Raw genomic sequence first — 57,671 nt, forward strand, 5'->3', positions numbered from 1 at the left:
TGAGAATCAGTAACAGTTGTAACTTCTGGTATTTCTTCTTTACAAATTTGCATACAATATTCGCATCTTGCAGCAAAAGGACATCCAACTGGTGGCTTGATTAGATCTGGTGGTGTTCCTTGTAATGAATACAATTTTCCTTTATTCTTAGTATCTAATCTAGGAACTGATTGTAATAGCGCCCAAGTATACGGATGTTGAGGGTTATAGAATATTTCATCAACTGTTCCTCTTTCTATTATCTGTCCCGCATACATAACTTGAATTCTGTCTGCAGCATCAGCAACAACACCAAGGTCGTGTGTTACAAGAATAACCGCTGTTCCAAGTTTTTCTTGAAGATCTCCTATAAGTTCCATAATTTGTGCTTGTATTGTAACATCAAGAGCTGTTGTTGGCTCATCCGCTATAAGTATTTTCGGATTACAAGCAAGTGCTATAGCTATCATAGCTCTTTGTCGCATACCACCTGAAAATTCGTGTGGATATTGATGTGCTCTTTTATCAGCATTAGGTATATTAACTAACTCAAGCATTTTTACAGCTTCTTTTAGAGCTTCGTCTTTACTCATACCTCTGTGTATAATTAAACTTTCAGCAATTTGTTTACCAATAGTCATAGTTGGGTTTAAAGAAGTCATAGGATCTTGGAATATCATAGATATATCAGAACCTCTAAGCTCCCTTAACTCTTTTTCATCCATTGATAAAATATCTTTTCCTTCAAATGTAATTTTTGATTCTTTTTTTATTTCTGCAGGCATTGGTTCAGGAAGCAATCTCATTAACGCCTTAGCTGTAACTGTTTTTCCGCATCCAGATTCTCCAACTACTGCCAATGTCTCACCTTTATTTAAATGAAAACTTATTCCTCTTACCGCTTGAACTTCTCCAGCGTAAGTATGGAATGAAACTCTTAAATCTTTAATATCTAATATTTTTTCCATCAAATTCCCCTCCTACTGACGTAATTTCGGATCTAGTGCATCTCTTAAACCATCACCTAATAATTGGAATGATAACATTATTAGAGATATTACTAGTGCAGGGAAAAGTAATTGTTCCGGATAGAACATTAAATTCTGTTGTGCTGCAGAAGCCAATGATCCTAAACTTGTCTTTGGAGATTGAATTCCTAAACCTATGTAGCTTAAGAACGCTTCACCAAATATAAAACTTGGTATATCAAATGTTATTGCAACTATCATAACACCTAAAGTGTTTGGTAATAAGTGTTTACCAATTATTCTTGAAGGACTTGCACCAAGAGCCTTAGCTGCAAGAACATATTCTTGTTCCTTTATTTGTAATAATTGTCCTCTAACAAGTCTCGCCATACTAGTCCACCCTGTAACTGTCATGGCAATAACTAAAGTTCCAATACCTTTATTATCAAATATCATAGATATTAATATAACTATAACAAGATAAGGAATACTTACTAATATTTCTAGTATTCTCATCATTATGTCGTCAGCTATTCCACCGAAGAAACCTGCAATTCCCCCATAAATGGAACCAAGAACTGTATCTATTAATGCACCTATAAGACCGATTATAAGAGATACTCTAGCTCCTTGCCAAACTCTACCAAAGGTATCTCTTCCTAACATATCTGTTCCAAACCAGTTACTTGAATTTGGTCCTTGATTAAGTAAACTATTATTTGTAACTTCATAACTTACTCCAGATATAGCTTTCCCTAAACTAGGTCCTATAATTGCCATTATTGATATGACTATAAGTATGCAAAGAGATACTATCGCAACTTTGTTTTGCTTTAATCTCCTCCAAGCATCTTGCCAATAAGTCATACTTGGTCTTAAAATTTCATTGGATTTTGTTGTATCACATCCAATAATCTGAAATTTGTCTTTTGATAATTCTGCCATAACTTTCCCTCCTATCTCCTACTATTAGAAACTCTAATTCTTGGGTCAACTAATCCATAAACTATATCAACTACAAATAATGCAACAATAAATAGTGCTGATACTAAAATAGTTTGTCCCATTATCATACTATAATCTCTATCTGATATAGCAGAAACAAAATATTGACCTAATCCAGGTATAGCAAATATACTTTCAACAACAAATGATCCTATAAATATATTTGCAATTTGTGGTCCTAATAATGTAATAGCTGGAAGTATAGCATTCCTTATAACGTGTTTAAATACTAAACTTAACTTAGAAACACCTTTAGCTTTTGCCGTTAATATATAATCCTGTCCAATAACATCTAAACAGTTAGCCCTCATATATCTTGCATAAGTTGCTATAGAACCAAAACTTAAGGCTATAGTTGGCAATATAGTGTGTTTAAATTCTCCCCAACCAGTTGATGGCAAAACCATCCAATGAACTGTAAATCCAAACTGCAACAATGACGCAATAACAAAACTTGGTACAGAAATACCTAATATAGCGATAAACATTACTAAATAATCTGGCCATTTACCCCTCTTAAAGGCCGCTAAAATACCTAAAATAACTCCAATAGTAAATCCTAGTGCAATTGCTTGTCCACCTATTCTTGCTGATATAGGTGCATAACTAGCTATAGTTTTACCTACGCTTCTTCCTGCATAAGCTAAAGATTCTCCCATGTCTCCATGTAGAACTAAATTAGAAATAAATTTTCCATATTGGACTATAACTGGTTGATCTAGTCCATACTTGGCATAATAGTTTGCCCTAATTTGTGGTGGTAAGTTTCTAGCCATTGACGCTAGTGGGTCACCAGGTATAGCATGTATTAGCATGAACGTAATTGTTATTGATATAAACAGCGTTACAAGCATATACCCAAATCTCTTTAGAGTAAATTTTAACATCATCATCCCTCCATTTTAGCATAAAGTTGTTGCAAAAAATTTTCACTTATTGCAACTTATTATATATATCCTTACCTTTTATTAAAAGTGTAAGAATATTTATATACCTGTACTCCAAATACTACCTTCAACACAACTTTTATATGTATTCTATGTGTGCAAAACTAAAAAAGCTATATAATGCTATATATTTTTAATATTCATATATAACTCAATAAAATTCTTTCAGCCTCTTCAAAGAATTTCAATTTTATTTTTGTTTTATAGTTATTTAGTTTTCTCTATTGCTTAGGGTTTATTTATACTAAAGATACAATACTATGAATACTATGAAGAAAATTATTAAATGATTGTATACTTTAGTTCAAACTTTACTGTAGGTATGTTGTAGAATGTTGCCCACTAAAATCATTATTTTTCATATTTAACTTTACTGCAATTATTAAGGAAACTTAGTAAAATTTCTTTTCTTATTTTTATACCTTATTTATATCTCATTGTAAATACCTAATTTTATAAAGATATAAATAAAATTATTTTACTTCTTATAATTAGAACTACATATTATAATTTTTTGTATAAATTTCCACTCTTTATTTTTTTATAACATATTCTTATGTACTTATTTTTATTCTCTGAATTCTAAATAATACTTCATGGAAGCTTATTTAAATCTTTTAAATAAATAAAAAACTTAATATACAGTTTATAACTATTAATTTCATCTTTAGTATCCTATTTCACAGCTTAGAACAATTAAGTTAAGTAGAAAATAAAAATGTTAGTAGTATGGCTAACATTTCTTTACTTTTTATCAACTAATTCTTCTTCATATCATATATAATAATGTTTAAGACTTATTTTATGGATTTTAATTGTATTTTCTGAATGTTTTGATAATTCTTTCTTCATTAACAATCTGGTCATAAAATTTACAATGATATAACAAAAAGTGCTTTTGTCAAATATCAAGCAAAAGTTGATTAAATTTAATTATTAACTACAATTAAACTTAATATATCATTAATTTTTTTATTTATATTGCAATTTGAAAGCTTCATATAATTGAACAATATGAATTTTGAATAAAAACTCTACAAGAATTTCATTTTTTATAATACTATCATATACTTTATTAATTGTCAAACAATTTAGTTTTATATTGTTTATTTAAACTTATCAAAGTTAATACAATTTTAAAAATATTTTCATTATATTAACAATTCAGATTTTATAATATTACATAAAATGATATTTTATGTGCAGCAATTAATTAATAATATTTTCCCTATGGTTTTTTATGTAATTTTTTCTGATTTATAAAAAGATAATTATTAGTTTAACAATAACAATAAAATTTATTTTTTTAAACTATATAACTTTTTATTCTAAAATTATATAATATAGTAAAGAACTTTTAAGGAGTGATTTAATTGACTTATAATGTAGCTATTGTTGGAGCCACAGGTATGGTTGGAAGACAATTTATTGAAATTTTAAAAGATAGAAACTTTCCTATAGAAAATCTTTATCTTTTTGCTTCTAAACGCTCTGCCGGCTCTATTATTAACTATAAAGAAAAAGAAATTGTTGTTGAAGAATTAAAAGAAGAAAATATATGCAATAAAAAAATACACTTTGCCCTTTTTTCTGCTGGTGGAAGCACTAGTTTAGAATATGCAAAGATATTCGTTAAATATGGATCTGTAGTTATTGATAACAGCAGTGCTTTTAGAATGGATGAGAATGTGCCTCTAGTAGTGCCAGAAGTTAATGGAGAAGATGTTAGAAATCATAATGGTATAATAGCAAATCCTAATTGTTCTACCATACAAGCTATGGTAGCTTTAAAGCCACTATATGATGCTTATGGTATTGAAAGAGTTATTTACTCTACTTATCAAGCAGTATCTGGTGCTGGAATGCATGGGTATAGTGATTTAGAGAATGGTATTAAAGGTGAAGCACCTAAAAAATTCACTTCTCCAATTGCTTATAATGTAATACCTCAAATTGATGTATTCTTAGATAATGGTTACACCAAAGAGGAAATGAAAATGATTGATGAAAGTAAGAAAATACTTCATGATACTAATTTAAGAATCACTGCTACTACAGTTAGAGTACCTGTTTATCACGGTCATAGCGAAAGTATTAATGTTGAACTTAAAAAAGACTTTAATATAGAAGATATTTTTGAACTTTATAAAAAATCCGAAGGTATAGTTGTAATGGATAATACTAAGGAAGAAATCTATCCGATGCCAATAACTATTGCTGGAAAAGATGAAGTTTATATTGGCAGAATAAGAAGAGATTTTAGTGTAGATAAAGGTTTAAATTTATGGGTTGTCGCTGACAACATAAGAAAAGGGGCAGCCCTTAATGCAATTCAGATTGCAGAAACCTTTATAGAAAAAGGCTTAATTTAGAATTATATAAAGAATTGATAAATAAATGACTAGATAAGTATGGTCTTTTATTATATTTTAGAAAGGAAGATAATATTATGAGTATTTTTAAGGGTTCAGGTGTAGCAATTGTTACTCCTTTTAATGAAACTGGTGTTGACTTTAATAAGTTAAGAGAGCTTATAGAATGGCATATTGAAAATAAAACCGATGCTATCATAGTTTGTGGAACTACTGGTGAAGCTTCTACAATGTCAACAAATGAGAAAAAAGAAACTATTAAGTTTGTTATAGATGTAGTAAATAAAAGAATTCCTGTTATTGCTGGCACTGGTACAAATAACACACAAGCTTCAATTGAAATGAGTAAATATGCAGAAGAAGTTGGAGCAGATGGACTACTAGTTATAAATCCTTACTATAATAAAACTAGTTCTAAAGGACTTATAGCACATTTTAAAGCCATTGCTAATAGTGTAAAAACACCTATAGTAGTTTATAATGTACCTTCTAGAACAGGAATGAATATACCACCTTCTGCCCTTGCAGAATTATGTGAACTTGATAATATAGTTGCTGTTAAAGAAGCTAGTGGTGACATGAGTCAAATTATAAAAATAAAATCTTTATGCAAAGATAAACTAGATATATACTCAGGAAATGATGATCAAATTGTTCCTATACTGGCAATGGGTGGTATAGGAGTTATTTCTGTACTTGCTAACGTAATTCCTAAAGATGTTCACAATATCTGTGAATACTATTTAAATGGCAATGTAAAGGATGCTTTAGATTTACAGCTTAAAACTTTACCATTAGCTAATTCTCTTTTTATAGAGACAAATCCTATTCCTGTTAAAACTGCACTTAATTTAATGGGTATGGAAGTAGGTTCTTTAAGATTACCTCTTGTAGATATGGAAGAAATAAATCTTAAAACTTTACAATACGAATTAAAAGCTTATAACTTAATTAAATAGGAGGACTACTATGGTTAAAATCCTTTTAGTTGGATGTAGTGGAAAAATGGGAAGAATAATTTCTTCTACCGTTGAAAAATTTGAAAACTTATCTATTGTAGCTGGATTGGATAGATTTAAAGAAGAATCTCTTAAATATCCAATCTATGATAATATAGATGAATGTAATGAAGAAATAGATGTTATTTTAGATTTCTCAAGACCAGATACATTAAAGCAAATTTCTCAATTTGCAATTAATAAAAATAAACCTGTTGTATTTTGTACTACAGGATATGATGAAGAACAAAAAGCTCATATTCATGCTTTAAGTAATACTATTCCTGTGTTTTTCTCTGCTAATATGTCCATAGGAATAAATATAATAAATAATGTATTAAAGAATATAAGTAATACGCTTTATAATGACTTTGATATAGAAATTATAGAAAAGCATCATAATCAAAAAGTAGATGCCCCTAGTGGAACTGCTCTTCTATTAGCAAACACTATCAAAGATTCTATAAATGATGAAACAAAATTTATCTTTGGAAGAGAAGGAATAGCTAAAAGAGATAAACAAGAAATAGGTATTCATACTATTCGTGGTGGAAATATAATTGGAAACCATGAAATAATATTTGCTGGTCAAGGTGAAGTTATAGAAATTAAACATTCTGCAATCTCCAGAGAGGTTTTTGCAGTAGGTGCCTTAAGAGCATGTGCCTTTGTTTATAATAAAGAAAAAGGTATGTACTCAATGGATGATGTAGTAAAATAAATTAAAATAAAAAGTGGTGATATAAATCACCACTTTTATTTTAATTGTCAATTGTCCATTGTCTAAGTTATGTATATTTCTCACTACGAAGTCTTTCAATAAATTTTTCCATTCTATCTAAAGCTTCTTTAAGCTCATTTTCATTGTAGCAGTAAGATATTCTTATATAGCCTTCCCCACCTTCTCCAAAAGCTGAGCCAGGTACTATAGCTACCTTTTCTTCATGTAAAAGTCTATGACAAAATTCTTCACTACTCATATTAAAGCTTTTTATGGATGGGAATATATAAAAAGCACCTTTAGGAATATGAACTTGAAGCCCCATATCTTTTAATCTATTATATACATAATCTCTTCTTTTTTTAAATTGCTCCTTCATATATGCAACATCATCTAAGGAACACTTTAATCCTTCTAAGGCAGCATATTGACTTACAGAAGTAGCTGAAGAAACGTTATACTGATGAACTTTAATTATATTTTTCATTATGTATTCACTTGATGCAACATACCCTACTCTAAGTCCTGTCATAGAAAACATTTTTGAAAATCCGCTTACTAAAATTATCTTATCTTTTATATCTTTACATTGACATATAGAATAGTAATTATCATAACAAAGTGAAGAATATATCTCATCAGATATAGCAATTATATCATTTTCTTTTATTATTTTATAAAATTCATCTCTCTCCTTTTTAGAAAGTATACTACCTGTTGGATTGCTAGGATATGAAACTATTAAAGCTTTAGGTTTTTCAGCTATTATTAATTCCCTTAACTTATTAAAATCTATAGAAAAATCTTCTTTCAAAGGATAATTAATAATCTCTCCTCCCAACATCTTCACTAAGCTTTCATAGGCAGGATAAGCTATTTGAGGAACTAACACTTTGTCACCACTATTTAATAGTGTGGCAAATACGCACATTAATCCCTCACTACCACCAACAGTAATACAAACTTCATCAGCATTGTAGTGAATTCCGAAGCCTTTTAGAAAATTAGATATTTCTTCTCTAAGTTCTAATATTCCTGCATTAGGAGTATACACTGTTCTATTCTCATTTATCGCTTTAATAACTCCCTCTTTAACTGCTTTAGGCGTATGAAAATCCGGTTGGCCTAGTGTTAATGATATTGCATCAGGTATTTTTGATACTTTATTATAAAATTTTCTTATTCCAGATATCTCTATACTCTCTACATTTTTTGAGAATATATTATTCATATAATCAGTCCTTTTTAATTATTAAATAATAATTTAAATATTGTCCAGCACTTAAAACTCTACGCCTTTTCTAGCTGGTACACCTTCATTGAAATAATGTTTTATATCTTTCATTTCTGTAACAAGGTTAGCCTTTTCCATAATTCTTTCTGGAACATTTCTACCTGTCATAATAAGTTCCATATCTTTTGGTTTCTTATCCATAAGTTCTAATAATTGTTCTTCTGAAACCAATCCATTACCTAAAGCTCCCATGATTTCATCCATAATCAATATATCACACTGTTTATCTTCCATAACTTTTAAGCAAAATCTATAAGCTTCTTGTATTTCTTCTTTTAATTCAGCCTTTTGGTCATCATTTAACGTCCAGAAAAATCCTCGTGGTTTTTCAAATCTATATATATTAAAATAGGTCGAAAGTCTTTTAGCGCTTTCTAATTCTCCAGTTGATCCACTCTTTAAAAATTGTACCATAGTAACCTTAAATTCATTTCCTGCTGCCCTTGTTGCAAGACCTACTGCAGCAGTAGTTTTTCCTTTTCCATTGCCTGTGTATATTTGTATGTATCCCTCTTTTAATTTTCCCATGGTATCACTACCCCTTTCCTATACGTTGATTTTATTATATCATTCTCTATAAATTATACCAAATTATTAAAAGTACTTATACAATTTAAGGTTTATAACAGACGATGGAGGATTATTTAGTATTTCTCCTTTAATAAAAAATCTAAAATTTATTTGTTCTTTTTACGTTACTTTATAAATTCTTATAAAAAAATAAATTGAATAATAATTAATTTTAATCTTAGTGATCAATAGGAATCCTTAATTCTCAATTGGTTAAGTATTGCAAATATAACTTTAATATTATATTATTTAGTGTATGAACAAAAGTTATATGTTCATATTCAAACTACACTTGGAAAGGAGATTGAACATGAATTACAATTTAACAGATCCATATGAAATAGCAAGATATATTAAAGAATCTAAAAAAGCTACTCCTGTTAAAGCTTATGTAAATGGTAATATTAAAGATTGTGATTTCAATAACATAGAATGTTATGGCGAAGGAAATTTTTACATATTATTTGGAAATTATGATGAGGTACAAAATTTCCTAGAAAATAATAATGAAAAAGTTAAGAATTACAGAATAGAAAACGATAGAAGAAATTCTGCAATTCCAATGCTGGACATTAAAAATATAGATGCTAGAATTGAGCCTGGTGCTATTATACGCGACATGGTTAGTATCGGTAAAAATGCAGTTATTATGATGGGTGCAGTTATAAATATAGGTGCTGAAATTGGTGAAGAAACCATGGTAGATATGAATGCCGTTGTTGGCGCTAGAGGAAAACTTGGAAAAAGAGTTCATCTAGGAGCTGGTGCTGTAGTTGCAGGAGTTTTAGAACCGCCAAGTAAATCACCTTGTGAGATTGGTGACAATGTTTTAATAGGTGCAAATGCAGTTATATTAGAAGGTGTTAAAATAGGAGATAATTCAGTAGTTGCTGCTGGATCAATCGTTACTGAAGATGTACCTGAAAATGTAGTAGTAGCAGGATGCCCTGCAAAAATAATTAAAACTGTTGATATTAAAACGAAAGGCAAAACTGAATTATTGGATGATTTAAGAAAATAAAGAATAAATAAAAATGGTGGTCTATGATCACCATTTTTATAATATCAGCAAATAAATAATTAATCAGTATTATTACCCTATTTTGCGCAATACTGAAACAGCTAATAATTACTATCAGCTAAATCTACAGCCTCTTATACAAGTCATATTTAACTAACTATTTTATTTCAAAAATTTAAACTGCATCATTTATATTAACATCTGATTCTATATTAACATCTGATTCTGTATTCTCCTCAACTAAAACAGTTGTTGTATTTTCTTCATCTAGAGCTTCATCTTCATCATTTACTTTTTCCATTTTAGATATTGAAACTTCATATGCTATCTTTTTAACAACTTCAGTTTCAGAGATTCTCTTTTGATATTCTCTACTTTGTACTCTTCCCCAAATCCTTATGTTATCTCCTATTTCTAAACTCCTGCAGAATCTAGAATTTCTTCCCCAAGCAATTGTAGGGATATAGTCGGATTTGTTATATAATCTATTAACCGCTAAAAGCATGTCTGCAATTTCACGTCCAAAAGGAGTTGTTCTATATACTGGCGCTTTACATATATAGCCATCTAAATAAATTTGGTTTGGATTTTTACTTCTTTCTTTTAATTCTTTAATATCTCTTGCAAATACTGTTAATATAAGTCTATTTGATCCGTCAACAAACTTATTGTATGATCTTAATTGCCCTTCTACTATAAGTTCACTACCTATTCCAACATTCATACCTGTTATTAATCTTTCTGAAACAGTTATAGTTAAAACATCAGTAGCATCACTTAATCTTGGTACTTCAAAATCAAAATTATAAAAGCCTTCCCCATACATTTCATGGCTAAATTCCAATTCTGAAATAACTCTTCCCTCCAAGTAAATTTTGTTGTTCAACATAGTATTGTCCATCGTAACCCCTCTTTCCCTTAGTTTTTTGTTCATTTTCATATACCATAATATATTCACTAAACCAGCGAACTATAACCAATATTATGAAAATTCTTATAATTCTTCCGAAACAATTTTAAAGCCTTAATACATGTTTCCATTATAATACAAATTATACATTTATGCAATGGATTATTTGCTTTTTATCTGCTTTCCTTCATTATTTATATTGTAATTATCTTTATATATAAGTTCAGAAACTGTAACAAATTTATACCCCTGTGAACTTAAGCTTTCTAATATCCTTGGCAATGATTGAGGTGTGTATTTTACATCAGTATGAAATAGCATTATAGAACCTGGTTTCGCTTTTTTCATAATTCTCTCATACTCAATATCAGCCCCCTGTGCTTTCCAATCTATACTATCCACATCCCATTGAATACATTTTCTCCCTGTAGATTCTACTGTTTCAATAGCTAAATCATTATATGCACCTTCTGGAAACCTAAATAACGTAGTATTTTTTCCTGTAAGATTTAAAATTTTAGCATCTGCAATTTCAGTGTCCTTTAACATTCTTTCTTTTGAAATTGTAGTCATATTAGGATGCTTATTAGTATGATTTCCAATCTCATGTCCTCTTTTATCTATTTCTTTAACAATATCAGGAAAATCATCTGCCCATAATCCTATAACAAAAAAAGTTGCTTTTGCATTATACTTGTCAAGTATGTCCAATAACTCCATAGTATTACTTTCTCCCCAAGTAGTATCAAAAGTTATAGCTACCTTCTTTTCCTCTGTGTCTACACAATATATGGGCATCTTTTTGCCTTGAGAAAAGACTGCAAAAGTTCCCTTACTACTTATAGCTGCTGTTAATATAGATGCAATAAGTAATAAGGCAACGCTTAAAAATACCTTTTTATGTTTTTTTACAAAATCCATATTTCCCCCTAAAATAATATTTCTATTCCATAAATAATATTCACATCTTTATGGTTATATTACATATAAAACCTATTAAAGACATAAGCTATTTTTTAGAAAAATTATTTTCCAGAGTATATTTTAATCTTTCATATTAGGTACCTATATTCTGCCAGGATAATTTTTTGTAAATTATAAAAATGCAGTAAATACAATATTTTATGTAATAAGGAATATTTTAAAATCATATTCTTTTTCATAGTAAAATATATTTAAAATAAAATTCTAATAAAATTGTTATTTTTGTGTTATAATAGGTATGAATTTAATTCATTTTAAAATTCAAAGGGGGATGAAATATGTTTGAAGATTCTCTGGATTTAGCAGAAAATAAACTCCTTCTGCTATATATATTTAATAAAATAAAGTTTCCAATTTCAAACATTCAAATTACTGAAATTGTTTTAGAAAATAATTTTATGAACTATTTTACGCTTCAGCAATACATAGTGGAATTAACTTCTTCAAATTTGTTAAAACATACAATTGAACATGAAAAAGACAGATTAGTTATAACAGATGATGGACAGAAGGTATTGTCACTATTTGAAAATAGAATTTCAGAAAGTAAAATTGAAAAAGTAAATAATTATTTAGAAAGCAGCCTATCTAAAATAAAAAAAGAATTAACAGTTACTGCTGATTATACTATTGAAAATAAAAATAGCTACCTAGTTAATTTAATAGCTTCAGAAAATGACACAACACTTATCGATATTAAAATAAGTGTTGCATCAAATAAACAAGCTCGTGAATTATGCTATAAATGGAAATCTAATTCATCAGAGCTCTATAATAAAATTATAAACATATTAGCTAGTGAATAAATTTAAATAAGCTAATCACGAAAAATCAATTAACAATCATTCCCATGGGTTCTCCACTCATCGGAATGACTTTTTTACTTTCATCTATTTTATTTACTCTAATAAGAGAATTATTATATATATCACCTACATATATATATTTTTCATCTGTGGTTATGGCTTTTACCATTCCACCTATACGAACTTTTTTAATCTCTTCATATTTATTTATATCTACTATACTTATACTTCCATCACCATAATTAGATACATAGCAGTATCGTCCATCACAATACATATCCATAGGAGCATTTCCTACAGGAATTTTATGGAGGATACTATTATTCCTTAAAGATATAATAGTTACACATCCCTTTCCACAATATCCTAAATTACTTTCACAAACTAGTATATAATTACCATCTGATGACCATAGTGCCTTTGTAGGATATGCTCCTACGGATATATTTTTGACTTCTCCTCCCTTAGTTACATCTATAATACTTAAATTATCACTATACATATTAGAAATTAATATTCTATTACTCTTTTTACAAATATCTAAACTGTGAGGTGAACTTCCACAAGGTATTATTTCTACCACATCTTTAGCTTTAATATCAAAGCATACCACTGTATTAGAGTCTTCGCAAATTACATAAGCGTATTTGTCTAAAACAGAAGCCTCTGTACATCCACCGCCTAAGTAGAATTTTTCGATAGTTCCCTCTTTATACAAAAAAGAAATAGAGCTATTATTATAATTCGAAGTTATGAGCATATCTTCGTATAGACATAATCCACGGGGTGATAATTTCTCCCCTTCTGAATCCTTAATATCTATGGACTCAACTTCTTCGAAATTATCTAACTCTATTTTCTCAATTCTATCTTTAGTGGCATTACACACATAAAGATACCTCACGCGAATCACCTCCTCACAATATACTATGAGGAGGTGATAATTTATGCTACGATTAAAAAGTCATGATTTTTCAAAAATTCTACAAAAAACTATTATTTAAAATTCCTTATAATCTTTCTCATGTCCCCTATCATATATAAAGAACCTGATATTAATAATAAGTCATCCTCATTACAGTATGACAGTGCTTTTCTATATGCTTCTTCATAATTATCTATAGCTTCACAGCTAACCCCTAGCTTTTCTATTTCTATCTTTAAGTCTTCTGCAAGTTCAGCTCTATCGCTATGTGGAGTCACTGATATTATCCTTTCTGCCTTAGGTGCAATAGTACCAATCATGTCTTCAACCTGTTTATCTGCTAATATTCCAAGAATCAATATTAACTTATTATATTTAAAATATAAATCTATACTTTCTGTAAGTTTTTTAATTCCATCAATATTATGTGCCCCATCTATAACAACCAGTGGATTATTTTTCATAATTTCTAATCTTCCTGGCCATTGAACACTTTTTAAACCATTAATAATATTATCCTTACTTATCTTCACCCCTAAATTCATAAGCTCTCTAGCCGCATAAACAACTACTGTAGAATTTAGTATTTGATGTTTGCCTAACAATGATAACTCATAGCTATCAATATATTCATTCTTTAAATTAATTTGCTGAGTTTTAATTTCTTTTCCTTCCAATGTATTAGAAGTTACTGCAACATATTCTGAAATATCTCTAGGAACTTTTATAAGCTTAGAATTTTTTTCCTTGCAGGTTTTCTCTATAACATCTTCCGCTACCTTTTCCTGTGGAAACAATACAACTGGAACCTTTTCCTTTATTATTCCTGCTTTTTCATATGCTATTTTGTCTAAAGTATCTCCTAATATTTGAGTATGATCTAAGCTTATAGAAGAAATAATACTTAAAATAGGAGTTATAACATTTGTAGAATCTAATCTACCACCTAATCCTACTTCTATTACTGCATAATCTATATTTTTTTTATAAAAATACAAAAGTCCTGCACAGGTTATTATTTCAAATTCTGTAGGGTTAATATATCCTAAGTCTACAACTTTAGAAACAGCCTTCGATACCTCCGTTACTACTTCTGCTAATTCTTCTTTAGGAATATTATTTCTATTAATTTGTATTCTTTCCTCAAATTCCTCTATGTACGGCGATATATAACTCCCTACATTATATCCCGCATCCATAAGTATAGAAGTAAGCATAGCCGTAGTTGACCCTTTTCCATTTGTTCCTGCCACATGTATAGTTTTTATATGTTTATGTGGATTTCCTAAGAACTCTAATATTTTTTCTGTTCTATCAAGACCATATTTACTACCGAACTTTGCAGTTTCTTTTATATATTTAATCGCCTCATCGTAATTCATGTATTAACCCCCTAATATAAAATATCCTATTATATTTTACATTAGCTTTGCCATATACTCAACTTTAATAATGAACCAATTAAATAAATTTATAAATTAAATAATATACTAAGATATCTATACTAAAATATTATGTATAGTTAAAAGACTATGTTACATAATCTTTGCAGAAATTTACATTTTTTCATATACTGTAACCTTATTTCTTCCAGTTTCCTTACTATGGTATAAAGCTTTATCTGCTAAGGAAATTAACTCATCAATAGTTTTCCCACTTCCACTATCGACGGTTCCAAAACTTGCAGTTACATTAACTTCTGCAGATTTTTCATTCCCTATTTTATATCTTGAAAGATTGTCTCTTATACTGTTTAATCTCTCATATATTCCACTACTTTCTGTATTATTAAAATATATTACAAATTCTTCTCCACCCCATCTATATATTTCATCATATTCCTTTATGCTCTTTTTAATAAACTGACTTACTTCTCTTAAAACAACATCTCCGAAGTCATGACCATAAGTATCATTAAAATTCTTAAAAAAATCAATATCAAGTAGTACCAATGTAAACTTTTTATTAGAATCAATTTGTTTTTGTAGATGCATTTTCATGTAATTTCTGTTATATACTTGAGTTAAATTATCTTTCATTGCCATGGATGTTATCTCATCACGGTAAATGCAATTTTGAAGAGCTATAGCTATGTTTTTTATAACCAATTTAAAAAATTCTAATTCAAATTCACTTTCTTTATAATCCTCATAATTTTCTATAAATATAGCTCCTATTTGTTTGCTCTGTTGATTTAATGGTATTAAATATGAATACTTAATTTTTCTCCTATTAGCAGATTTGTAGCTTAAATAGCTTTCTGAATATCTAATCTTAGCTGCTCCATTCATACTTCTTATAGCCTCATTACAATACTCCTCAACATCTTCTATATACTGACTTTCCACATTTGAAGCTATATTTATTAATCTATCTCTATCAATTAAAATACTACAATAATCTAATTTGTAATTATTCATAAGTATATTTACTATTGATAATGCTGAACTTTCTAGTGTAAATGTAACACTAGTATTTACCTCTGAATCCAATATACTTTTCATTATATTGTTTTCTTTTGTAGAAAATGAACTTGTTTTTAGCTCATTTATTTTTTTATTATATTTGCTTATTATAACTATAAAAGAAGAAATATAAATAAATAAAAATATTGCGATTATTAAAATATAGCTAATCATAGTTCCTCCCTAGCATTAAAAACTAATACTATTATTAATGTGTTATATTAGTTTTAAAATCATCTAAGCTACTCCTTTTGTTATTATAAAGAATAACATCACCTTCTGCATATTTACTTGATTTTGGGCCACCTTCACCCTTCCATTGATCAGGTACATATACATATATTTGATCCCTACTTAATGTTTCAATTCCATTTTTATATGCTATAATTTGAAAATTAATAAGTATTTCTCCACCTTCTAAGATATTTTCAGGTCTTGGAGAATCGCCCTTTTTTACAAATACAGCTGTTTGAGGTATAAGATATTTGCCATACCAATATTGTTCTTTTCCATCTTTATACTGAACATCAGCAGGGTATTTATGTTTCCATCCACCTATGCCTAGCCATTCTTTTCCTTTGCATATTCTTACTGGCTTTTTAAGAATAAGTTCCGAAAGCTCTCCTATAACAGTTTTTTTTCTTTTAACTTTCATATGAAGTTTTATTGTATCTCCATCACTTCCCATTTTTATAAAAGGATTATTATTAAGCTGATAATACATGTCTATTGGAATTTTTTTATCATCTTTTACCCAATATAATGTAGGTGTAATCATAATTTTATCTTCTTCCCTATATAGATACTCACTGGTAACATCAAAATAAAATGCATATCCTTTCTTCATATCAGCATTTTTATATATAGGATTACTTGTATTATCAAGTGGTAGTTTATCCGCTTTAAAGTTTACTCCTGTAGGCTTATTGTCCTTCCAAAATACTTCTTGCCATTTAGGATCTCTAACATCTGTAACTTGAAAACCTCTTAATTTTATAGGATCTTCATAAGGTCCAAATACCTTATAAGTGTAATTACCTGAGGTGTCCCAAAGCTCCACATGAAGATATAAGTTATCTCCAACTGGCTTTTCTATTTCCTTCTTAATTCTTTCCTGGTATCTATCGGTATAGGTATATGGACTTGCATAAATTACTTCGTATTCTACATCATTCTTTTTATTTTCAAATGTCCACCCATACTGAATTTTAGCTACTCCTGAAAGGTTATCGGAAGCTGTTAACTCTCCGTAAAAGCCATCATCTATGCCTTTTTTACTAGGTTTCCTTACAGCTCCATTTTCTACTGAAAATATTCCTGGCTTAATGTTAAATGTCACTTCTGGATCTGTTCCATCAATATAATAGGTACTTTTACTATCTGCATTATCATTTGTAGCTCTATCAACTGCATTTACAGCTATTTTATACATTCCATCATGTAACATTACAGTTTTACTATAGCTCTTTTCTGCATGTGGTAAGCTATCACTATTATCTCTACCATAATGACTAGAGTCAGTAACATCTACACTACCATTTGCAAACCCTGATAAATTATCATCTACAGCGACCTTTACTGGATAAGGTACTGGATTTTTAACCCACTTTGATTGTGGATCATCAATGTGAATTTCAGGTTTAGTCCAGTCTATATTATATAGTCCTGATTGCCCTGCTGGATCAGGTGGTGCATCTGGAATACTTTTATCTATTAATCTATCTCCACCATCATTTGGTTCAGTATTATATTCAGCTTGTCCCCATTTTCCAGTAGCTTGTAGCTGTAATCCTTCACCTTCCTTTTGAATATTAACAGTTCCACCTTCTCCTCCAAAACTTTCGTTTGCATCTCCTGTTACAGTAATATTTTGAAGTGGAAATTTTACATCAAAGCTTATATTATATTCAGTTACAACATCTGGTTGTTCTATTGGTGACTGTCCTTCTATAATAATTGGATCTTGCTTTTCTACGTGTTCCCATGTAGCTGAACCTTGTGCTATGGCTGGATTTTCCCCTGCATATTTTACTTCTACAGGATATGAACCTGTTCCATCGCCTGTCTTTCCTAAATTAGTCCAATCGGTTTCGTTCGGATTGAATACTATTCCTTCACCCTCTGGTGGCTTTACATCTGTCCCTGTAGGCTTCCAGTAAAAGTGAACATACCACGTTTTAGTATCTGTTCTAACAGTAGCATTTATTGTAGGGGGATTACCTAATTCATGTGCTTCTACCTTCTGAATATAATTAGTCATAGCTGTTGTTGGGTTTCCGCCGATATTATCTACTGTTGCAAAAGCTATTTCTAGGTTAGGTTTTCCTCCACCTGAGTCTACTATTTTATTTGTAGTACCTAGTACATTTTTTAGATCATGCTGTACCCTATGAAAATAGTCTTTACCATCAGGCTGTTTTACAACTCTACCGTTTTTATCTAACTCATTATCTACAACAACTAATATAAGATCTGCTGTGGGTAAATCCTCTGCTTCGTACCAGAACTGTAACTTATGATTATCTTCTGTAGGTATAAACGTAACTTTTTCAAGTTTATTAGTTAATACCCTACCATCTAATTTAGTAGCTTTAAATTTCCAGTTAGGCAATGGTGGTGCGCTATTTGGAGTTATACTATAATTTTTCCCTTTAGGTGCGCTTATAACTTGTTTATCCATTTCTGATATATGTCCAGTAGATTTATTTTCGCCTACATAGGTAACTTCAATATTTGAATTTCCTCCTCTATTTTCATAAAAAGCATATATTTGTAAAGCATTTGATGAAGTATTACTACCATCTACTGTAACTTTATATGGTTCGCCCAACCTTTCTCCATTTTCGTTCATTACATATTGAAGATCATATCCGTCTATACCATCAACAGAAAATTTAATTTCTCCTACTCCATTCTTTAAAGGTATTTGTAATGTTTTAAGTGGTGCAATTTCTTTTCTTAAGTTAATATCAATAAATCTAAGATTTGCATATCCAAAACCATCATAGGCTTTTGCTTCATTAACTCCTAATCCAAAACATTCAAAAGCTATGAAAAATACTAATATGAAATTAATATATTTAAAATATTTTTTATAGTTTTCCATTTAATTTTTTCTCAGCTCCTTTAGGCACTATTGTTTCTCCTCCTAAATAATATACTTTGTAAACATTATTTCTAAATCTACTTGTTACATCATTTAAATACTCATGAGTATCAAAGTGAATTTTTTTATTAATTTCCTTAATATCTTCACCAACAGTACCATCGTACATTACGATTGCTCCTAATTTTCCTGCTAATGCAGATCCAGTTAGTGCATCAGGGAAATCTTTTCCACTTACAAATATAACATTATTGGCACTTCCAAAACTTCCTCTTCGTAATTTATCACTTATTATTAATATATTGTTTAAAAGCTTACTCTCGGTATAACCAGCTCTATCTACACCGTTTAATATTTTTAAAATATTATCGCTAACATCTTTTTTATTGCCATAAGTATATTTTGCAAGTCTATTTCCATACTTATTTACTTTAGGACATTTTTCTTCCCAATAGCTTATAAATTCTTCTAACCCTTCTACATCAGAGATAGTTTTATTTTCTCCCTGTGGCACTAAAACCATTGGTTGCATCCATGATGCTGACACTGGTGCAACTGTTAGTGCATCACTAAAATTGTGTCCACTTACTACATGAACAGCATCAATATCGTGACTTGAAGCTACTTTTTTAGCTATCTCTAAGGAAGTTTGGTATCTATCTTTTCCTGCAATTCTTTCCGTTGTAATCCCCATTGATTTAAGCTTTGTATCAACATTATTAGAAATCACACCAGTTCCGCCTACTATAACAACTTTTTTAATACCTAACTTTTTAAGTTGTGCTTCTGTTTTACTGTTTAGTTTATTAGCTTCGCTCAAAAGTATTGGTGCATTATAAAGATGTGTTAATGGTGCAGCTGCTAATGCATCAGGATAATCAAAGCTGTTACAAAGTATTACTGTATCTACTTTTTGTTTTGCTGTATCAGGATAAGCTAAATACCAGTCATCTATCTCTAGCTCTTTATTAGTTTTTATAAATTCATTTGATATTTCTATTGCAGTATCAAATCTATCTTTTCCCCAAAGTCTTGTTGTTGTAGCATAATTATTTAAATTACTCTTTCCTTCTATTCTTTCAGCTTTTACTTCTGGAGTAAAGCTCAATAAAGATACTCCTAAAAGTCCTAACGCTATTAATTTTGTAAAAGTTTTTTTATTAAACATAAATTATACCTCTCTTTTCTCTCTAAATTTATATATCCCAATCTAATTACACAAAGGATGTGGATAATAACCATTTTTACAAGCATCAATAGGACTATCAAATATTACATCTGTATTAGCTCTATGGCTGCATTTATTAGTATGATAATATTTAGCACCCTTTTCTTCATTCCCATAAACATTGCTTTTTCTTACTACTCTAGCTACACCAAAACCATAGGTATTGTAAAGTTCAATACCATTAAGTGGTAATCCTTGCAGAAAAGCAATAAAGGTTATATCATTAATTGCCTTTTCATTTATTAATGGTAATTTAAGAGTGTAACCCCATCCATTTTTTAATGAGATTTCATTATTTAAACTACTATAATATTCTAAGTCCTTTCTTATAGACTCAACTATTATTTGCCTTCGTATTTGATCAAATTTATCACTAAAAAGCATACTTTCATATTTATCTTTAAATTCTTCTTGCTTACCTTGTAATTTTTTATTTGTATTAATATCTGTGATATAAACATAATCATCTAATGTAAGATTGATTTTTATTTTATTTTTGTCATCATAATACAAAAACTCTTTTTTAGGTTGCCATGTTTCCTTAACTTTTTTTTCATCATTTTCAACAACTTCTGTCCAGGTATTTATATAGTATCCATCGTAGCCTACTGCTAATTTTATAGGTACTTTATCTAAAAAAGCCTGTTGCTGCATGTAATCATTTTCTATATTAAGATTCAAAAACATAGTTTGATAGAATCTCCATAATGCTTTATCAAGGTTTAAATTAGTAGTTTTAAAATTTATATTTTTCCCTTCTGCTAATATTTCTATAGATTCATTATCTATTGGGTCTAATAATGTCTTTGCTGAATCTTTTACCGCATTATCAATTATCTCGTTATATCTTACTTTTAACTCTTCTGCTTCTATCATTCTCTTTTGTTTAACTCCAATTGGAATTGATACAGCTCCTATAACTATTAAAATAACCACAAATAAATTAGTTAATTTCATTTTCTACCATCCCCCCGTATGTGGAGAATATTAATGTATTATTTTCTTTAGTTCCACCTATCACATTCCAAAGTACTCTACTTCCTCTAGTACCTTGATCTCTCACTGTTACAGTAAAATCATCGCCAATTCTCATTAAATATCTTTTGTCCTTGTTATAAATTTCATTTAATATTTCATTTTCATTATGTTTAAAATATTCAATACTATAAGGCTTTTCAATTGTATATTCTTTTAAATCTTCACTTAATGGATAATATTTAATATTCCTGTGAAGCATTTCTACGTCATAAATCCTCCCGGTATTTGTAAGTTCTCTCATGAAATTATCATACATTTCTCTATCTATATAACCTCTAGTTCTTACTTCCTTCTGAAATCTATTATTAATTACATTTACCTGATTATAGACCATTCTATCTATAATCCAAAACATATTATAAGTAATCATCACCATTAAAATTACAGCAATAATTATACTAACCACCTTTGAAATCGAATTAATCATAAATCCCCCTTATAAATTTCCCTCACTTTAAAAGTGAGGGAAATAAATTATAAAGCTATTGTTGTGTTAATTTAATTTTGTTAACTGTGTCATTAGCAGTCTTCTCTAATTCCGATTTAAACTTTCCAGTAGGTTCAATATAATCAGAATTGCTAATATCAGTTATATTATATGATGTAGCTGAATTGTAGCTTGTTGTGGTTTTTTTTGTGGAAACTGAAACCGTAAAATTATTTGAGGCATAAAGCCTTATGGCATTTATAGCTTGTGTCCCTGAAACTGTTGTGCCATCATATTCGGTATATTTGGAATTACTTATAGTTTGAGTTATATCATTGAGACTCGTATCTGCCGATTTGGTCATATTATTTGCTTTTCCATAGAAGGAAAGTCCCATAGCTATAATTCCTACTGTTATTAAAATTCCTACAGCAAACATAATTGCTTTTTTAATATTATCCATTATATTGTCCCCCTCAAATTTTAAAATTGTTTAATATATTGTCTAGTTCTATATAGCTTGTCCATACTAATGGCAAAACAAAGTAAATTACTACAGTAACATACATTGGAATAAATCCTAAAAGTTCCCCCAAACTTACTCTTTCATGGACTATTCTTTTATTAAGTTCCTTTCTTTCTTCTTCAAAAAATTCTCTTTCACTTTCTAATGATTCAAATGCTTCCCATAGTTTTATTTTTTCACTTATAATTAAATTATCAATAATCTTACTAAATGGCTTATATTTTACATCTTCTTTTAATTGCTCTAAAGCTTCAACAGTTCCATTTTGCAAATTACTTTGGCACTTTCTTATAGGATTTTTAAATATATCTGAAAATCTCTCCATCCATTCAAGTATCATTTCAATGGAAGCTTTTTCATGATGCATTAAAAGTAATATAATTGTATAAAATTGAAAGACCTCAGTATCCATATCAGCTTGCCTAAGTTTTTTTTGAAATTTTAGTACCCATATAGGTATATCTGTAGTAAAAAATCCTATTACTATTGCTAAAATAATGTGATACCACTTAAAATATTGATTATTTAGATAGTTTAACTTATTTTCAATTCTTATAATAGCCTCCTTTAATATCTCATCATCATCAATTCCATATTCTCTCATATATTTGATTAAATTTTCTGTTGTAGTCTTATATATTTTATCTTCATTTTTGACTTTAGTTATAATTTCACTATCAAATTTTCCTATATCCACTTGATCTTTACCAATAACTATTACATTATTAAAAGAAGGAGTTATAAATCTATAAGAGGTGTTATTTAAGACATTGTCTATATGGATTCTTTGCAAAGCTACAACTGATATAATAACAAAAATAAAACCTAAAAGTCCTGAAATTATTCTTCTAAGATATAACCACTCAATAGTTAAATAGCTTCCTGCTTGTTGTAACAGATTTATTGCTTTATGATAGTAGCTTGAATTGGGTTTAGGCATTGATATGTGAACTATTCTTTCTATAGGCTTAATTTTTAGTAAAACTTTTTCCCAACTTTTTTCTTTTACTGTTAACTTAATTTGTTTATCATTATATTTTTCCAATTGCCTTAATCCAATAAAGCATACTAAAGCAACAATTAATATAATTATTCTAGCTATAATATCCAAAGAACTACTATAGAAAAAATTAGCCTGAGGAAAATTATTTTTCATCCATTTTTCCATTATATTAGGAAATATTATTGGAATTAAAGATATTGCTGTAAGAGCTTTTAACCAATAACGAAGCTGATCTCTTTTTAAAATTTCTAGCATTACTTCTTTCATGATATAATTCATGTTTTTTATGAATACTGACATTCCATTTATTCTTTTATCTCCATATTCATTTGTTAAAAAAATGTATCCCGTTACAATTTTCAAGTACTTATTAGAACATTCTTCATAATAATTTTGTAGTGCATCTTCATCCTCAATAGCCTCATACATTTTCTTTCCCTGTACTACCATAAGTGGTGTTGCTATATTTATAGATTCATACATAGCTTCACTAACTGCACTTTTAATATGAAATTGGTGTTTTAAATCCCTAATAAATTCAATTAAGTCTTTTAAAAGCTTTGTATCATCTCCTATAAGTTTATCTATTGATATAGTTTTTAAATAATAAGATATAAAAAGTAATACACAAGTTATATATAGATTTTTACCATAGATAATATATAATGTTATAAATACACTTAAGGCTATAAACCATCCTATGAGATAATAAACTATAGCTTTGTATCTCAATATATATTCATTGTCATCACTATTTGCATATAGTGATTTTTTTATATTTAATATTGAATTGCCTATTATAGGGATTGTAACTAATACATCATATATTTTAAGGGATAACTTATATTTCTTAACATTATTTTTTTTATTTTTATTAGAATCAGATTTTATAATTAAATATATTGGTATCCAAACTGCTAATATAGCTAATACCATACATAGTATTATTAAATAATTTTTTAACATAGAATTTATGTTACCTCCTCATTAAAAAATTCTTCAATAAACTTTTTAAATGATTCTCTATCTTCTTTTAACATATTTTTATACATTTCTCTTATTCTTTCTTCACTGATGCTATTTTTAAATTCATATTTAGCTTTATCTATGTTATATTCAACTATATTAACAGCTCTATACTTCTTTTTCATAGTTATCTTTTCAAAAAACTCTACAGTAGTTTTCATAAAAGCATTTAATTTTTCATTCAAGTTACCATAATTTTGAAAATTCATTGAAAAATTTTCTTCTTCAACAGGGATACATTCTGTAATTCTTTCTATATATCTTTTTCCTTCTGCGGTGATTTCTAGATGAATATCAAAGTCTAAAACACTTATAATTTGTTCTTCTGCAACACTTTCATTTGTGAACATATTAATATTTAATAAGGAATTTCTTAATGATTTAACTAAGTCTGAAAATTTTTTAGCATGATGAGTAAATAATGTAAATTTGCTTGCTACTTGTGCAACTTTAACAATATATTTTACATCTGAATCTTCAGCAACTTCTCCAACTATTGTTACTAACCCATTGGTTTTCTTTAATACATCCAAAGCCCTATCTCCTGATATATCTGAGGTTTCTTGTATAGTTACAATATTTCTATTAGGCATTTTTATTCTTAAATGAGTTTCAAAAAATTTTTCGGCAACCCTTAAGGTATATGTAGGTAATATTTCTCTAACGAGCCCTATTAAAAGAGTTGTTTTACCACTTCCTTGTTGACCAGTTATTGATATATTAGTACAACCTTTTATCATATATTTACTTAGCTCTATTACTTTCTCTGCATTTCTACCTTTTATAATTTCTTTTAAATTACCATCAACATCATATTTACGTATAAAACAAACCCAACTTTCACAAAATGGTGGTCTAAACACAACAACTCTACAGTTATCAGCAGTTGTATTAAATATATAACCATCAGATTGAGAAAATTGACCTGGATTATTAAATTTATATGAGTTTTTACACACTCTTTCAAGCTCCTTATAGCTTCCAAAACTCATAAAATTTAAATGTATTTCTTTACCTTCATAATATAGCCAGATGCTATCATAACTTTTTGGTATATACTCGAGCCTATTTCTTAAAGAGCTTAAATCTATTTGTGAATTTGATAAAAAATCTTCTGGTATTCCTGAAACGCCTAAAGACAAGCCATTGACTCTCATATCTCTGATTTCATCAATTACACCTAATCCTTTATAAATTGAATAAATTCTTTGAGTTACAATTTTTAATTTATCTTCAAAACATAATTCTATGTTTTCTTTATTAAATATAAACTCTATATCATTACGTGAAATAAAATACATTCGCTCTTCTTCCCAATATCTTAAGGTATCCAAATTATATTCCTTTATCAATACTTTTAAGGCATTGTATCCATATATCTTTTTATAATGATGCAATATTACTTCAAACTTATCTTGTATTGTAAGGCTTGTAGCTTTATTAAAATTAATTATAAAGTTTATATTTTCTTCATTAATCCTATATACTTTTGTTATTAAATCTTCTATATAACTTTTTACAAATTCTTTGGCCCCTAAATCACCTATTCCACATCTTTTTAAGCATTGATTTAGCTTTTCCTTCCTTACTTTTCTTTTCTCATATTCTTCTATAGTTAAATTCTTTTCCTCAATAGTATTTTTTAAAAGTTCATCTATTGTATCTCTTATAAAAATCTTTATATTCTCTATTTTATATCTTTGCATATCCTTATTATCTTTCAACATATCTACACCTATGAACTCATTCCTAAAAGTAATTTAAATTGTTTTAATATTCCGTGGTGTTCTATTGGTTTTTCTAAATTTTCAATATCTGTATTAATATTTTCTAATATATTATTGCATAGCATTTCTACCTCTTTAAAAAATAAATAATTATCACTATTACTTTTCACTTTCCTATTTGAAAGAAAAAAATTTAATACACTATGGTTATTATTAGAATCCATGAATTCTGAACTATACGGTACGCAATATATATTATCTTTATAGTTATAAACCTTTTTTACATATTTACTACTACACTTACTATTAAAATCATATCTACCTAAGGCTATAATAGTCTTTTTACCTTTTAAAACTTCATTCCATTCCTTTTTATTAAAGTACTCTCTTATAACTCTTTCATTTTGAGATAAATTTACAACTATAATATCTGATTGTTTTAGAACTTTATTGGTTATATCATTTTCTATTCCAGAATTTAAGTCTACTAAAACTAAGTCATAAGCTTCATTAGCACAATTTAAAATGTTTATAATGCTATTGGACATATCCTCAAATAGTTCTTTTTTACATTTACTACTTCCGGTTAGAATATCTAATCTATTATCGATTAATGTTTTAGTATAGCTACTAAATTCATTAGAACTTAATCTACCTGATTTACTTAGTCTTTCAATAGAATCTATTCCTATATCATCAAAATTAATAGAACTTTTATTTTCATTGTCACTAAAAAATGCATTTTCCATATTAGATTTACTATATTGAGTATGAGTAAGTAATATTTTAAAATCATAGTTCATAGCCATATAAATGGCTGTAGCTATAGTATTTGAAGTTACTCCTGCTTGTCCATGATAATTGCTCCAAAATGCTATTTGCATCTCTAAACCCACCTTTCACTGGTTATCTTTTTAAATGTTTTACTATCCACAAACGTAATTATATTAGTGAGCTCATACATTGCCTTTTTGAAATATTCTGAATATCCTTTGAGTGATATCTTTCCATCTAATTTATTTTCATAACTCCATATTAAATCTTCTTCTAAAAATGGAATTTCTACATCTTCATTATTTAAGACTGCTATTTTATTATTCAAACTAGAGAATAACTTCTCTAATAAATAACTTTTATCACATCTACTATCAACAATTTGATTAAATATAAAATGGAGTTTAGTAGAATCTATATTTAGTTCCTTTAAAATTTTTTTGTTTCTTATTAGTTTATCCTTATCACTATTTTGAACCATAAAAATCCTACTGCTTTCTTTTACCAACCTATTATCCACTACCCCATCAACTTCAATAAATATATAATTATATTTATTGAATTCTACATTTTCTAATAAAGTTTTAAACTGTATATCTAACCTATTACAGTTTAAAGGATTATCAACTAATATTGATATTTCTTCTCTAATAATCGGATCTAAATCTGTTAAAGCCACCTCACTTTCTACATCAGTATTATATTCAAAATAATTAAATATCCCCTGACTCCTAGTTGTATCTATAACTAATACATTATTACCTAACTTAGCTAATATTTTAGCTAATATGATCATTGTATGACTTCTACCTGTACCATTTGCTCCTATAAATAAACTGATATCCATATTACTGTTCCTCCTACTCTATAAATATAGGTTTAAACTCATCTTTTGATTTATCACTATGACTTTTAGTGATATCTATCTCTTCCTTATTGTTATCATTATTATTTTCTTGATTTATTCTATTTTTTAACTCTTCCTGCGAACTTCTAATTACATTAGGATCCTTTTCTATAATTTCTTTTACATTTTTATTTATTTCATAAGTAATTTTAGCTGGCGGCTGATTTTCTGGATCTACATATATAGTTGTATATAATACTGCTCCCGTTAATGATGCTAATACTGTAGAATTGTTAATATAATTTCTTTCTTTTTCTGTAATATTAGTTATCATTATTCCATCATTTCTATCAAGTATTTTTTTCTTAGAAGCCACTATAAAATCGCTACCATCTTTTTTTCTATATCTTATATCTATAAAGTTTCCTGGTTGTAAATTTACATTAAGTAAAATGTGATCAAAATCTTGCTTTCTTAAATCTGTAGTTAGAACATCTTCTCTTTCTAGTAACATTGAATTAGTCACTATTGTATTAGCCTTTAAATTCATTCTGGCTACTTTGTCTTTTATTTCTTCTCTATCTTTTAAAATATCTGTGGGTAATAATTCTTTATCATAGGTTACTGTCTTAATCATATCTTCTGTTATTAATTCTCCTTGATTAATATCCTTATTTAGTGCAACAATACTCATTTGATTCTCTTCTTTTGATAAATCAGCTAATAATTTAGACTTTTCTGATTTTTTTACTTCTGGGATTATATAAAATTGATATAATACAACTACGCCAATTACAATTATAAAACTTACTATTAGTCCTTTTTTAAAACTTCTTTTAATTTGTTGTTCCTTAGTTAAATAAGTCTTTCTTAACATAATTGCCCCCTTCTTGCACTATTTTCTAAACAGTTTTTGAAATAAAGTCTTCTTTTTTCCCTTAGATTTTAAACTATTCATTAATTCATCCATATCATTTTTAAACTTTTCATCTTTACTAGAGATATAAGGACAAGTATCTGTAAACATCATATCTGTAGCAGCTGCTCCACAATTTTTTATAGTTACTATATCTCTAAAATTCAACTCCATATTCTTAATAAATTTTATTGTATTTTTTAATTCTGATCCTTCATAAAATATATTGTTTAATACTACAATAGTTTTTTGAGGATTAAATGTATCATTTATTTTTTTAAGCATTCTTTCATTCAAATTGTAATGCATGTTATCATTATCAAAAATAAATAATATAGAAGAACTGTATGATATAGCTGATTTTAATAAATCATTTATTTCTGATTTACAATCTATAATTGTAATTTGGCTATCAGCTTGTACTAAGTTTAAAATTTTGAGAAAATCTTCATTATTCAACTCTTCTTCACTACATAATTCGTTTGTAAATATTCTAAGATTTTTATTAACATAATAAGCCTTGTCCAAAATTTTATTAAAGTTTTTAACTTTGCTTACATGTTTTAAAGCACTTTCTTCTTCCTTATCTATTGAATAGTAGATATTAGCGCTATATCCTATATCTAAATTTATAACTGACGTATTGTATCCTCTACTGGCGAAACCATGTGCTACATTCCAGGTAATAAATGATTTACCATTACTACAGCTAGAGATAACTGCTATAGTTGCAGCATCTATTACTTCAATTTCTACTTCTCTTTCTACTTCCTTTTCAATAATGATAGGTTTTTCTACTTCAATTATTTTTTCAACTATTTTCTCAACTTCTTTAATTTCAATCTTAGGCTCATTTTTAGCAGAAGGTCTATCTAAATATACATATTTAATCTCTGGTTCGCTTTTTTTATTTAAGCTTTTATCTTCTTCTGATTTAGATATTTTTCTTTTTACTTCATTTATAGTATCATTTAATTCATTGTCTAAATCATGAAAATCCCCCTTAAATAAGACTATAAAAATTTCACTTTTTCTCAGTAAATTCAAAGCCTGTTCATACCATGATATTCTAATATCTACAATAGCTATATCATAATCACATATAACCATCTTTTCTTGAAGATTTTCTAATGATGTTATTTGCTCTTCAAAATCAACAAAATTAAACTCTGACTTTATTCTCTTATAACTGTCTTTCGATTTTATTAAAGGCATAATTTTTAACATAAACTTCTCCTTTAAGTAAATTAGATTATTTCAAATAATAAATAATCTTTTTATATAAGCTTAATCTACTATTCCAAATGTATTTATGTTATTTTTTATCTATAAATCATATTACTTTTATATTTATACTGTCTCTACACATTTTTACAAAGATTATCCTCTTTAAATTCTTCATTTTCTTCTATAGTTCTCAAATTAAATATTTCCTTACTTTCGCAGAGATTATATTCCCAGTACTTATATTGAACTTTATTAAGTAGTATAGGATTTTTAGCTCTCTGTCTTATTATCATTTTTTTATTATCTAATCTCATGCATTCATCAATCATTAGCAAATTTCTTTGCTGATAATTTTCACTACCAGATTTTTCATTAATACTAAATAAACCACCTTCACTCTTTTGAGATAATCCTTGAACTTTAATTGTTGTATTTCCTAAACTATCGCTACAATACTTTGCTGTAAATTGATCATTAACCCCTAAGTAAACATGAGTATCACACATGGACATAATATCTTCAAAGCCTTTATCACCATAACGATCTTTCATTTGGGAAAGAGATTGCCATATCATCATAGGATATATTCGCCTTCCTCTCATAGTTCCAAGCATTTCTTGAATTCCTGGAACTTTTCCTATGTTAGCCATTTCCTCTAGTAAAAAATATACTGGAAATTCGAGCTTGTTTTTAGTATTATAGGCTGTTTTATATAGCTGCTTAAATAGAGTATTTACTACTACATTTATAACCGGTGCAAAAGTTCTATCGCTATCAGGAATTAAAATAAATAAAGTTATAGGTTTATCTTTCATTGTCCCTAACTTATCTATATCTACAGTAGTTCTACTTGTTATATTTCGTATTCCATTTATTGAAAATAATTTTAATTTTTCGGACAATCCCCCTAGTATATTGGATCTAGTTCTTTCACTTTCCGCTAACATTAAAAAGTTATTCCAAAGCTGTCTTGCTGCTCCTTTTATATTATTATCTTCAAAAAAGTACCTAGCATTATCTATATCACTAACATCTTCACTAGTTAGTATTTGAGAAATTTCTGAAAAAGTTTGCTTTTCTTTTGGGTAAGCTTGCTTTATAAAGCCTATAAGAGCTGCTAATAACTGTGCTTCTTGATTATTCCAAAAAGCCATATCACCACTAGCTTTGTCACCATTAGAACTTTCAACAGAATCAATATATCCTTTTGCTATTTCCATTAATGATTTATCATCGTTTATAAAGTCTAAAGGGTTTAAGCAATCACCATATGTTAAGTGTATAAAATCAAGAACTTTAACATCATATCCATTTTTTTCTAAATAATCTGCTGTAAGTGAATATAATTCGCTTTTAGGATCTGTTATTATAATATCTGCTTTTTCTTCTTTATCTTTATACATATTGCATATATGAAATATGTTATTTAATACAAATCCCGTAGTTTTATTTGAACCTGGCGGTCCAATTACTACTTGCTGCATATTTAGCTCGCCATTTACAGGATGATAGGCCGCTCTCATCCCAATATCATAAGTTTTATTCTTTTCTATAGTTCCTAAAAACCAGCCTAAATTATCTTTATAATAGTTATCTTTAATCTCTTTATCACTTTGCCACCTACTTGTACCATGAGATCCATAATGTTCAAATTGTTCATATTTACCTTTAACCTTGAACAATCCTAATCTATTGATAATATAAGAAAGTAAGAATATAATGATTACAACCAAGCCTAATCCATTAATTGGATTTTTAAAGTTTAGAAAGCTTCTATAGGTTTCTAAACTTAAAGTTATCTCTTTTATATAGTTACTTGGAAATGAAGAGAAATCAAATCGGTATAATTCTATTGTTTCTCTAAATACTCTAGCTAGAATAGGAATGCCAATACATAATATGGAAAATAAAATTAAAAATATTATCATCCCCTTTTTCTCTTTCATAACTTCCCCCTTAAAATATAAATTTATTAATAACTATTTTCTACTGTGACCTTTTATTACATTATAATTTAAAATTCTTGAAATTAAGTAATATTATACCATAATATCCACATTGTTTCAATAAATTGTCGACATAATAAAATTGGACTATAAATATCTTCTATATACTATTTTATTTACTATTCTTTATAAATCTTTAAGTTTTGTATAAATATAATATTCAAATTATTTTTCATATCATGCTCTTTAATTTACTTGCATGAATAGAAAAGAGTGTATATTTTAAAGATTTTTACTACTTTCAAATCTAATTTCTATTAAATTTTAAAAATTTGATTTGAATCATATTTTAAAAACTTAATTAAAACTATAATTAAGTCATAATATAGATTGGAACAATTAGGAGGTAATAATTATGAATAATGTAATGATGAAAGATAATATTTACTGGGTAGGAAAAATTGATGATAGAGAGGTTCCTTTTCATAGATTAACTCTAGCTAAAGGTACTACTTATAATAGCTATTTAATAATGTCAGAGTATCCAACAATTATAGATACAGTAGATATAGCCTTTGGGAAAGAATATGTAGAGAATTTAGAAACATTTATAGATCCTAGAGAAATTAAATATATAGTTATAAATCATACAGAACCTGACCATTCAGGTGGATTAATTGCATTAGCAAATAAAGCAAAAAACGCAGTAATTGTATGTACAGAGTTAGCAGCTGAACAACTTAAAGAAATGTATAAGCTTCACAATAGAGAATTTTTAACTGTAGAAGATAATCATGCTTTAGATATTGGTGGAAAAACTTTAAGATTTATAGAAACTCCTTATCTTCATACAGAAGAGACAATGATAACTTATTTAGAAGAAGATAAAATATTATTTCCTTGTGATATATTTAGTACTCATATAGCAAACTATGATTATTTTAATGATTTAGCTAAAGAAGACATTGTTGAAGATTTTAAGATTTATTACAATTTAATAATGCATCCTCATAGAAAATATGTACAAGATATGATAAAGAAGATTTCTAAATTAGATATAGATATAATTGCGCCTTCTCATGGTTATATATTAAGAAGTGATGTTAAAAAATTCATATCAATATATGATGAAATGAGTAGTAAAAATATAAAAAATAAAAAAGCGTTAATATTATATTCTACTATGACTAATAATACTAAAAAGATATCAAATGTGATTTATGATTATATTACAGAAGAAGGAATCGCCAGTGAAATAATAGATGTTAATAAGAGTTCTAAGGAAGAAATCTTTAAATCACTAGATGAAGTTAATTTAATTTTCTTAGGCAGTTCTACCAAATATGGTGATATGATTGGAGAAATGGAGGACATATTAAAAGAACTAAAAAATAAAGATTATAGAAATAAGATTGCTGTATCCTTTGGTTCTTATGGGTGGAGTGGAGAATCAATTGAAATAATTCAAGACTATTTATTAAAAACAAATATGAATACTCTATCTACTTCAAAGGTTATAACTTCTACAGGAATTAGTGATATACTATTTCCTATTAGAGTTAAATTTGCTCCTAAAGAAGAAGACTTAATGAAGTTAAGAAAATCTATAAACTTTGTAGTAGATTTAATAAACTCTAAATAATATCACAGCTTTAATTAACTATTTACTTTTAAGCTACTAATGAATCATATTAGTGGCTTTTTTATTTACTATCTATTGAAGTAATCAAGACTACTGAAAGAAGACCTACAGTACTATTATACTGTAGGTCTTTTATAGACTTATTACATATATTAAAGTCTCGTGCTCTCTATATCTTATAATACTTTTATTTAACTATATTTACTATGTAAAAAAATGAGTATTAAATATAGTTCATATTTAATATATTAATTAACTTAATCCTAACCCTTTTCTCTTATTTAATATATGTTCTTCAATATTATTAGCTACTTCTCTTGGATCATCACCTAGTGCAATTTTACCACCTGTTAAGTCCTCTACATCTTCAGTAAGTAGTTTTACAAGTTGTTTTGCACCTGTTAAGAATGGAGTTGGAGATAAATGTGTATAAGCTCCATAAGCTACAGCAAATACACCATCTATGGTAGCTTTTTGTTCCATCCACTCAGGAGCTGTTACAGCAATAGGAAGCTCTGGTATATCAACATCAAGATGGTTAGCCAGTTCTGTAACAAGCATAGATATTCTTCCTGTATCAGTACATGTTCCAAAACTTAAAACTGGAGGAATTTTAAGCATATTACATACTTCTTTTAGTCCTTCACCAGCCATATTTATTGCATCTAAATTACATAGTCCTGCTACTTCAAGTGCATGATTACCACATCCACCTGCTACAACTAAGATGTCTTTTTTAATTAATTCTTTTACTAAATTAATTGTGTTCCAATCTTGAGGACCATTTCTTAAAGTAGAGCAATTAGCTAAAGCTACTATTCCTTTAATTTTACCTGCTGCAATAACATCTACTAATGGATCTAATCTATTTCCTAAAGCTTTTACAACAGCTTCAGTCGAAAATCCTGCTATTGCTTTCTGTGTCATTTTAGGAACCTTAGGCACAATATTGTCTTTTCTCTTCTTAAAGTTTTCTATGGCTAAATCTATTAGTTTATCCGCCATTTCATCCACCTTTGAAGGATTATAAGGAATCATATGATTTAGTCCAGGAATACCAATGATAGTGCTTACTCCTACTAATGTTACTTGATATTTTTCAGCATAATGATCTATTGCAGGTGGAGAGCAGTTTTCTTCCATTGCTAGAACATCAACTGTACCAGTAGCTAAAAGTGGCTCTATTGCTAACCAGTTCCCCATAAGACCTACAAACACATCATCTACTTCAAACCTTTGTAATAACTCCTGACCTGTTTCAATTGAACCAACTATTCTAAGTCCTTTTGCACCAGCTGCTTTTGCTCTTTCTTGTACTTCTTGCATCTTTGCCTTTTGCAGAGTGGCTACCCCAGGCCAAGGTTGATGTCCATTAAATACAATATTTACGTATTCTGGATCCATAATCCCTAAATCAACATCTACCTCATGAGGAGTAGGAGTTCCAAATAATATATCCTGTACCATTTCAAGACCTATTTGTGCTGTATAAATAGTAGCTAATCCTAAACTTAATGATTTCTTTGCTAGAGATACATAATCTCCATCAACATTTGTTAGACAACTTGCTACTGCATTTTGTTCTTCATGAACTACCCCTGAAGGGTATATTCCGAGATCTTTCCATACTTTTTTTCTCTTTCTTGGTGCAAATACATCTACCATTACGCTAGGTTCCTCAATATCCTTACCCATTTCAGCCTCTAAAAAATTAGCTAAATCTATTGCCATTTTATTAATATCTTGATTTGTATCAATTCCAACCTTATCGCACATCCATTTAAGTTTATCTATATCTTTAATTGTAAATGGAGTTTTTCCTTCTCCAGTTGCTCTTAATGTTCTAAAAGCTTCATAGGCATGGTGTCCATATGTACCAGCTCCCATAATATTTCTTAACAGCATATTTCTCATTGCCATAGCATCTGGCCCAATACCACAAACACCTTTACCCTGTTCCCCTTTAAGGTTAATTCTACATGGACCTTGAGAGCATAATTGGCAACTTAATCCTTCTAGGCAAAACTTACATCTAATTTTTTCTTGAGATGCCCATCTATCAAATACATTTGACATGCCATCTTCTCTAATTCTTATTAACATTTCTTCTACAGAATCGTGATAACTAACACGCCCTTCAGTTTTTTCTAATATAGTTTCACTCATTTTAATATACCTCCTATAGTTTATTTACAGCTTAATAAAATATTTAATGTCATACCTTCCTTTGTTTTTATGCTAAACTTTTAATTTACATACATAATTAGGTTTGCATTAATTTATTATTTGCAAAATAAAAGAAGCTCTACAATCTACACAATATCTTAAATAAAGTTTCACTTATAAATACACCTAAGTTCTTATATTTTCTTCTGTTCCATATTTAATGGTAATTTTTTAGTGTCACTTACAATAATTGCTCCTATTGTCTTATTATTATTTATAAATGGTTTTTTATACCTTTTTGTATTAATATCTTCATTTACTAAAATATCTATAAATTTTTACTTACATATAATTAGCTTTATACGGTGTTATAGTCACAACATTCTCTTCTCCTATATCTATAGAGATGCAATGAAAAAACTTAATATATACTCTGAAAAATAAATTTTCTATAAAAACAGATTAACTTCTTAGAAATTAAGGATTAATAATTAAAAATGTGGTAAGAAAACTAATCTTCAAGAATTACAAGGATTTGTAAAAGAAATTTTATAATATTTTAGGAGGTAAAAATACGGGACTATTTGATATGTTGGATACTGATGACAAAACTGCGAATCTTATTGATGATAAAGATATAGCTTTAAGTAGTTTAACAGCATCAAAATTAGATATATCTTTATTAAGTAAAGCTATAGGTGAAGCAACTAATCCTCAACTTAGTCAAATGTTAGCTAGTCAACTTAATTCTTGTATTAATGATCATTTTAAATTATCTTATATAGTAATAAATGAAGGACGGTATCCTGCTTATGCTACTCCACAAGAACAACTAAAAAATGATTTGACTAAAGCTGAGAAAGTTATTAAAGAAGAGTAATAGATAAAATAAATATCATATCTAAAAATTAAAAATGCTTTTAATTTGACAGTTTTAATAAAAAAACCATGAGCTAATCTAAATTAACCCATGGCTTTAAAATATTTCTTATAATTTAAATAATAACTACATTGTCGTAAATCTATAATTTTTAATTAATAAGTATTTCTACGTTTTACAAGCAAATCTTTATTTATATTTAGAAGAGTTCTGTTATGAGCTCTTATATTTTTCTATATTTGTTTTATATAAATTTGATAAATACATCTCTGGCTCAGGCATAGGATGAGATTTATTTGGTTTTGTAATTTTTTCATATTCATTGTATTTTTTAATTATCCTATCCCATGCTTCTGGAAACATCTCCTTAAACTTATTTTTAAAATTTTCTTCACTAATGTCTTTTTGTATCTCATTAAAAACAGCCTTTAGTTTTTCTTGTTTATTAATGATTACACTACCTCTAGAAACACGTTTTTTTGCCATATCATTACCTCCTTCATATATAACTACTTCTACACTTCAAAAGCTTTTCCTTTACTGAAAATTCGACTATTTCCGCCTTAAATCTCTGCTAATTTTTTATAGTCCCTTTATGACATACACTTTTTTCAATTTCCGTAGCTAATAATGCAACCTAATTTTTATAACTTCTACATCTATATGTACTCTCTCCTTCTCTTATACCTAATTTTTTATATTTAAAAAAGCACCTACCTAAGTAAGTGCTTTAATATAATTTAAAATTTCTATTTTACTTTTCTAATATACAAAGTGCTTCTTTTACTTTTCTAATAATTCATTACAAAATTCATAAAAACCTCTATTTTCTATTTCCCATTTCCACTACTATTTTTTAAGTCAAGTTTTTCAATATTTTTCTTAAAAAACTTGACTTTCTATAAATATAATATGAAGCTTGTTTGTAAATGTGTATACATTCTGTTTCATGTCCAAATAAAAGAAAAGTTAAAAAGCACCTACATAAGTAAGTGCTTTAATATAACTTTAAGTTACTAATTTTATCTTCTTAATACACAAAGTGCCTCTGCTACTTTTCTAGCAAAATCTATAGGATTATCAATTGATTCAAAATGAATATACATAAGTCTTGGATCATCAAATAGCCAATGATTATGAAGTGCAGTAACTAATATTCCATTTTTTCTTAAGATAGATATAAAATCATTTATTTCTTCTTGTAAAATAACTGTCTCACCTAAATTAAGAGTTCTACCTCTATTATCAGAGGACTCAAATGAAAATAGTGCTGCTAATGCTAATGGAGAATGAGTTTGTCTTCCTAATATGGTTGCATTAATATCTCTCATAAATGTTACTGTACAAACATCATTAGCTGTACTTAAAATCTCTGCTCCAAGTATTCTAGCAAATTCATTACAAAGCTGACAAAAATTACTCATACTTATTTCCCCCTATTTTTTAGCTCAAATTTTTCAATATTTCCCTAAAAAACTTGACTTTTTATAAATATAATATGAATCTTATCCATAGACGTGTATAAGTGTTGTTTCATATATAAATAAAAAATTACATAGTAACATAGGGATTATTTAGCTCTAATAAAGTTTTGTTCTTTCTTATATTCATATACTTAGCCATTTCCAAATTATTATATAGTATCAATATTATACCTATTGAATATTTTATATAAGGAGGTGTTATCATGTTAGATGAATACTTAAGAGGTGAAAATTTTAATAATCGTCAAACTCATGTTCACGAATTCTTAGGAAGTGATAAATTCGCTGAACAAGGAAATGATAGGCATAATCATAGATTTGCTGGTGTTACAGGACCAGTTATTCCTATGGGTAATTCTCACGTTCACGCTATCTTAACTAATACTGACTTTTTCTCAAATCACTATCATGGAATAGATGTAGTTACAGGACCAGCTGTCGCTGTTGGTAATGGCAAACATATTCACTTAGTAACAGGTGTTACAACATTAAATGATGGACATATTCATCATTTTATTTTTACGACTCTTATTGAAAGTCCATCGAGTTAGTAGTGTAGTATAGTAGAGAATTTTTTTCATCTCCATCTTAAAATATAAATAATTAATAACATTTTAAAAGCACTTAGTTACTTAGGTGCTTTTAAAAATTTTCTTAATTTTTTACAAAAATAAAAAAGCTAGAAAACTATTGATTTCTCTAGCTTTATCTATGGTTCACCTAGCAAAATTTGAGCTCGCAGCCTCTAGATTGGAAATTTTAAGTTAGTAATTACATCTAGTTTATTTTAGTTACATTTAGTAGCATAAATAGCTTAAAATAGCCATTCATCTAAACCTCCTAATCTTATAGCAACGCCGCCCAACTCTTCTTTGAAATTTTCATAATCATTTTCTATTAAATCTTTCTTATCATTGAGCATAATGCATTCTATTAATACCATTTTAGCTGCTTCATAATCTTCCTAAAAACCATGGTTCATAGCATTTTCATATGCTTTCTTAATCAATTCTTCTATTTCTATTACCATTCACTTCTTAATTTATTTAAGCAGTTATTACAAATGTTTTTATCTTTATAATCTTTAATATTGCTAGCTTCTCCGCAAAATATACATGCTGGCTCATATTTTTTTAATATAATTTGGTCTCCATCTACATATATCTCTAAGCCATCTTTAATATTAATATCTAAAGTTTTTCTTAATTCTTTCGGTATTACCATTCTACCTAACTCATCTACTTTTCTTACTATTCCTGTTGATTTCATAATATATTCCTCCATATCTGTTGACTATTAATTTACAGTGAACTACTTCCACTTTAGAAGTGTGAGCTTCTTGGTCAATATTTCTGACAAAACAAGCTTACCCAAGCGTACAAGGTAGTCCTTACCTCAATACTGCCTAATTTAGGCTATCAAGTTTTCTAAGTTCTTACTGGCATTATAATCTCTATCGTGATGTGTTCCACAGTTCGGATAAATCCATTCTCTAAAAATGCTTTTAGGAACTCAAATTCTTTTTTATATTGAGAAGATTTATCCTTTGAGAAAGAAACTAATAAACGTGATAACAGTCTCCTACTTCGATTTATCCCGAAGGGAAAACGTATGTCAAAATATAATTCCAATGATATTCCATTTATAGAGAATTGGATGAACACACTCTCTAGAAGAATACTCAAATACAAAACTTCAAAGGAGCTATTTGAAGCACAGTTATATATAATATACGCTGCATATCAAAAATTTAGGGAATAAAAACATTTTCCACTTTCTATTATTTCAGCAATTTTATCCATATCTTCTATTCCGTCTTCTCATACTCTGATTTTAACCATTCAATATATTTATTTTTATTCATATACCCTCTCCAATTAATTCCCAATATATTTTTATTATAAAAAAGCTAGGAAACCATTGGTCTCTCTAGCTTTATATATGGTGTACCTAACGACATTCGAACTCACAGCCTTTGGATTCGAAGTTATGAATTAGTAATTACATCTAGTTTATTTTAGTTACGTTTAGTAGCGTAGATGGTTTAAAATAGCCGTTCATCTAAATCTAATATAATTACTCTTCGTGTATTATATTATCAATTGCTTCATTCTTGATTATTTGAATTAATGTTTTTAAGCTCTTGGTTTGAATCTTCTCTTTATGAAATACAATATGATTTACACTGATTAATTCAAAATTATTTACTTTCACTTCAAAAAGCTCTCTATTACTAATTTCTTTTTCCACTAGTATTTTAGGCAACACACTTATTCCTAATCCTTGTTTTACCGCATAAATCAAAGCTTGTGAATTCACACTTGTCCACTCTGGACTTACTCTTATATTATGTAACAATAATGCACTATCAAAAACATCACGAATCGCACTGCCTTCTTCTCTTAGTAATAGTCTTTCCTTTATTAATGTATTAAAATCTATCGATTCTTCTAAAGCAAATTTATGTTTAGAAGAACAAATTACTGCTAATGGATAAGATGAAAATGGAATTTTTATTAATTCTTCATTATAAATGACTCCTTCAATCAATCCTAAATCAATTTCATTATTAAGTAGCATATTTTCAACATTTCTGGCATTATCAATTATAACTTTGGTTGGAGTATTATTACAAATCGTTTCAAACTTTCTTATAGTTTGAGGCAAAATAAAATTTGCTATGGTTATACTCGATCCAATTTTAATAGTTGCATTATCTTCTAATTCTCTAGCATTTTTTTCTAAATCATCATATAAATCTAACAACTTTATTGCTTTTTCAAGAAATAACTTACCTGTTTCATTTAAATAGAGTTTTCTTGAAATTCTATCAAATAAGCAAATTCCTAAATATTCTTCTAGCTCACTAATTGCATGAGAAACCGCTGGCTGTGTCATAAACAGTTTTTCAGATGCTTTTGTGATGCTTTTTTCTTCACATACAGTTTTAAAAATACGCAAATGTCTTATTTTCATACCTAACTCCTCATTCATTACTATTTAGTTATGTATTATATAAAATTATACTATTATACTTATAGTAAGTCTATGTTATATAATAAAAATGCTAAGAATTAGTTTGATGGAGGAAATAATATTATGCGATCTAAAAAATTAAAACTATATTTTTTACTTTTTAAAATCACATTTTCTATTAGTGCCTTTACCTTTGGAGGAGGATATATAGTTATTCCTATGATGCAAAAATATTTCGTTAATAACTTAAAATTGATTAGTGAGCAAGAATTGTTAGATATGGCAGCAATTGCACAATCAACACCCGGTGCCATTGCCGTTAACATTTCTGTATTAGTAGGTTATCGTATTGCAGGAATCCAAGGTGCAGTCATTAGTTGTATTGGGACAGTACTGCCTCCTTTATTGATATTATCTATCATATCCCATTTTTATAGTACATTTCAAAGTAATAAAATTATTTCTTCAATATTAAAAGGAATGGAGGCAGGCGTTGCTGCCACAATTGTGGATTTAGTTATTGATATGAATCAAGGAGTCTTGAAGGAAAAAAATTGGTTGTTAACGCTAATAGTTCCCGCTTCATTTTTCGCCAGTTTCTTTTTAAACATTAATGTTCTAGCTATTATCTTTTTCTGCTGCAGTCTATGTTTTATTCAAGCTTATATAAAAAATAAAGAAAGAGGAATAAAATATGATTAAAAGTATTCTTACTTTACTTATTAATTTTTTACAGATTGGCTTATTTAGTATTGGTGGTGGATATGCGATAATACCATTAATACAGGAACGAGTAGTTGATTCTAATCATTGGCTTACATCGCAAGAATTTGTAGATATTATTACAATCTCTCAAATGACACCTGGTCCTTTAGCTATTAATACCTCCACCTTTGTTGGTATACGCATAGCAGGTATATTAGGAGCTATAGTAGCTACATTAGGATGTATTCTATCTGGATTTACCCTTTCTATTATTTTATACAAGTTTTTCAAAAAGAATAAAGATGTAGCTAGTATCTCTAATATTTTGAAAGGATTACGTTCTACTTCTGTTGGGCTTATTGCATCTTCTGCATCTACCATTATTTTGATTACATTTTTGGGATCTACGTCATTTGATATAAAAACTATTGATTTTAATATTACTGCTATCATTGTATTTATCATTTCTCTATTTTTACTGAGAAAGTATAAGATGAATCCAATATTGCTTATGATTTTAACAGGTGTTATAGGTCTGTTTTTTTATCAGTAACTCACGAGAAATCCTGATTTCTATAAAATATTTCTCATTTTCTGTATTCAAAAAAGCTAATATAAAAGTATATTTTTAAGTATAAAAATATACTCTACATAATTTATAATTACAGATAGATATTTTAATATACTTTTTAATACTTAATTAGGTATCAGAACAGTGCAAATTTTATTTTGCCACCGTAATTATTATTATCTTATTCCATGTTAATAATCTTATAGTTTTTAAACTTTTCATTAATAACTTAGCAAATTTCAAAAGGATTATTAGTTTTAAATTTCTAATAATTCTTTTCACTTTAATTTCCTGCTTTTATTGAAACATCATGTATTTTTAGGTACTGACTGTCTTTTACAGTTATATATTTTTCTGCGTCCAAATTATCGTTTGTTATTATAATTCCCGTACTATCTTTTGTTACTTCAATATATGTCATATCGTTACTTGGGGCAATCTTATATTCTTCTGCTGGTATATGTAATTCTACTTTATACATACCATCTTTATATACTCCATCTTCTAGCTTTAAAGAAGGTGCTTTATCAAATGCATACATTTCAGCATCACTTATATTCAGAATCATTTAAATAGTTCCTTTTAGCATGTTCTACATATTTAGCCCTCTAATATCTATCATACAACCATTTCATTGCTAATTACTGTTCGTTTATTTTGTACAAAAGAAAAGAGCCTTGTTAGGGACTCCATCTAATTCAATATCTCCTATTTAAGATCATTATATTTGTCTGTATCACATTTTAATCATAGTTGTGTTAAATGCTCAACATGTCCCTTCTCTTCATTAATTATTGAGTACAATTCATACCTTACATCATCATAAGGGATAATAGCTAAATGTTGTTCATATAAGACAATAGCTTCAAGCTCACCTTTTATATCTTCTCTTATATTATTTAAAATTATCTGCTTATTATAGTTTGGTTTATATATTTGCATAGATGATTTAAGACCTGTTTTATCTTCAATATGATCTAAATACACTCGGTATTGTGCTGGATCATATTTACCAAGCAATGAAAGAATCATACCATAATGTTTTTTCTCATCTCTCATAATACTTCTTCAAACTTCATTAATATCTTCCATATTTGAATTGGCAATATGATCAACATATCGTTTATCGCACAAATTTCAGCTATCAATATCTCCCTTAATTTATTTGTATCAAGTATAGCAACTCCCTGTGGTTGCCCATGTGGATTAGTATAACTCATTCAATCCTCTTATAAAATATTTCTATAACATATTATTCATCCTAGTTCAATTATATTCATAATATATATACTACTAAAAATATAGGAGGGTTGTAGTGTATAATTATTTCTACTTAGCTCTACTTCATTTTTAAACATATCTAAGTGCTTTCCAATGTGCTCTAAGGTATTTACCTTAAATGTAATTTAATTTCTATCCCATTGGCTCTCTGTTTAATGCTATATATTGCTGCTAATTTATCTTTTACAATAACATTTTTATAATTTTCCTTATCTATTAACTTATTTGATGCATTAAAAAAGAGCCTTCTTAAGAGCTCTTTTAATACTTAACCTTTGTAACCATGTCTTCTAGCATTTCCTATGCAATCTAGTCTATTCACATATCCCTCATCAGAAGCACCAACTATTCTTCCATTGGGAGCCGTTCTTCTCCATCTCCATTTTCCATCATTATCTTTATAAAATTCCCATTTATCTTCACTTGGCATATGCTCACCTCTTTTTATGCATTAGTATGCTAACTATTTTATTAAATTATGTATTATTTATATATAATTTATATTTACGTTGCTATCTTCAAGTCATAATGACTTTTATTCTTTTAAGCTTTTATACTTTTCTAAAAATAGCACCTAGTTTCCTAATTACTATAAAAAAGGAAAATAAAAAAGCACCTATTCACCTAGTAAAATGAACCCTATGAAGTAGACAGTAAAAAAGACTGTTTTTTTCATAGGATCCATTTTAAATACTAACTAATCCTTTTTTATTCTAATGATTACACTTATCTCTCTACTCTTGGTTTTGTAGGATTACACTCAGGTCTTTTTATGTTTGAAACCATTGAAAGCTTCGTTAAATAGTAACATTCTTCTCTAAACATATGATCAGGCACCAATGGTACAAGAGTTCCAAGTATTTTCTTTTCTATAATACCTTTTTTTAATTCATTTAAGAATTCTTTAAAACAACTCATTATTTTATCAGCAGTATTATTGAGACTATCAAGTGCAGGGAAATCACAAATACCAGTTCTTGTATAACCATTGTATTCTATAGTTCTTAAGTATAAGTTATTAAATTCCTTAGAATATTCATTACTCTTTTTAATCAATTCTTTTTCTGTCATATCAAGACTACTAGCTATATTAGATGCATGGCCCGCTCCATCCGGAAGCCATAAAAGATGGAGATCAATAGAGCCTATATTAGGTACATTTCTTTCCATCAATTTAGTTAATATAAATATATATTCCTCAACTTCATTAACCATATGATTAATAAATGTAGGTGGTAATGAAATTATGATTTTATCAATAATCTGCCTGCTAAGTATATCTAGCTTAAACTCCCTAATTTTCATAGCTGCATCATAGGCATGATTATTTAAAACAAAAATTTCTTCTTCTGAAAGTGGTTGTTTCGATTTCTTTAATAGGTTATCAAATAAATCTTTAAATCTATTTGCTTGTTCAATAAAAGGTACTTCTTTTGTTGAAAGTGAATTTAAAATAAATCTAGAATGATCTCCTAAAATCTGTAACCAAAAATGATGCTCAAACAATATCATTTCCTTAATATTACTAATGTTCAAAAATACCCTCCAAAACATTGCTAATTTAAATTACTTAAATATAATATGTCAATAAACAAGATTATATTACTATAATACTTATTATTCATTATGAATTATACATATTTGATGAATATATTAATATTCGTTTAGTAATAATACTATCATGGAGGTGATTAATTATGGAAAATAATTCAAAGCTAGCTCCTCATGAAACATTAGAGCTTCATGAGCTATTATCAACTAGTATTCTTGGTGTAAAAAAAGCTACTGCAACTTTAAATATGGTAAATGACCAAGAATTAAAAAACTTCTTAACTTCTTCATTAGATGGTAAGAAAACTAAGCTTCAAGAATTACAAACATTTGCAAAAGAAAATTTACAATATTAGGAGGTAAAAAAAATGGGACTATTTGATACAAATGATACAAATATGAATATTATGGATGATAAGGATATAGCTTTAAGTGCTTTAACAGCTTCAAAAGCAGATATATCTTCATTAAGTAAAGCTATACCTGAAGCAACTAATCCTCAACTTAGACAAATGTTAACTAGTCAACTTAACTCTTGCATTAATGATCATTTTAAATTGTCTGATATGGCAATAAGCAAAGGATGGTATCCTGCTTATGCTACTCCAGAAGAGCAACTAAAAAATGATTTAACTAAAGCTGATAAAGTTATTAAAGAAGATTAGTATATAAAAGTTTACGTTTTAAAAATATTAGAATTCGCCTTACAGTTTAATAAAAAGCCATGAGCTAATCTAATATAACCCATGGCTTTAAACTATTTCTTATAATTAAGCACTAATTGTATTGTAACAAATATATTATTTCCATTTAATAATATTGCATCGTTAATAGGTTTCCACATTCCACCTACTACATATATGTTTTTGGTATCTACTTTATTATTAGCAGTCGATGTTAATTCTAAAGTTGTATCAAACTCATGGGACATAATACCGTAAGTATGACACTAAATACTTACAGTCATGTGTTACCTTCACTAAAAGAAAATGCTATTTCTAAATTAAAGAATTTATTATCCCAGCAAAAATAAAGAATATATTTTTAAGTATGAACCCCCGCAAACTTATATTTTCTTACAAAATGAAAAAGCTAGGAAATCATTAATTTCTCTAGCTTTATCTATGGTGCACCTAGCGAGATTCGAACTCACGGCCTTTGGATTCGAAGTCCACCACTCTATCCAGCTGAGCTATAGGTGCATAATTTTTAGTTTATACAAAAAAATTACTAAATATATCTGTGTTTCTCATGAACACTATTTAGTAATTGATATACTTTTAAATTTATCTTTAGTACAAAAAATAATTGGAGCGGGTGAAGGGAATCGAACCCTCGTAACTAGCTTGGAAGGCTAGCACTCTACCATTGAGTTACACCCGCATATCAAGTTTAAAATTCAGTGGTCGGGGTGACAGGGATTGAACCTGCGACCTCATGGTCCCAAACCACGCGCGCTCCCATCTGCGCCACACCCCGATATTTGAATTTATCACTCAATTTAATATATTAATAAAAAATGGTGCGTTTTAAGGGATTCGAACCCCTGGCCCACGCCTTAGAAGGGCGTTGCTCTATCCAGCTGAGCTAAAAACGCACATCAGTGCTTTTGCACTTTGGAGCGGGTGAAGGGAATCGAACCCTCGTAACTAGCTTGGAAGGCTAGCACTCTACCATTGAGTTACACCCGCATGTTGGAGCGGAAGACGAGATTCGAACTCGCGACGTTCACCTTGGCAAGGTGACGCTCTACCACTGAGCCACTCCCGCATAACATTTTATTTAATTGGTGCAGATGAAGGGAGTCGAACCCCCACGCCGAAGGCGCTAGATCCTAAGTCTAGTGCGTCTGCCAATTCCGCCACATCTGCATATTAATTTTTATATTTGGTGGCTCACCGGGGTCTCGAACCCCGGACCCCATGATTAAGAGTCATGTGCTCTACCAACTGAGCTAGTGAACCATTTGGCTGGGATAGCAGGATTTGAACCTACGAATGCCAGAGTCAAAGTCTGGTGCCTTACCGCTTGGCGATATCCCAATATGTATATATGGGGTGACCGATGGGATTCGAACCCACGACACCCAGAGCCACAATCTGGTGCTCTACCAACTGAACTACGGCCACCATATATATGGTGCGTTTTAAGGGATTCGAACCCCTGGCCCACGCCTTAGAAGGGCGTTGCTCTATCCAGCTGAGCTAAAAACGCATATGTGCTTTTGCACCTTGGAGCGGGTGAAGGGAATCGAACCCTCGTAACTAGCTTGGAAGGCTAGCACTCTACCATTGAGTTACACCCGCATGTTGGAGCGGAAGACGAGATTCGAACTCGCGACGTTCACCTTGGCAAGGTGACGCTCTACCACTGAGCCACTCCCGCATAACATTTTATTTAATTGGTGCAGGTGAAGGGAGTCGAACCCCCACGCCAAAGGCGCTAGATCCTAAGTCTAGTGCGTCTGCCAATTCCGCCACACCTGCATATTTTTATCTTTAGTTTTTTGGTGGCTCACCGGGGGATCGAACCCCGGACACCATGATTAAAAGTCATGTGCTCTACCGACTGAGCTAGTGAACCATTTGGCTGGGATAGCAGGATTCGAACCTACGAATGCCAGAGTCAAAGTCTGGTGCCTTACCGCTTGGCGATATCCCAATATGTATATATGGGGTGACCGATGGGATTCGAACCCACGACACCCAGAGCCACAATCTGGTGCTCTACCAACTGAACTACGGCCACCATATATATGGTGCGTTTTAAGGGATTCGAACCCCTGGCCCACGCCTTAGAAGGGCGTTGCTCTATCCAGCTGAGCTAAAAACGCATATGTGTTTTTACACTTTGGAGCGGGTGAAGGGAATCGAACCCTCGTAACTAGCTTGGAAGGCTAGCACTCTACCATTGAGTTACACCCGCATATTAGGTTTTAAAACTAGTGGTCGGGGTGACAGGGATTGAACCTGCGACCTCATGGTCCCAAACCACGCGCGCTCCCATCTGCGCCACACCCCGAAGATTTCACTTCATTTTATTGGCTTGTCAGTTTATTGTTTTATTCTGACGACAATGATTATTTTACATCATTTATTTTTATAAGTCAACATCTTTTTAAAACTTTTTATAAAAATTTAGGTAATTTTTTTAGTAAATCTTGCTAACATTTGAAAAGTAATGCATTAAATTATCTTATATCTCAATAATTTGTGGGTTAATCTCATTACTATTTATATCGATAATACATACAGTTTTAATTCTATTTCTAGGCTGTGATGGGCTTCCAGGATTTATAAACCATATTCCATCCTCATATTCTATCTTTGATACATGAGAATGACCATATAGCACAATATTGGCCCCTATCTCCATAGCTTTATATCTTAGCTTAAAAATATTTATTTTAACACCATATTTGTCACCATGTGTTAAAAATATGGTATTATTACCTATCTGCTCTATTCTTTCTTCGCAAATATTACTATAAAAGTCACAATTACCTCTTACAGCTATAATCTTTCCGTCATATATTTCTTCAATATAATTTATATCATTAGCATAATCACCTAAATGAAATATTACATCACAATCTTTTAAGACCTTCATAGCATTTTCTATACTTTTTAAGCTCCCATGAGTGTCACTTATTACGCCTATTTTCAATATACATTCCTCCTGCTGAAATATTAAAATTAAAATAACAGTATAATATTATCGCCATAAAAAATCAAGTTTTTAATAAAATCAATACATTCAACTGAGAATTGACAATGAACAATTGTGGATATTTTTTAGAATAAACTGATATTATGTAGGGGTGAACACTGTTCGCACCTACAATAAATAGCAATTACATTGCCAGTTAAAAATACATTGAAGAAATTATTTTGTTTAAAAAATAATTTCTTCTTTAATTGTCAATTGTCTATTGTCAATTCTCCATTGTTTAATCTATATATTTAACTAATTCCACTTTTAAACTTTCTAATGCCCTTCCTCTGTGACTCATAGAGTTCTTTACTTGTGAACTCACTTCTGCAAAGGTTTTACCTAAACTCTCTACGTAAAATAATGGATCATATCCAAAAGCATCTTTTATTTCTATGTACTGTTCTTTGATTTTTCCTTCTACCTTGCCTTCAACCTTTATTATGTTTTCTTCATTTACAATTAAAGCCATAGCACAAACAAAAGCAGCATCTCTTTTCTCAAAGCATACTCCTTCAAGTTCTTTTATAAGCTTTTTATTATTAGCTACGTCATTACCATGTTCTCCACTATATCTTGCTGAATAAACTCCCGGTGCCCCATTTAACGCGTCTACCATTAATCCTGAGTCATCTGCCAATACCATATTTTCTTTTGATATATTATGTATAGCTTTAGCCTTTATTAATGCATTTTCCATAAATGTAGTACCATTTTCTTCAACATCAATATCTATTCCTGCTTCTTTTAATCCTAGAACTTCTAATGGAAACTCTTTAAGCATCTCTTTTATCTCTTGTATTTTATGATTATTATTACTTGCTATTATTAATTTTTTCATATTCTCCTCCGTATAGCTACAATATTTTGTTTTAATTTAAAATATTTTAAAAAGTTCATCTCTTTCTGGTGGTGCTACTTCAATTTCTATTTGTTTATCAACTAATATACCTTTTTCTTTTGTAATACACCCTATAATAGTAGCTTCTATATCATTCTCAGCCATTTTTTTAACTAGTTCTTCTCCATTTTCAGTTGTTATTATCATACTTCCTGAAGAAATAAATTTTAATGGGTCTATACCAAACTCATCACAAAGTTTTTTAGTAATATTAGAAATAGGCATTTTTTCTTTATAGACCTTAAAGCCTACATTACTAGCTTTTGCCATCTCCCATAATGCTCCTAATGCTCCTCCCTCTGTAATATCATGCATAGAATTTGCTCTATGATTTCCAGCAATTTTTCCTTCTTCTACAACACTTATACTCTCAACATATGACTTTGCTATATTTATTTCTTCTTCCGTAAGAACTTTTTTACATTTATCATAAAAATCATTAACTAAAATTGAAGTACCTTCTAAGCATAATTTCTTAGTTATTATGATAGAATCTCCAACTTTAGCTCCTGAAGTGGATATAGCGCTATTCCTTTTCCCTTTACCTATAGCAGTACAAGATACTACAATTTTATTTACTGCTTCCGTAATTTCTGTATGTCCTCCTAATATTTCAACATTTAATTTCTTCGTTTCTTCATCGATTTCATTCATTATTTTTTTTATATCCTCTAAACTAGAAGTAGGCGGCGCTAAGATTGTTACAAGTATACCTACAGGTTCAACTCCACAGGAAGCAATATCATTACAATTTATATGTACTGCAATTTTTCCTATATTTTCATCTGCTCCTGTCACTGGATCAGTAGAAACAACACATTCAAAGTCTCCATATTCTATAACTGCACAATCTTCACCAATCCCGTTTCTAACTCTAACCTCATCTCTTTTTACACTTTTGTTTTTATCAATAATATATTTTAAATCATCCCAATTTAGCTTTCCAACTTCCATTTTAATTCTCCTTTAACCTTTTCTAATGTAAATAGTTAGCACATTTTCCCATTTACCATCATATTATTAAATATAATCAATATTATGGTGGTGTTACGTTGAAATATATAGGACCGTTCTTACGAATTAATATTTTAGATAACGAAAACATAAAAAGTCAACTCTTTTACTTATCTAAAGAATCTATAGCACACATAGTTTTAGGCTCTAGTTGTGGCATTGTTTCACCAAGTGAACATTTGAGGAATAAAATATTACCTACAAATGATGATAGCATAAACGGTGGAAATTCTCCACTATTAAGCCTATATAAAAAAGCTGATGGGAAACTGATAAATAATAATGAGAAACTTAGATGGAATGATAGAAAATTTAAAAAAGAAATAAACATTGCTTCTAATGCTTATATGACTTTAAGCCTCTTAGAGCTGGTAGATTATTATAGTGATTTTATAGATATTGATAATGATAAATACTCACTAAAAAATTATTATCTAGATTTAGCAAGAGAACAACTTGAATTCTATGCTCTAAACTGTAGAAATAATGAAGGAGTTTTTGTTGATAAGATAGATGATTCTGATCCATTATTAGGTCAATATACTCTTCGTGATAAGGATAATAAATTTAAATTTTCTAATCAAGCATTATTAATGGCTGCTTACTATAAATATTCTACCTATGATAAAATTAGTGAAAACAATCAATTTAAAAATTTTGCCCTAGATATACTTAATATGTTTGAACAATTTAAAGAGGAAATCTATAATGTTTCTCACGATGAACTAGTAAAAATTTGTTTTGCTTTTAACATTTTTTATAAATATTCTAAATTAGATGAAGCATTAGTTTTACTTCTAGATTTTTCAGAACTTATGCTTGAAAATCTAAGACATATTCCTATATCATCCCTAAGAGAGAATTTAGATACTACTTGTTTACTTTATATAAATTGTATGATTTTATATAAAACTACAAATATAAAGAAATTTAAAGATGAAAGTCAAAAAGCATATTCTATTCTGGAAAGTCTTTATCAGGGAGATAATGGTATTTTCATAAAAAACTTTCAAGAAAAAGAAAACAAATTTGCCGCAGATGAAATAATGTTATATTTATATGCAATGATGCTTCATTATGATATAGAAAAAGATGACGGAGAAAATCCTGATAATTCATTAGTTCATAATATATATAGAAATCAAGTAATTGGTTCAGGATTAATTTTAAGTTGGCCTGAAGCTCCTACTTTAGATGATGTAGAAAGATATAGGAATTTTTCATCTAAAACAGATGATCTGCTTCAAGATGAATTTTTTAGAATGTCATCAATATCTACACCAGAAAGTAATGAACTGGCGCCAATTTTTACAAAGTATGTAACTTATAATAATAAAAAAGAGACATTTAAACCTAGTAAGCCAAACTTTGATGCCTATAGAAATATGCTTATTTTCTATGCTACTTTATTTATTAAAACTATATAAGATTTTATAGCTTTGCAAGTTTAAATTTCTATATTAAACTTGCAAAGCTATTTTAAAACTATTAATTTATATAATTATTTAGTTTTAACTATCTTCAAAAATAACTATTCAACATCATACTTATCACTAGTATTTATAGATGATACTATTTTTACAATTTTCCCCTTTTGTTTTAAGAATATACATTAAATTTTTAACTACTTATTTTGTTCAGCCGCCTTATCATCTAATATAATATTATCAAATATTATATTACCGTCTCTTGTCATATGTATTCCTCGAATATATGGTTTTCTGCAAATCACTGTATTCAAATTGTATATAGGTATAGACGGTAAATGCTGCCTTAAAATCTTTTCACAACTTAAATATAGTTTTTTTCTTTCTTCTAAATTTAGTTCATTTTTTGCTTTGTTTAACATCATATCATATTCATTGTTAGAAAATCCGTAATTATTTTCTTCCGAAAAGCTACTCCATAGTTCAAAATAAGATAATTCATCACTGTCTTTAAAAGAATGAACTTGTAATATCATATCGTATTTATCTTCTTTTATCACTTTTTCTCTCTCTGATTTTTCATAAGGTATTATTTCTATATTTATTGACAAGTCTTCTTTAATATCTTTTACTAAATCCTCCGCAATTCTTTTCTCAAGAGAATTGTTTTCATAAAATAATGTTAAAATATTTTCCTTAGAATAATTGCTTGCAGATAAAAATTTTTCTCCTAAGGATTTGTTCCCATAAGTATTAAAAATTTGCTCTTTATTTATAGTATAAGCTGAAGCTGCTACTGCAAAATCCTTTGACATTTGTTGTGCAATATAGTCTTTTGATATAGAACTATTTATAGCATTTCTAAAGTTTATATCCTTTGATATTCTTTTTTCTTTTAAATTAAAGTTAAGATAAATACTTGTATGCCCTGGAAATCCTTCTAATTTATTTTCATCTGTCAATCTTAAATATTCATTAATAGGAGGATTCATTAATATATCTATATTGTTTTTATTTTCTTCTACTTCAAAATAAGCCAACGCTTTTTCACTATCTTCTATAAATGTGAATAATATTTTTTCATTAGTAATTTTTTTATTATCATAATAATTAACATTTTTACTTATAATAACGTCTCCATTATCCTTTATATTTTCAATAATAAAAGCACCACTATATAAGATATTCTTATAGTTATTTTTATAATCATTTTTTAAACTATCATAACTTCTAAGTCCCATGACAGGACTAGCTAAAATACTTAGTAAGTCATTAGAAGGTTTATTTAATCTAATAGACAGTATATTATCACTTTTAGAGGTTATAGCTACTTTAGAGAAAGGTATTTTCCCTTCTCTAAAATCTTTAACACCGAAAACTATATCAAAATTTTTACTATAGACATTAGTTTCATCCTGAAGAAATTCTTCAAAAAATTTTACAAATTCCTCAGCAGTTATAGGTTTTCCATTACTATACTTAGCATCATTTCTTATTTTAAAATTGTACTCTATTTTATCTTCACTTATTTCATAGCTTTCTGCTAAAGCTGGTTCTACATTGCCATTAATATCTTTTTTAACCAACCCTTGAAATAATGCTAATAACAAATCTTTTTCTCTTACATTTGTAGAAGATGTCATAATTAAATTGTTAGGTCTTTTCTCCATATTATAAACTATATAATCTTTTTCTGTATTTTTTACAAACATATTATCTGCATCCTCAATGGAAATAGAAAATATACAGATTATAACTAAAAATATTGCAAATATTACTTTTTTCATTAACTCTCATTCCTCAATACCATATTTCATTTATTAATTATTTACAAATTATATATATTAATTCAATTCATAATAAAAAATTTATAACATAAAAATACTAAATAGGGAAAATATATGATATAATACTAAATAATAAAAATTATGGTCTGTATAAAATCATGTTTATATAAATGGTTAGTTTACTGGAGGTAAGATAATGTTAACGTTATTACTTAAAATTTTGGGAATAATTGCTCTTTTCACTTTTGTACTTTTGGGTATATGGAGCTTTGTAATTTTCAATCAATTTTTCCATCAAACAAGATATAGAAATTATCTTTTAGAAAAACTTTCTCATAATATTTATAGATTAACAAAAGCTATTGAAAATAATAATGTGGTTGTTAATTATAACCAAGAGGATGAAACTTCAGAAGATGAAATCTCAGAGAAAAAAGATTTATGTGAGAATATATCTAAAGAGAGCATATAATAAAAAAAGAGTTCGTTGAACTCCTTCTTCTAATTCACAGTCCACAATGTTCAATTCACAATTGTGGATATTTCTCAGCGATTGCTGAGAAATTTTTAATTGATCCTGTAGCGGCGAACAGTGTTCGCCATATAACTAGCAATCACATTGCTAGTGAAAAAATTCATTCAAAGAAATTATTTTTCCTAAAAAATAATTTCTACCTTAATTGTAAACTGTGCATTGTGCATTGTTTAAAGTTATCCACAGATTTAACTTTTTATAATTTCCTATAGAAAATAGACAAAGCGTTAATCCTTTGATTAACGCTTTATTTATCTTTATTTTTTCATTACATATGAATTTTTATTAAATTAAAACATAAAAGTTCATAATAAAGTTTTAACTAAACTTATATGCTATAATCCATCTATCATTTTTTCAAATTCTTCTTCATTTAATACTTTAATTTCTAATTCTAATGCCTTAGCATATTTAGAACCTGGTTCTTTACCTACTAAAACGTAATCAGTTTTTTTGCTTACGCTACTAGATATTTTTACTCCTAAAGCTTCTAATTTTTCTTTAATTTCATTTCTCGAATAATTTTCCAAAGTTCCTGTAACTACCATAGTTTTTCCTGCAAAAGGATTTTCTTTTATCTCTAGCTCCTCAAAATAAGGTTTTACCCCTAATTGGAATAATTGTTGAATATTTTCTACAACTTGCTCTAATTTAAAGAAATCTATAATGCTTTTAGCTACAATTTCTCCAATTTCCGGAATACTAATTAAAGATTCAAAAGAAGAGTTCATTAAATTTTCCATTGTTTTATACTCATTAGCCAGATCTTTTGCAGTTTTTTTCCCTACATTTGGAATACCTAAAGCATATATAAATGAAGCTAATTCACAATTCTTACTTTTTTCTAATGCATTAATTAAATTCTGAGATTTTTTTTCTCCAAATTTTTCTAAGTTCAAAAGTTCTTCTTTTTTAATTCTATATAAATCTGGAATAGATTTTATATTTAGTTTCTCAAATAATGCCTCTGCAGTTTTTTCGCTAAACCCTTCTATATTCATTGCTTCTCTACTAGCATAATGTACTATACTTTTTACCATTTGTGGTTTACAAGATAATGTATTTTCACAAAAATAGTGAACTCCATTTTGAATTAATTCAGTTCCGCAGCTTGGGCAAACTTTAGGTGGTTCTATCTCTGAAGAATTTTCTAAAGTACTTTCTACTACACCCATAATTTCAGGAATAACATCATTTGAACGACGAACAAAAACATCACAGCCTAGCTTAACGCCTTTTCTATTAATATCATCCATATTATTAAGAGTAGCCCTCTTTACTGTAACTCCACCTAATTCTATGGGTTCTAATATGGCCGTAGGTGTAACCCTTCCACTTCTTCCAACATTCCACTCTATAGATAATACTTTAGAAGTTGCCTCTTCCGCTTCAAATTTATAAGCAATTGCCCATTTAGGAAACTTTACTGTGTATCCTAAAAGTTCACGAGTCTTCATATCATTTATGGCAATAACTGCTCCATCTATATCATAATTTAACTCACTACGTATGCTCTCTATATAAGATATCTCATTTTCTAACTCCTCAATAGTAGTACAAACCTTAAAATAAGAGTCTACAGGTAGTCCTTTTTCTATAATGAAATTTATCATTTCTTCATAGGTTTTAAACGGATTTCCTTCATTATATGGTATATCATAAAAGAAAGCAGATAAATTTCTCTTTGCTGTTTCTCTTACATTTAAATTTCTTAAAGCTCCTGCAGCACCATTTCTTAGATTTTTAAGTGGCACTTCTGCGGTAGCATTATAACTTTCAAAGGCTTCCTTTGTCATTATAGCCTCTCCACGTACTTCAATTACACTATTATTATTAATCTTAAGTGGTATAGATTTTATAGTTTTAACTTGTGCAGTAATATCCTCTCCTATTTCTCCAGTACCTCTAGAAGCAGCAGTTATCAATACGCCATCCTCATTATAGGTTAAGTTTATAGAAAGTCCATCAAATTTTTTAGTTACTATATAGCTAGGATTAGGTAATTTATCTTCATGATTATTGTTATATTCCCTTATTGCCTTTAAGTTTCTATTATGAAAATCTATAATTCCCTGCAAACTTTGAGCTTTGTCTAAGCTCCATAATCTCCCTTTATGAATATACTTTTTAAATTCAGGCAGTACTACATCTCCAACTCTTTGAGTTGGAGAATGAGGTAGTATTTCTCCTAATTCCTTTTCTAAAGCAACTAATTCATCATATAATTTATCATACTCTTTATCTGAAATTGAAGGTTTATCTAAAACATAATATTCATATGCATGCTTATTAAGCTCTTCAATTAATGAAATCATTCTATCTCTATTATTCATCATAAAACTTCCTTTCGAATGTTAGTCATCTTAAAAATAACTAGTCAATATGGTTGCTAATTAGATTATATTTTCTCCACAAAATCTAATGATAAAATCACTATTAATGAATTTTATCAACCTCTATAAAAGAAAATATTCCTTCCACCTTTGACTAGTTATTTTATTTCAGAGACCTTAAAGAAATTCCATTGGTGATTTAGTCAGCATTAACTTTTTAATTCCCATCTGGTCAAAAGCAATAGTTAAGAGCATATCTTCTCCGGTTCCTGAAACAGAAATTATTGTTCCCACACCAAATTTAGTGTGCTTAACTTTTCTTCCTGGAGTAGCTTCAGTTGTATCTATACTTTTACTATCTTCTTCTCCATTTATAATAAAAGTTGCTGATTTTGTTATAGAATTGGTAATTCTCTGCATTTCCATTCCCCTTAAAGAGTGTGGATTTACTGCTGAAGAACTCCTAGCTTTACTTTTAAATGTATTTACTCCTCTTGCTTTTTCTCCACCTACTACCTCTTTAAGACTTTGAGGGATCTCAGATACAAAATCTGATACAGGATAATTTACTGTTCTTCCAAAAACCATACGAGTTTCTGCAGAGGATATATATAAATTCTCTTTAGCACGAGTTATAGCAACATAACAAAGTCTTCTTGACTCTTCCATTTCATGAAAACTATTTAGCGAACTCATACCTGGGAAAATTCCATTTTCCATACCAACTAAAAATACAACAGGGAATTCAAGTCCTTTTGCACTATGCACAGTCATCATTACAGCAGTTTCTTCTTTTTCTTCTAAATTATCTATGTCTGAAACAAGAGTAACTTTTTCTAAAAATGCTGATAATGACTTATCATCACTGGTTTTCTCAAATTCTACTGCATCGGATACTAATTCTTTTAAGTTTTCAATCCTGCTTTCATCCTCTGTAGTATTAGAATTTTT

Annotated in this window: 56 protein-coding genes, 20 tRNA genes and 1 pseudogene (2 of these 77 only partly in view); 15 read left to right on the forward strand and 62 right to left on the reverse strand. The window is 28.7% G+C overall.

All coding sequences use genetic code 11. From position 1 onward, the window contains the following. The 3 genes in view from ACY1IQ_RS06470 to ACY1IQ_RS06480 are tightly spaced (at most 12 nt apart) and all read right to left on the reverse strand, a layout consistent with a single transcriptional unit that may run on beyond the window. On the reverse strand, positions 1 to 947 hold the 5' portion of the coding sequence (locus tag ACY1IQ_RS06470) for an ABC transporter ATP-binding protein (RefSeq protein ID WP_461613191.1). It extends 85 nt beyond the left edge of the window; only the first 947 of its 1,032 coding nucleotides appear in the window; it begins with the start codon at positions 945 to 947; its stop codon lies beyond the left edge, outside the window. A gap of 12 nt (positions 948 to 959) precedes the next feature. Then, on the reverse strand, positions 960 to 1,892 hold the full coding sequence (locus ACY1IQ_RS06475; RefSeq protein WP_461613192.1) for an ABC transporter permease: 933 nt from the start codon (positions 1,890 to 1,892) through the stop codon (positions 960 to 962). Positions 1,893 to 1,903: 11 nt separating this feature from the next. Beyond that, positions 1,904 to 2,839, reverse strand: a complete 936-nt coding sequence (locus tag ACY1IQ_RS06480) for an ABC transporter permease (RefSeq protein WP_461613193.1) — start codon at positions 2,837 to 2,839, stop codon at positions 1,904 to 1,906. A 1,433-nt stretch (positions 2,840 to 4,272) separates the two neighbouring features. Between ACY1IQ_RS06480 and ACY1IQ_RS06485 the strand changes: the two genes are divergently transcribed. The 3 genes from ACY1IQ_RS06485 (at position 4,273) to dapB (ending at position 6,990) form a co-directional block, all read left to right on the forward strand. Then, a complete protein-coding gene (locus ACY1IQ_RS06485) occupies positions 4,273 to 5,271 on the forward strand; it encodes an aspartate-semialdehyde dehydrogenase (RefSeq protein WP_461613194.1) in 999 nt (332 codons plus the stop codon). A 77-nt stretch (positions 5,272 to 5,348) separates the two neighbouring features. Continuing rightward, positions 5,349 to 6,230 carry a 4-hydroxy-tetrahydrodipicolinate synthase gene (dapA, locus tag ACY1IQ_RS06490; protein WP_461613195.1) on the forward strand — a complete coding sequence of 294 codons (882 nt, stop codon included), beginning with the start codon at positions 5,349 to 5,351 and terminating at the stop codon, positions 6,228 to 6,230. A gap of 10 nt (positions 6,231 to 6,240) precedes the next feature. Then, a complete protein-coding gene (gene dapB, locus ACY1IQ_RS06495) occupies positions 6,241 to 6,990 on the forward strand; it encodes a 4-hydroxy-tetrahydrodipicolinate reductase (RefSeq protein ID WP_461613196.1) in 750 nt (249 codons plus the stop codon). A 67-nt stretch (positions 6,991 to 7,057) separates the two neighbouring features. Here the strand turns inward: dapB and ACY1IQ_RS06500 are convergent, their stop codons facing one another. Then, entirely contained in the window at positions 7,058 to 8,221 is a 1,164-nt protein-coding gene (locus ACY1IQ_RS06500) for a pyridoxal phosphate-dependent aminotransferase (protein ID WP_461613197.1), read from the reverse strand. 51 nt (positions 8,222 to 8,272) lie between these two features. Then, on the reverse strand, positions 8,273 to 8,812 hold the full coding sequence (locus ACY1IQ_RS06505) for a cob(I)yrinic acid a,c-diamide adenosyltransferase (RefSeq protein ID WP_461613198.1): 540 nt from the start codon (positions 8,810 to 8,812) through the stop codon (positions 8,273 to 8,275). A 352-nt stretch (positions 8,813 to 9,164) separates the two neighbouring features. Here ACY1IQ_RS06505 and dapD point away from each other — a divergent pair, with 352 nt between their 5' ends. Further along, positions 9,165 to 9,875 (forward strand): 2,3,4,5-tetrahydropyridine-2,6-dicarboxylate N-acetyltransferase, encoded by a 711-nt coding sequence (gene dapD / locus ACY1IQ_RS06510; protein ID WP_461613199.1) that lies wholly within the window; start codon positions 9,165 to 9,167, stop codon positions 9,873 to 9,875. A 175-nt stretch (positions 9,876 to 10,050) separates the two neighbouring features. On the opposite strand, the gene ACY1IQ_RS06515 is transcribed toward dapD, so the two are convergent. Together ACY1IQ_RS06515 and pdaB are read right to left on the reverse strand one after the other, a co-directional pair. Beyond that, the gene (locus tag ACY1IQ_RS06515; protein ID WP_461613200.1) at positions 10,051 to 10,776 is read right to left on the reverse strand and encodes a single-stranded DNA-binding protein; all 726 of its coding nucleotides are present in this window, start codon (positions 10,774 to 10,776) and stop codon (positions 10,051 to 10,053) included. Between the two features lie 171 nt (positions 10,777 to 10,947). Continuing rightward, the gene (gene pdaB, locus ACY1IQ_RS06520) at positions 10,948 to 11,706 is read right to left on the reverse strand and encodes a polysaccharide deacetylase family sporulation protein PdaB (protein ID WP_461613201.1); all 759 of its coding nucleotides are present in this window, start codon (positions 11,704 to 11,706) and stop codon (positions 10,948 to 10,950) included. A 341-nt stretch (positions 11,707 to 12,047) separates the two neighbouring features. On the opposite strand from pdaB, the gene ACY1IQ_RS06525 reads away from it, so the two are divergent. Beyond that, complete coding sequence (locus ACY1IQ_RS06525; protein ID WP_461613202.1) at positions 12,048 to 12,575, forward strand: DUF4364 family protein; 528 nt, start codon at positions 12,048 to 12,050, stop codon at positions 12,573 to 12,575. Positions 12,576 to 12,600: 25 nt separating this feature from the next. Here the strand turns inward: ACY1IQ_RS06525 and ACY1IQ_RS06530 are convergent, their stop codons facing one another. From ACY1IQ_RS06530 to ACY1IQ_RS06600, 15 genes are all read right to left on the reverse strand, one after another. Beyond that, a complete protein-coding gene (locus ACY1IQ_RS06530) occupies positions 12,601 to 13,479 on the reverse strand; it encodes a YncE family protein (RefSeq protein WP_461613203.1) in 879 nt (292 codons plus the stop codon). 92 nt (positions 13,480 to 13,571) lie between these two features. Next, positions 13,572 to 14,882 carry a bifunctional folylpolyglutamate synthase/dihydrofolate synthase gene (locus ACY1IQ_RS06535; RefSeq protein ID WP_461613204.1) on the reverse strand — a complete coding sequence of 437 codons (1,311 nt, stop codon included), beginning with the start codon at positions 14,880 to 14,882 and terminating at the stop codon, positions 13,572 to 13,574. A gap of 174 nt (positions 14,883 to 15,056) precedes the next feature. Further along, on the reverse strand, positions 15,057 to 16,139 hold the full coding sequence (locus ACY1IQ_RS06540; RefSeq protein WP_461613205.1) for a sensor domain-containing diguanylate cyclase: 1,083 nt from the start codon (positions 16,137 to 16,139) through the stop codon (positions 15,057 to 15,059). Positions 16,140 to 16,173: 34 nt separating this feature from the next. Next, entirely contained in the window at positions 16,174 to 19,071 is a 2,898-nt protein-coding gene (locus tag ACY1IQ_RS06545) for a hypothetical protein (protein ID WP_461613206.1), read from the reverse strand. Beyond that, a complete protein-coding gene (locus ACY1IQ_RS06550) occupies positions 19,058 to 20,239 on the reverse strand; it encodes a cell wall-binding repeat-containing protein (RefSeq protein ID WP_461613207.1) in 1,182 nt (393 codons plus the stop codon). Before ACY1IQ_RS06550 ends, ACY1IQ_RS06545 begins: the two co-directional genes overlap by 14 nt. A 42-nt stretch (positions 20,240 to 20,281) precedes the next feature. After that, complete coding sequence (locus ACY1IQ_RS06555; protein WP_461613208.1) at positions 20,282 to 21,256, reverse strand: hypothetical protein; 975 nt, start codon at positions 21,254 to 21,256, stop codon at positions 20,282 to 20,284. After that, on the reverse strand, positions 21,243 to 21,764 hold the full coding sequence (locus tag ACY1IQ_RS06560; protein ID WP_461613209.1) for a hypothetical protein: 522 nt from the start codon (positions 21,762 to 21,764) through the stop codon (positions 21,243 to 21,245). The genes ACY1IQ_RS06555 and ACY1IQ_RS06560 overlap by 14 nt, the downstream gene beginning before the upstream one ends. Before the next feature lie 55 nt (positions 21,765 to 21,819). Further along, complete coding sequence (locus ACY1IQ_RS06565) at positions 21,820 to 22,227, reverse strand: hypothetical protein (RefSeq protein ID WP_454053335.1); 408 nt, start codon at positions 22,225 to 22,227, stop codon at positions 21,820 to 21,822. Positions 22,228 to 22,240: 13 nt separating this feature from the next. Further along, a complete protein-coding gene (locus tag ACY1IQ_RS06570) occupies positions 22,241 to 24,259 on the reverse strand; it encodes a hypothetical protein (RefSeq protein WP_461613210.1) in 2,019 nt (672 codons plus the stop codon). Positions 24,260 to 24,264: 5 nt separating this feature from the next. Next, positions 24,265 to 26,043 (reverse strand): P-loop NTPase family protein, encoded by a 1,779-nt coding sequence (locus ACY1IQ_RS06575; protein WP_461613211.1) that lies wholly within the window; start codon positions 26,041 to 26,043, stop codon positions 24,265 to 24,267. A gap of 11 nt (positions 26,044 to 26,054) precedes the next feature. Then, positions 26,055 to 26,930, reverse strand: coding sequence for a hypothetical protein (locus ACY1IQ_RS06580; protein ID WP_461613212.1), 876 nt, complete (start codon positions 26,928 to 26,930; stop codon positions 26,055 to 26,057). A 2-nt stretch (positions 26,931 to 26,932) separates the two neighbouring features. Continuing rightward, positions 26,933 to 27,667 (reverse strand): hypothetical protein, encoded by a 735-nt coding sequence (locus ACY1IQ_RS06585; protein ID WP_461613213.1) that lies wholly within the window; start codon positions 27,665 to 27,667, stop codon positions 26,933 to 26,935. A gap of 13 nt (positions 27,668 to 27,680) precedes the next feature. Continuing rightward, positions 27,681 to 28,544 carry an SAF domain-containing protein gene (locus ACY1IQ_RS06590; RefSeq protein WP_461613214.1) on the reverse strand — a complete coding sequence of 288 codons (864 nt, stop codon included), beginning with the start codon at positions 28,542 to 28,544 and terminating at the stop codon, positions 27,681 to 27,683. 18 nt (positions 28,545 to 28,562) lie between these two features. Next, complete coding sequence (locus tag ACY1IQ_RS06595) at positions 28,563 to 29,810, reverse strand: ParA family protein (RefSeq protein ID WP_461613215.1); 1,248 nt, start codon at positions 29,808 to 29,810, stop codon at positions 28,563 to 28,565. 134 nt (positions 29,811 to 29,944) lie between these two features. After that, positions 29,945 to 31,756 carry a VirD4-like conjugal transfer protein, CD1115 family gene (locus tag ACY1IQ_RS06600; protein ID WP_461613216.1) on the reverse strand — a complete coding sequence of 604 codons (1,812 nt, stop codon included), beginning with the start codon at positions 31,754 to 31,756 and terminating at the stop codon, positions 29,945 to 29,947. Between the two features lie 412 nt (positions 31,757 to 32,168). On the opposite strand from ACY1IQ_RS06600, the gene ACY1IQ_RS06605 reads away from it, so the two are divergent. Further along, the gene (locus ACY1IQ_RS06605; RefSeq protein ID WP_461613253.1) at positions 32,169 to 33,398 is read left to right on the forward strand and encodes an FprA family A-type flavoprotein; all 1,230 of its coding nucleotides are present in this window, start codon (positions 32,169 to 32,171) and stop codon (positions 33,396 to 33,398) included. Positions 33,399 to 33,650: 252 nt separating this feature from the next. Here the strand turns inward: ACY1IQ_RS06605 and cooS are convergent, their stop codons facing one another. Both cooS and ACY1IQ_RS06615 read right to left on the reverse strand, forming a co-directional pair. Then, positions 33,651 to 35,564, reverse strand: coding sequence for an anaerobic carbon-monoxide dehydrogenase catalytic subunit (gene cooS, locus ACY1IQ_RS06610; protein ID WP_461613217.1), 1,914 nt, complete (start codon positions 35,562 to 35,564; stop codon positions 33,651 to 33,653). A gap of 194 nt (positions 35,565 to 35,758) precedes the next feature. Then, complete coding sequence (locus ACY1IQ_RS06615; protein WP_461613254.1) at positions 35,759 to 35,896, reverse strand: hypothetical protein; 138 nt, start codon at positions 35,894 to 35,896, stop codon at positions 35,759 to 35,761. Between the two features lie 257 nt (positions 35,897 to 36,153). Between ACY1IQ_RS06615 and ACY1IQ_RS06620 the strand changes: the two genes are divergently transcribed. Next, on the forward strand, positions 36,154 to 36,444 hold the full coding sequence (locus ACY1IQ_RS06620; RefSeq protein WP_461613218.1) for a spore coat protein: 291 nt from the start codon (positions 36,154 to 36,156) through the stop codon (positions 36,442 to 36,444). A gap of 213 nt (positions 36,445 to 36,657) precedes the next feature. Here the strand turns inward: ACY1IQ_RS06620 and ACY1IQ_RS06625 are convergent, their stop codons facing one another. Both ACY1IQ_RS06625 and ACY1IQ_RS06630 read right to left on the reverse strand, forming a co-directional pair. Further along, a complete protein-coding gene (locus tag ACY1IQ_RS06625) occupies positions 36,658 to 36,930 on the reverse strand; it encodes a hypothetical protein (protein WP_461613219.1) in 273 nt (90 codons plus the stop codon). 536 nt (positions 36,931 to 37,466) lie between these two features. After that, on the reverse strand, positions 37,467 to 37,868 hold the full coding sequence (locus tag ACY1IQ_RS06630; RefSeq protein ID WP_461613220.1) for a DUF1259 domain-containing protein: 402 nt from the start codon (positions 37,866 to 37,868) through the stop codon (positions 37,467 to 37,469). 263 nt (positions 37,869 to 38,131) lie between these two features. Between ACY1IQ_RS06630 and ACY1IQ_RS06635 the strand changes: the two genes are divergently transcribed. Then, positions 38,132 to 38,479: a YmaF family protein gene (locus ACY1IQ_RS06635; protein WP_461613221.1), complete on the forward strand. Its 348-nt coding sequence runs from the start codon at positions 38,132 to 38,134 to the stop codon at positions 38,477 to 38,479. 263 nt (positions 38,480 to 38,742) lie between these two features. Here ACY1IQ_RS06635 and ACY1IQ_RS06640 read toward each other — a convergent pair whose 3' ends face one another. The 3 genes from ACY1IQ_RS06640 to ACY1IQ_RS06650 form a co-directional block, all read right to left on the reverse strand. Then, complete coding sequence (locus tag ACY1IQ_RS06640; RefSeq protein ID WP_461613222.1) at positions 38,743 to 38,871, reverse strand: hypothetical protein; 129 nt, start codon at positions 38,869 to 38,871, stop codon at positions 38,743 to 38,745. An 80-nt stretch (positions 38,872 to 38,951) separates the two neighbouring features. Beyond that, on the reverse strand, positions 38,952 to 39,197 hold the full coding sequence (locus tag ACY1IQ_RS06645; RefSeq protein ID WP_461613223.1) for an AbrB/MazE/SpoVT family DNA-binding domain-containing protein: 246 nt from the start codon (positions 39,195 to 39,197) through the stop codon (positions 38,952 to 38,954). 141 nt (positions 39,198 to 39,338) lie between these two features. Continuing rightward, complete coding sequence (locus tag ACY1IQ_RS06650) at positions 39,339 to 39,428, reverse strand: zinc ribbon domain-containing protein (protein ID WP_461613255.1); 90 nt, start codon at positions 39,426 to 39,428, stop codon at positions 39,339 to 39,341. 42 nt (positions 39,429 to 39,470) lie between these two features. On the opposite strand from ACY1IQ_RS06650, the pseudogene ACY1IQ_RS06655 reads away from it, so the two are divergent. Next, a pseudogene (locus ACY1IQ_RS06655) lies at positions 39,471 to 39,689 on the forward strand (IS30 family transposase); the annotation flags it as partial. Between the two features lie 315 nt (positions 39,690 to 40,004). On the opposite strand, the gene ACY1IQ_RS06660 reads toward ACY1IQ_RS06655, so the two are convergent. Then, complete coding sequence (locus ACY1IQ_RS06660) at positions 40,005 to 40,904, reverse strand: LysR family transcriptional regulator (protein ID WP_461613224.1); 900 nt, start codon at positions 40,902 to 40,904, stop codon at positions 40,005 to 40,007. Between the two features lie 123 nt (positions 40,905 to 41,027). Between ACY1IQ_RS06660 and ACY1IQ_RS06665 the strand changes: the two genes are divergently transcribed. Both ACY1IQ_RS06665 and ACY1IQ_RS06670 read left to right on the forward strand, forming a co-directional pair. Then, the gene (locus ACY1IQ_RS06665) at positions 41,028 to 41,606 is read left to right on the forward strand and encodes a chromate transporter (RefSeq protein ID WP_461613225.1); all 579 of its coding nucleotides are present in this window, start codon (positions 41,028 to 41,030) and stop codon (positions 41,604 to 41,606) included. Next, positions 41,599 to 42,162, forward strand: coding sequence for a chromate transporter (locus ACY1IQ_RS06670; RefSeq protein WP_461613226.1), 564 nt, complete (start codon positions 41,599 to 41,601; stop codon positions 42,160 to 42,162). The genes ACY1IQ_RS06665 and ACY1IQ_RS06670 overlap by 8 nt, the downstream gene beginning before the upstream one ends. A gap of 301 nt (positions 42,163 to 42,463) precedes the next feature. On the opposite strand, the gene ACY1IQ_RS06675 is transcribed toward ACY1IQ_RS06670, so the two are convergent. The 5 genes from ACY1IQ_RS06675 to ACY1IQ_RS06695 all read right to left on the reverse strand — a co-directional run bounded on the left by ACY1IQ_RS06675 (position 42,464) and on the right by ACY1IQ_RS06695 (position 44,997). Then, on the reverse strand, positions 42,464 to 42,748 hold the full coding sequence (locus tag ACY1IQ_RS06675) for a hypothetical protein (protein WP_461613227.1): 285 nt from the start codon (positions 42,746 to 42,748) through the stop codon (positions 42,464 to 42,466). Between the two features lie 179 nt (positions 42,749 to 42,927). Then, positions 42,928 to 43,239: a ferritin family protein gene (locus tag ACY1IQ_RS06680; RefSeq protein ID WP_461613228.1), complete on the reverse strand. Its 312-nt coding sequence runs from the start codon at positions 43,237 to 43,239 to the stop codon at positions 42,928 to 42,930. Next, the gene (locus ACY1IQ_RS06685) at positions 43,236 to 43,400 is read right to left on the reverse strand and encodes a hypothetical protein (protein WP_461613229.1); all 165 of its coding nucleotides are present in this window, start codon (positions 43,398 to 43,400) and stop codon (positions 43,236 to 43,238) included. The genes ACY1IQ_RS06680 and ACY1IQ_RS06685 overlap by 4 nt, the downstream gene beginning before the upstream one ends. Before the next feature lie 329 nt (positions 43,401 to 43,729). Next, positions 43,730 to 43,891, reverse strand: a complete 162-nt coding sequence (locus tag ACY1IQ_RS06690) for a YegP family protein (RefSeq protein WP_461613230.1) — start codon at positions 43,889 to 43,891, stop codon at positions 43,730 to 43,732. A gap of 296 nt (positions 43,892 to 44,187) precedes the next feature. Beyond that, complete coding sequence (locus ACY1IQ_RS06695; protein ID WP_461613231.1) at positions 44,188 to 44,997, reverse strand: DUF2935 domain-containing protein; 810 nt, start codon at positions 44,995 to 44,997, stop codon at positions 44,188 to 44,190. Between the two features lie 161 nt (positions 44,998 to 45,158). On the opposite strand from ACY1IQ_RS06695, the gene ACY1IQ_RS06700 reads away from it, so the two are divergent. Further along, positions 45,159 to 45,368, forward strand: coding sequence for a hypothetical protein (locus ACY1IQ_RS06700; RefSeq protein WP_461613232.1), 210 nt, complete (start codon positions 45,159 to 45,161; stop codon positions 45,366 to 45,368). A gap of 12 nt (positions 45,369 to 45,380) precedes the next feature. After that, positions 45,381 to 45,677: a spore coat protein gene (locus ACY1IQ_RS06705; protein WP_461613233.1), complete on the forward strand. Its 297-nt coding sequence runs from the start codon at positions 45,381 to 45,383 to the stop codon at positions 45,675 to 45,677. Positions 45,678 to 45,769: 92 nt separating this feature from the next. On the opposite strand, the gene ACY1IQ_RS06710 is transcribed toward ACY1IQ_RS06705, so the two are convergent. The 24 genes from ACY1IQ_RS06710 to ACY1IQ_RS06825 form a co-directional block, all read right to left on the reverse strand. After that, positions 45,770 to 45,943 carry a hypothetical protein gene (locus tag ACY1IQ_RS06710; protein ID WP_461613234.1) on the reverse strand — a complete coding sequence of 58 codons (174 nt, stop codon included), beginning with the start codon at positions 45,941 to 45,943 and terminating at the stop codon, positions 45,770 to 45,772. Positions 45,944 to 46,137: 194 nt separating this feature from the next. Further along, positions 46,138 to 46,214: transfer RNA gene (locus ACY1IQ_RS06715), tRNA-Arg, on the reverse strand. 107 nt (positions 46,215 to 46,321) lie between these two features. Next, a tRNA-Gly gene (locus tag ACY1IQ_RS06720) sits at positions 46,322 to 46,395 on the reverse strand. Between the two features lie 20 nt (positions 46,396 to 46,415). After that, positions 46,416 to 46,491 (reverse strand) — tRNA-Pro (locus ACY1IQ_RS06725). A gap of 41 nt (positions 46,492 to 46,532) precedes the next feature. Further along, positions 46,533 to 46,609 (reverse strand) — tRNA-Arg (locus ACY1IQ_RS06730). Positions 46,610 to 46,629: 20 nt separating this feature from the next. After that, positions 46,630 to 46,703: transfer RNA gene (locus ACY1IQ_RS06735), tRNA-Gly, on the reverse strand. 4 nt (positions 46,704 to 46,707) lie between these two features. Continuing rightward, a tRNA-Gly gene (locus ACY1IQ_RS06740) sits at positions 46,708 to 46,782 on the reverse strand. A 17-nt stretch (positions 46,783 to 46,799) separates the two neighbouring features. Beyond that, a tRNA-Leu gene (locus tag ACY1IQ_RS06745) sits at positions 46,800 to 46,883 on the reverse strand. A 17-nt stretch (positions 46,884 to 46,900) separates the two neighbouring features. Then, positions 46,901 to 46,976, reverse strand: a tRNA-Lys gene (locus ACY1IQ_RS06750). Between the two features lie 3 nt (positions 46,977 to 46,979). Further along, positions 46,980 to 47,054: transfer RNA gene (locus ACY1IQ_RS06755), tRNA-Gln, on the reverse strand. Between the two features lie 11 nt (positions 47,055 to 47,065). Beyond that, positions 47,066 to 47,141, reverse strand: a tRNA-His gene (locus ACY1IQ_RS06760). Between the two features lie 8 nt (positions 47,142 to 47,149). Continuing rightward, a tRNA-Arg gene (locus ACY1IQ_RS06765) sits at positions 47,150 to 47,226 on the reverse strand. Between the two features lie 18 nt (positions 47,227 to 47,244). Further along, positions 47,245 to 47,318 (reverse strand) — tRNA-Gly (locus ACY1IQ_RS06770). Positions 47,319 to 47,322: 4 nt separating this feature from the next. Beyond that, a tRNA-Gly gene (locus tag ACY1IQ_RS06775) sits at positions 47,323 to 47,397 on the reverse strand. Between the two features lie 17 nt (positions 47,398 to 47,414). Continuing rightward, positions 47,415 to 47,498: transfer RNA gene (locus ACY1IQ_RS06780), tRNA-Leu, on the reverse strand. 21 nt (positions 47,499 to 47,519) lie between these two features. After that, a tRNA-Lys gene (locus ACY1IQ_RS06785) sits at positions 47,520 to 47,595 on the reverse strand. Positions 47,596 to 47,598: 3 nt separating this feature from the next. Beyond that, positions 47,599 to 47,673, reverse strand: a tRNA-Gln gene (locus ACY1IQ_RS06790). A gap of 11 nt (positions 47,674 to 47,684) precedes the next feature. Then, positions 47,685 to 47,760, reverse strand: a tRNA-His gene (locus tag ACY1IQ_RS06795). An 8-nt stretch (positions 47,761 to 47,768) separates the two neighbouring features. Next, a tRNA-Arg gene (locus tag ACY1IQ_RS06800) sits at positions 47,769 to 47,845 on the reverse strand. A gap of 18 nt (positions 47,846 to 47,863) precedes the next feature. After that, positions 47,864 to 47,937 (reverse strand) — tRNA-Gly (locus ACY1IQ_RS06805). A 20-nt stretch (positions 47,938 to 47,957) separates the two neighbouring features. Further along, positions 47,958 to 48,033 (reverse strand) — tRNA-Pro (locus ACY1IQ_RS06810). 174 nt (positions 48,034 to 48,207) lie between these two features. Further along, positions 48,208 to 48,678 carry a metallophosphoesterase gene (locus ACY1IQ_RS06815; protein WP_461613235.1) on the reverse strand — a complete coding sequence of 157 codons (471 nt, stop codon included), beginning with the start codon at positions 48,676 to 48,678 and terminating at the stop codon, positions 48,208 to 48,210. Positions 48,679 to 48,961: 283 nt separating this feature from the next. Further along, on the reverse strand, positions 48,962 to 49,564 hold the full coding sequence (locus tag ACY1IQ_RS06820; protein WP_461613236.1) for an XTP/dITP diphosphatase: 603 nt from the start codon (positions 49,562 to 49,564) through the stop codon (positions 48,962 to 48,964). Between the two features lie 36 nt (positions 49,565 to 49,600). Continuing rightward, complete coding sequence (locus ACY1IQ_RS06825; protein WP_461613237.1) at positions 49,601 to 50,578, reverse strand: AIR synthase family protein; 978 nt, start codon at positions 50,576 to 50,578, stop codon at positions 49,601 to 49,603. A 98-nt stretch (positions 50,579 to 50,676) separates the two neighbouring features. Between ACY1IQ_RS06825 and ACY1IQ_RS06830 the strand changes: the two genes are divergently transcribed. Further along, on the forward strand, positions 50,677 to 52,065 hold the full coding sequence (locus ACY1IQ_RS06830; RefSeq protein ID WP_461613238.1) for a hypothetical protein: 1,389 nt from the start codon (positions 50,677 to 50,679) through the stop codon (positions 52,063 to 52,065). 197 nt (positions 52,066 to 52,262) lie between these two features. Here the strand turns inward: ACY1IQ_RS06830 and ACY1IQ_RS06835 are convergent, their stop codons facing one another. Then, the gene (locus ACY1IQ_RS06835; protein WP_461613239.1) at positions 52,263 to 53,852 is read right to left on the reverse strand and encodes a peptide ABC transporter substrate-binding protein; all 1,590 of its coding nucleotides are present in this window, start codon (positions 53,850 to 53,852) and stop codon (positions 52,263 to 52,265) included. Between the two features lie 196 nt (positions 53,853 to 54,048). On the opposite strand from ACY1IQ_RS06835, the gene ACY1IQ_RS06840 reads away from it, so the two are divergent. After that, positions 54,049 to 54,324, forward strand: a complete 276-nt coding sequence (locus tag ACY1IQ_RS06840; RefSeq protein WP_461613240.1) for a hypothetical protein — start codon at positions 54,049 to 54,051, stop codon at positions 54,322 to 54,324. A 398-nt stretch (positions 54,325 to 54,722) separates the two neighbouring features. Here ACY1IQ_RS06840 and ligA read toward each other — a convergent pair whose 3' ends face one another. Next, complete coding sequence (gene ligA / locus ACY1IQ_RS06845) at positions 54,723 to 56,723, reverse strand: NAD-dependent DNA ligase LigA (RefSeq protein WP_461613241.1); 2,001 nt, start codon at positions 56,721 to 56,723, stop codon at positions 54,723 to 54,725. A gap of 174 nt (positions 56,724 to 56,897) precedes the next feature. Next, on the reverse strand, positions 56,898 to 57,671 hold the final stretch of the coding sequence (gene pcrA, locus ACY1IQ_RS06850; protein WP_461613242.1) for a DNA helicase PcrA. The gene runs 1,482 nt beyond the window's last position; only the last 774 of its 2,256 coding nucleotides appear in the window; its start codon lies beyond the right edge, outside the window; its stop codon occupies positions 56,898 to 56,900.

The organism is Clostridium sp. Marseille-QA1073 (genome assembly GCF_054863625.1).

Excerpts from the sequence above, each read along its gene's own strand:
- ACY1IQ_RS06475 (WP_461613192.1), bottom strand. The coding sequence starts at position 1,892 with ATGGCAGAATTATCAAAAGACAAATTTCAGATTATTGGATGTGATACA.
- ACY1IQ_RS06480 (WP_461613193.1), bottom strand. The coding sequence starts at position 2,839 with ATGTTAAAATTTACTCTAAAGAGATTTGGGTATATGCTTGTAACGCTG.
- dapA (WP_461613195.1), top strand. The coding sequence starts at position 5,349 with ATGAGTATTTTTAAGGGTTCAGGTGTAGCAATTGTTACTCCTTTTAAT.
- dapB (WP_461613196.1), top strand. The coding sequence starts at position 6,241 with ATGGTTAAAATCCTTTTAGTTGGATGTAGTGGAAAAATGGGAAGAATA.
- ACY1IQ_RS06500 (WP_461613197.1), bottom strand. The coding sequence starts at position 8,221 with ATGAATAATATATTCTCAAAAAATGTAGAGAGTATAGAGATATCTGGA.
- ACY1IQ_RS06505 (WP_461613198.1), bottom strand. The coding sequence starts at position 8,812 with ATGGGAAAATTAAAAGAGGGATACATACAAATATACACAGGCAATGGA.
- dapD (WP_461613199.1), top strand. The coding sequence starts at position 9,165 with ATGAATTACAATTTAACAGATCCATATGAAATAGCAAGATATATTAAA.
- ACY1IQ_RS06515 (WP_461613200.1), bottom strand. The coding sequence starts at position 10,776 with ATGGACAATACTATGTTGAACAACAAAATTTACTTGGAGGGAAGAGTT.
- pdaB (WP_461613201.1), bottom strand. The coding sequence starts at position 11,706 with ATGGATTTTGTAAAAAAACATAAAAAGGTATTTTTAAGCGTTGCCTTA.
- ACY1IQ_RS06525 (WP_461613202.1), top strand. The coding sequence starts at position 12,048 with ATGTTTGAAGATTCTCTGGATTTAGCAGAAAATAAACTCCTTCTGCTA.
- ACY1IQ_RS06535 (WP_461613204.1), bottom strand. The coding sequence starts at position 14,882 with ATGAATTACGATGAGGCGATTAAATATATAAAAGAAACTGCAAAGTTC.
- ACY1IQ_RS06540 (WP_461613205.1), bottom strand. The coding sequence starts at position 16,139 with ATGATTAGCTATATTTTAATAATCGCAATATTTTTATTTATTTATATT.
- ACY1IQ_RS06545 (WP_461613206.1), bottom strand. The coding sequence starts at position 19,071 with ATGGAAAACTATAAAAAATATTTTAAATATATTAATTTCATATTAGTA.
- ACY1IQ_RS06550 (WP_461613207.1), bottom strand. The coding sequence starts at position 20,239 with ATGTTTAATAAAAAAACTTTTACAAAATTAATAGCGTTAGGACTTTTA.
- ACY1IQ_RS06555 (WP_461613208.1), bottom strand. The coding sequence starts at position 21,256 with ATGAAATTAACTAATTTATTTGTGGTTATTTTAATAGTTATAGGAGCT.
- ACY1IQ_RS06560 (WP_461613209.1), bottom strand. The coding sequence starts at position 21,764 with ATGATTAATTCGATTTCAAAGGTGGTTAGTATAATTATTGCTGTAATT.
- ACY1IQ_RS06565 (WP_454053335.1), bottom strand. The coding sequence starts at position 22,227 with ATGGATAATATTAAAAAAGCAATTATGTTTGCTGTAGGAATTTTAATA.
- ACY1IQ_RS06570 (WP_461613210.1), bottom strand. The coding sequence starts at position 24,259 with ATGTTAAAAAATTATTTAATAATACTATGTATGGTATTAGCTATATTA.
- ACY1IQ_RS06580 (WP_461613212.1), bottom strand. The coding sequence starts at position 26,930 with ATGCAAATAGCATTTTGGAGCAATTATCATGGACAAGCAGGAGTAACT.
- ACY1IQ_RS06585 (WP_461613213.1), bottom strand. The coding sequence starts at position 27,667 with ATGGATATCAGTTTATTTATAGGAGCAAATGGTACAGGTAGAAGTCAT.
- ACY1IQ_RS06590 (WP_461613214.1), bottom strand. The coding sequence starts at position 28,544 with ATGTTAAGAAAGACTTATTTAACTAAGGAACAACAAATTAAAAGAAGT.
- ACY1IQ_RS06595 (WP_461613215.1), bottom strand. The coding sequence starts at position 29,810 with ATGTTAAAAATTATGCCTTTAATAAAATCGAAAGACAGTTATAAGAGA.
- ACY1IQ_RS06600 (WP_461613216.1), bottom strand. The coding sequence starts at position 31,756 with ATGAAAGAGAAAAAGGGGATGATAATATTTTTAATTTTATTTTCCATA.
- cooS (WP_461613217.1), bottom strand. The coding sequence starts at position 35,564 with ATGAGTGAAACTATATTAGAAAAAACTGAAGGGCGTGTTAGTTATCAC.
- ACY1IQ_RS06620 (WP_461613218.1), top strand. The coding sequence starts at position 36,154 with ATGTTGGATACTGATGACAAAACTGCGAATCTTATTGATGATAAAGAT.
- ACY1IQ_RS06625 (WP_461613219.1), bottom strand. The coding sequence starts at position 36,930 with ATGGCAAAAAAACGTGTTTCTAGAGGTAGTGTAATCATTAATAAACAA.
- ACY1IQ_RS06630 (WP_461613220.1), bottom strand. The coding sequence starts at position 37,868 with ATGAGTAATTTTTGTCAGCTTTGTAATGAATTTGCTAGAATACTTGGA.
- ACY1IQ_RS06635 (WP_461613221.1), top strand. The coding sequence starts at position 38,132 with ATGTTAGATGAATACTTAAGAGGTGAAAATTTTAATAATCGTCAAACT.
- ACY1IQ_RS06640 (WP_461613222.1), bottom strand. The coding sequence starts at position 38,871 with ATGGTATTAATAGAATGCATTATGCTCAATGATAAGAAAGATTTAATA.
- ACY1IQ_RS06645 (WP_461613223.1), bottom strand. The coding sequence starts at position 39,197 with ATGAAATCAACAGGAATAGTAAGAAAAGTAGATGAGTTAGGTAGAATG.
- ACY1IQ_RS06660 (WP_461613224.1), bottom strand. The coding sequence starts at position 40,904 with ATGAAAATAAGACATTTGCGTATTTTTAAAACTGTATGTGAAGAAAAA.
- ACY1IQ_RS06665 (WP_461613225.1), top strand. The coding sequence starts at position 41,028 with ATGCGATCTAAAAAATTAAAACTATATTTTTTACTTTTTAAAATCACA.
- ACY1IQ_RS06670 (WP_461613226.1), top strand. The coding sequence starts at position 41,599 with ATGATTAAAAGTATTCTTACTTTACTTATTAATTTTTTACAGATTGGC.
- ACY1IQ_RS06675 (WP_461613227.1), bottom strand. The coding sequence starts at position 42,748 with ATGATTCTGAATATAAGTGATGCTGAAATGTATGCATTTGATAAAGCA.
- ACY1IQ_RS06680 (WP_461613228.1), bottom strand. The coding sequence starts at position 43,239 with ATGAGAGATGAGAAAAAACATTATGGTATGATTCTTTCATTGCTTGGT.
- ACY1IQ_RS06685 (WP_461613229.1), bottom strand. The coding sequence starts at position 43,400 with ATGAGTTATACTAATCCACATGGGCAACCACAGGGAGTTGCTATACTT.
- ACY1IQ_RS06690 (WP_461613230.1), bottom strand. The coding sequence starts at position 43,891 with ATGCCAAGTGAAGATAAATGGGAATTTTATAAAGATAATGATGGAAAA.
- ACY1IQ_RS06700 (WP_461613232.1), top strand. The coding sequence starts at position 45,159 with ATGGAAAATAATTCAAAGCTAGCTCCTCATGAAACATTAGAGCTTCAT.
- ACY1IQ_RS06705 (WP_461613233.1), top strand. The coding sequence starts at position 45,381 with ATGGGACTATTTGATACAAATGATACAAATATGAATATTATGGATGAT.
- ACY1IQ_RS06710 (WP_461613234.1), bottom strand. The coding sequence starts at position 45,943 with ATGTCCCATGAGTTTGATACAACTTTAGAATTAACATCGACTGCTAAT.
- ACY1IQ_RS06820 (WP_461613236.1), bottom strand. The coding sequence starts at position 49,564 with ATGAAAAAATTAATAATAGCAAGTAATAATAATCATAAAATACAAGAG.
- ACY1IQ_RS06825 (WP_461613237.1), bottom strand. The coding sequence starts at position 50,578 with ATGGAAGTTGGAAAGCTAAATTGGGATGATTTAAAATATATTATTGAT.
- ACY1IQ_RS06835 (WP_461613239.1), bottom strand. The coding sequence starts at position 53,852 with ATGAAAAAAGTAATATTTGCAATATTTTTAGTTATAATCTGTATATTT.
- ACY1IQ_RS06840 (WP_461613240.1), top strand. The coding sequence starts at position 54,049 with ATGTTAACGTTATTACTTAAAATTTTGGGAATAATTGCTCTTTTCACT.
- ligA (WP_461613241.1), bottom strand. The coding sequence starts at position 56,723 with ATGATGAATAATAGAGATAGAATGATTTCATTAATTGAAGAGCTTAAT.